49 protein-coding genes (2 of these 49 running past the window's edge) are annotated in these 57671 nt (G+C 71.7%); 25 read left to right on the forward strand and 24 right to left on the reverse strand.

Translation table 11 applies throughout. From position 1 onward, the window contains the following. Positions 1-1900, reverse strand: the 5' portion of a protein-coding gene (locus BLT82_RS12795; RefSeq protein WP_093654266.1) for an alpha/beta fold hydrolase. 935 nt of this gene lie to the left of the window's left edge; 1900 of the gene's 2835 nt are visible here — the first part of the coding sequence; its start codon is at positions 1898-1900; its stop codon lies beyond the left edge, outside the window. Between the two features lie 482 nt (positions 1901-2382). Here BLT82_RS12795 and BLT82_RS12800 point away from each other — a divergent pair, with 482 nt between their 5' ends. Then, positions 2383-3552, forward strand: coding sequence for a S8 family peptidase (locus BLT82_RS12800; RefSeq protein ID WP_093654059.1), 1170 nt, complete (start codon positions 2383-2385; stop codon positions 3550-3552). A gap of 304 nt (positions 3553-3856) precedes the next feature. Then, positions 3857-4810 carry a YihY/virulence factor BrkB family protein gene (locus BLT82_RS12805; protein WP_244291941.1) on the forward strand — a complete coding sequence of 318 codons (954 nt, stop codon included), beginning with the start codon at positions 3857-3859 and terminating at the stop codon, positions 4808-4810. Between the two features lie 173 nt (positions 4811-4983). Here the strand turns inward: BLT82_RS12805 and BLT82_RS12810 are convergent, their stop codons facing one another. The 5 genes from BLT82_RS12810 to iolC are packed head-to-tail and all read right to left on the reverse strand — an operon-like array spanning position 4984 to position 11203. After that, a complete protein-coding gene (locus BLT82_RS12810) occupies positions 4984-6486 on the reverse strand; it encodes a CoA-acylating methylmalonate-semialdehyde dehydrogenase (protein ID WP_093654061.1) in 1503 nt (500 codons plus the stop codon). Between the two features lie 23 nt (positions 6487-6509). Further along, a complete protein-coding gene (gene iolD, locus BLT82_RS12815) occupies positions 6510-8426 on the reverse strand; it encodes a 3D-(3,5/4)-trihydroxycyclohexane-1,2-dione acylhydrolase (decyclizing) (RefSeq protein WP_093654063.1) in 1917 nt (638 codons plus the stop codon). Continuing rightward, the gene (gene iolB / locus BLT82_RS12820; protein WP_093654065.1) at positions 8423-9253 is read right to left on the reverse strand and encodes a 5-deoxy-glucuronate isomerase; all 831 of its coding nucleotides are present in this window, start codon (positions 9251-9253) and stop codon (positions 8423-8425) included. Before iolB ends, iolD begins: the two co-directional genes overlap by 4 nt. A 16-nt stretch (positions 9254-9269) precedes the next feature. Next, complete coding sequence (locus BLT82_RS12825; RefSeq protein WP_093654067.1) at positions 9270-10160, reverse strand: Cgl0159 family (beta/alpha)8-fold protein; 891 nt, start codon at positions 10158-10160, stop codon at positions 9270-9272. After that, entirely contained in the window at positions 10157-11203 is a 1047-nt protein-coding gene (gene iolC / locus BLT82_RS12830) for a 5-dehydro-2-deoxygluconokinase (protein ID WP_093654069.1), read from the reverse strand. Before iolC ends, BLT82_RS12825 begins: the two co-directional genes overlap by 4 nt. 129 nt (positions 11204-11332) lie before the next feature. On the opposite strand from iolC, the gene BLT82_RS12835 reads away from it, so the two are divergent. The 3 genes from BLT82_RS12835 (at position 11333) to BLT82_RS12845 (ending at position 13334) form a co-directional block, all read left to right on the forward strand. After that, a complete protein-coding gene (locus BLT82_RS12835) occupies positions 11333-12244 on the forward strand; it encodes a sugar phosphate isomerase/epimerase family protein (protein ID WP_093654071.1) in 912 nt (303 codons plus the stop codon). Between the two features lie 221 nt (positions 12245-12465). Next, on the forward strand, positions 12466-12663 hold the full coding sequence (locus BLT82_RS12840; RefSeq protein WP_093654073.1) for a helix-turn-helix transcriptional regulator: 198 nt from the start codon (positions 12466-12468) through the stop codon (positions 12661-12663). An 83-nt stretch (positions 12664-12746) separates the two neighbouring features. Beyond that, positions 12747-13334: a GNAT family N-acetyltransferase gene (locus BLT82_RS12845; protein ID WP_244291942.1), complete on the forward strand. Its 588-nt coding sequence runs from the start codon at positions 12747-12749 to the stop codon at positions 13332-13334. Between the two features lie 11 nt (positions 13335-13345). Here BLT82_RS12845 and BLT82_RS12850 read toward each other — a convergent pair whose 3' ends face one another. Together BLT82_RS12850 and BLT82_RS12855 are read right to left on the reverse strand one after the other, a co-directional pair. Beyond that, a complete protein-coding gene (locus tag BLT82_RS12850) occupies positions 13346-14404 on the reverse strand; it encodes a zinc-dependent alcohol dehydrogenase family protein (RefSeq protein WP_093654075.1) in 1059 nt (352 codons plus the stop codon). 41 nt (positions 14405-14445) lie between these two features. Then, complete coding sequence (locus tag BLT82_RS12855; RefSeq protein WP_093654272.1) at positions 14446-16776, reverse strand: MMPL family transporter; 2331 nt, start codon at positions 16774-16776, stop codon at positions 14446-14448. A 165-nt stretch (positions 16777-16941) separates the two neighbouring features. Between BLT82_RS12855 and BLT82_RS12860 the strand changes: the two genes are divergently transcribed. After that, positions 16942-17619: a TetR/AcrR family transcriptional regulator gene (locus BLT82_RS12860; protein WP_093654077.1), complete on the forward strand. Its 678-nt coding sequence runs from the start codon at positions 16942-16944 to the stop codon at positions 17617-17619. Positions 17620-17734: 115 nt separating this feature from the next. Next, on the forward strand, positions 17735-18049 hold the full coding sequence (locus BLT82_RS12865) for a heavy-metal-associated domain-containing protein (RefSeq protein ID WP_093654079.1): 315 nt from the start codon (positions 17735-17737) through the stop codon (positions 18047-18049). Between the two features lie 695 nt (positions 18050-18744). Here the strand turns inward: BLT82_RS12865 and BLT82_RS12870 are convergent. Together BLT82_RS12870 and recD2 are read right to left on the reverse strand one after the other, a co-directional pair. Then, entirely contained in the window at positions 18745-20034 is a 1290-nt protein-coding gene (locus tag BLT82_RS12870) for a citrate synthase (RefSeq protein ID WP_093654081.1), read from the reverse strand. Between the two features lie 168 nt (positions 20035-20202). Then, positions 20203-22431, reverse strand: coding sequence for an SF1B family DNA helicase RecD2 (recD2, locus tag BLT82_RS12875; protein ID WP_093654083.1), 2229 nt, complete (start codon positions 22429-22431; stop codon positions 20203-20205). A 302-nt stretch (positions 22432-22733) separates the two neighbouring features. Here recD2 and BLT82_RS12880 point away from each other — a divergent pair, with 302 nt between their 5' ends. Both BLT82_RS12880 and BLT82_RS37875 read left to right on the forward strand, forming a co-directional pair. Continuing rightward, on the forward strand, positions 22734-23096 hold the full coding sequence (locus BLT82_RS12880; RefSeq protein WP_244291943.1) for a DUF937 domain-containing protein: 363 nt from the start codon (positions 22734-22736) through the stop codon (positions 23094-23096). Next, on the forward strand, positions 23057-23239 hold the full coding sequence (locus BLT82_RS37875; RefSeq protein ID WP_244291944.1) for a hypothetical protein: 183 nt from the start codon (positions 23057-23059) through the stop codon (positions 23237-23239). Before BLT82_RS12880 ends, BLT82_RS37875 begins: the two co-directional genes overlap by 40 nt. Positions 23240-23311: 72 nt before the next feature. Here BLT82_RS37875 and BLT82_RS12885 read toward each other — a convergent pair whose 3' ends face one another. The 3 genes from BLT82_RS12885 to BLT82_RS12895 all read right to left on the reverse strand — a co-directional run bounded on the left by BLT82_RS12885 (position 23312) and on the right by BLT82_RS12895 (position 26504). Next, the gene (locus tag BLT82_RS12885) at positions 23312-24109 is read right to left on the reverse strand and encodes a sugar phosphate isomerase/epimerase family protein (RefSeq protein WP_093654274.1); all 798 of its coding nucleotides are present in this window, start codon (positions 24107-24109) and stop codon (positions 23312-23314) included. 86 nt (positions 24110-24195) lie between these two features. Further along, complete coding sequence (locus BLT82_RS12890; protein WP_093654085.1) at positions 24196-25356, reverse strand: dihydrodipicolinate synthase family protein; 1161 nt, start codon at positions 25354-25356, stop codon at positions 24196-24198. Beyond that, complete coding sequence (locus BLT82_RS12895; RefSeq protein WP_093654087.1) at positions 25353-26504, reverse strand: Gfo/Idh/MocA family protein; 1152 nt, start codon at positions 26502-26504, stop codon at positions 25353-25355. Before BLT82_RS12895 ends, BLT82_RS12890 begins: the two co-directional genes overlap by 4 nt. A gap of 138 nt (positions 26505-26642) precedes the next feature. Between BLT82_RS12895 and BLT82_RS12900 the strand changes: the two genes are divergently transcribed. The 6 genes from BLT82_RS12900 (at position 26643) to BLT82_RS12925 (ending at position 33376) form a co-directional block, all read left to right on the forward strand. Then, complete coding sequence (locus BLT82_RS12900) at positions 26643-27743, forward strand: LacI family DNA-binding transcriptional regulator (RefSeq protein ID WP_093654089.1); 1101 nt, start codon at positions 26643-26645, stop codon at positions 27741-27743. Between the two features lie 95 nt (positions 27744-27838). Next, positions 27839-28783, forward strand: coding sequence for a bifunctional helix-turn-helix transcriptional regulator/GNAT family N-acetyltransferase (locus BLT82_RS12905; RefSeq protein ID WP_093654091.1), 945 nt, complete (start codon positions 27839-27841; stop codon positions 28781-28783). Beyond that, on the forward strand, positions 28780-29562 hold the full coding sequence (locus BLT82_RS12910) for a sugar phosphate isomerase/epimerase family protein (RefSeq protein WP_093654093.1): 783 nt from the start codon (positions 28780-28782) through the stop codon (positions 29560-29562). The genes BLT82_RS12905 and BLT82_RS12910 overlap by 4 nt, the downstream gene beginning before the upstream one ends. Before the next feature lie 204 nt (positions 29563-29766). Continuing rightward, positions 29767-30252 carry a hypothetical protein gene (locus BLT82_RS12915; RefSeq protein WP_093654095.1) on the forward strand — a complete coding sequence of 162 codons (486 nt, stop codon included), beginning with the start codon at positions 29767-29769 and terminating at the stop codon, positions 30250-30252. A 564-nt stretch (positions 30253-30816) separates the two neighbouring features. After that, positions 30817-32646, forward strand: a complete 1830-nt coding sequence (locus tag BLT82_RS12920) for a glycoside hydrolase family 3 protein (RefSeq protein WP_093654097.1) — start codon at positions 30817-30819, stop codon at positions 32644-32646. A 112-nt stretch (positions 32647-32758) separates the two neighbouring features. Beyond that, positions 32759-33376, forward strand: coding sequence for an LppU/SCO3897 family protein (locus BLT82_RS12925; RefSeq protein ID WP_093654099.1), 618 nt, complete (start codon positions 32759-32761; stop codon positions 33374-33376). Between the two features lie 113 nt (positions 33377-33489). On the opposite strand, the gene BLT82_RS12930 is transcribed toward BLT82_RS12925, so the two are convergent. The 4 genes from BLT82_RS12930 to BLT82_RS12945 all read right to left on the reverse strand — a co-directional run bounded on the left by BLT82_RS12930 (position 33490) and on the right by BLT82_RS12945 (position 40502). After that, positions 33490-34944, reverse strand: coding sequence for a S28 family serine protease (locus tag BLT82_RS12930; RefSeq protein WP_093654101.1), 1455 nt, complete (start codon positions 34942-34944; stop codon positions 33490-33492). 100 nt (positions 34945-35044) lie between these two features. After that, entirely contained in the window at positions 35045-35425 is a 381-nt protein-coding gene (locus BLT82_RS12935; RefSeq protein WP_093654103.1) for a hypothetical protein, read from the reverse strand. Positions 35426-35633: 208 nt separating this feature from the next. Continuing rightward, the gene (locus BLT82_RS12940; RefSeq protein WP_167746000.1) at positions 35634-39449 is read right to left on the reverse strand and encodes an ABC transporter ATP-binding protein; all 3816 of its coding nucleotides are present in this window, start codon (positions 39447-39449) and stop codon (positions 35634-35636) included. A gap of 144 nt (positions 39450-39593) precedes the next feature. Beyond that, entirely contained in the window at positions 39594-40502 is a 909-nt protein-coding gene (locus tag BLT82_RS12945; RefSeq protein WP_093654105.1) for a serine hydrolase, read from the reverse strand. A gap of 232 nt (positions 40503-40734) precedes the next feature. Here BLT82_RS12945 and BLT82_RS12950 point away from each other — a divergent pair, with 232 nt between their 5' ends. Continuing rightward, the gene (locus BLT82_RS12950) at positions 40735-41124 is read left to right on the forward strand and encodes a type I-C CRISPR-associated protein Cas8c/Csd1 (RefSeq protein ID WP_167746001.1); all 390 of its coding nucleotides are present in this window, start codon (positions 40735-40737) and stop codon (positions 41122-41124) included. A 67-nt stretch (positions 41125-41191) separates the two neighbouring features. On the opposite strand, the gene BLT82_RS12955 is transcribed toward BLT82_RS12950, so the two are convergent. From BLT82_RS12955 to BLT82_RS12965, 3 genes are all read right to left on the reverse strand, one after another. Next, entirely contained in the window at positions 41192-42874 is a 1683-nt protein-coding gene (locus BLT82_RS12955; protein ID WP_093654108.1) for a thiamine pyrophosphate-binding protein, read from the reverse strand. Further along, positions 42871-43842: an agmatinase gene (speB, locus tag BLT82_RS12960; protein WP_026164802.1), complete on the reverse strand. Its 972-nt coding sequence runs from the start codon at positions 43840-43842 to the stop codon at positions 42871-42873. The genes BLT82_RS12955 and speB overlap by 4 nt, the downstream gene beginning before the upstream one ends. Before the next feature lie 69 nt (positions 43843-43911). After that, entirely contained in the window at positions 43912-45390 is a 1479-nt protein-coding gene (locus tag BLT82_RS12965; protein WP_093654110.1) for a sodium:solute symporter family protein, read from the reverse strand. A 183-nt stretch (positions 45391-45573) separates the two neighbouring features. Between BLT82_RS12965 and BLT82_RS12970 the strand changes: the two genes are divergently transcribed. After that, positions 45574-47133 (forward strand): PucR family transcriptional regulator, encoded by a 1560-nt coding sequence (locus BLT82_RS12970; RefSeq protein WP_167746002.1) that lies wholly within the window; start codon positions 45574-45576, stop codon positions 47131-47133. Between the two features lie 123 nt (positions 47134-47256). Continuing rightward, positions 47257-47739, forward strand: a complete 483-nt coding sequence (locus BLT82_RS12975) for a hypothetical protein (protein WP_093654112.1) — start codon at positions 47257-47259, stop codon at positions 47737-47739. 21 nt (positions 47740-47760) lie between these two features. Here BLT82_RS12975 and BLT82_RS12980 read toward each other — a convergent pair whose 3' ends face one another. Further along, complete coding sequence (locus tag BLT82_RS12980; protein ID WP_093654115.1) at positions 47761-48081, reverse strand: hypothetical protein; 321 nt, start codon at positions 48079-48081, stop codon at positions 47761-47763. Beyond that, positions 48078-48371, reverse strand: a complete 294-nt coding sequence (locus BLT82_RS12985; protein ID WP_093654117.1) for a hypothetical protein — start codon at positions 48369-48371, stop codon at positions 48078-48080. The genes BLT82_RS12980 and BLT82_RS12985 overlap by 4 nt, the downstream gene beginning before the upstream one ends. Positions 48372-48491: 120 nt before the next feature. Between BLT82_RS12985 and BLT82_RS12990 the strand changes: the two genes are divergently transcribed. The 5 genes from BLT82_RS12990 to BLT82_RS13010 all read left to right on the forward strand — a co-directional run bounded on the left by BLT82_RS12990 (position 48492) and on the right by BLT82_RS13010 (position 52918). After that, entirely contained in the window at positions 48492-49286 is a 795-nt protein-coding gene (locus BLT82_RS12990) for a helix-turn-helix domain-containing protein (RefSeq protein ID WP_093654119.1), read from the forward strand. Beyond that, entirely contained in the window at positions 49279-49500 is a 222-nt protein-coding gene (locus BLT82_RS12995) for a DUF397 domain-containing protein (RefSeq protein ID WP_093654121.1), read from the forward strand. The genes BLT82_RS12990 and BLT82_RS12995 overlap by 8 nt, the downstream gene beginning before the upstream one ends. A gap of 193 nt (positions 49501-49693) precedes the next feature. After that, positions 49694-50851, forward strand: a complete 1158-nt coding sequence (locus BLT82_RS13000; protein WP_093654123.1) for an acyl-CoA dehydrogenase family protein — start codon at positions 49694-49696, stop codon at positions 50849-50851. A gap of 4 nt (positions 50852-50855) precedes the next feature. Continuing rightward, positions 50856-51731, forward strand: coding sequence for an acyl-CoA thioesterase II (tesB, locus tag BLT82_RS13005; protein WP_093654125.1), 876 nt, complete (start codon positions 50856-50858; stop codon positions 51729-51731). A gap of 71 nt (positions 51732-51802) precedes the next feature. Then, the gene (locus BLT82_RS13010) at positions 51803-52918 is read left to right on the forward strand and encodes a cation diffusion facilitator family transporter (RefSeq protein ID WP_093654128.1); all 1116 of its coding nucleotides are present in this window, start codon (positions 51803-51805) and stop codon (positions 52916-52918) included. Here BLT82_RS13010 and BLT82_RS13015 read toward each other — a convergent pair. Both BLT82_RS13015 and BLT82_RS13020 read right to left on the reverse strand, forming a co-directional pair. Next, positions 52854-53633, reverse strand: a complete 780-nt coding sequence (locus tag BLT82_RS13015) for a phosphatase (protein ID WP_093654130.1) — start codon at positions 53631-53633, stop codon at positions 52854-52856. The two genes, BLT82_RS13010 and BLT82_RS13015, sit on opposite strands and share 65 nt — an antisense overlap. An 85-nt stretch (positions 53634-53718) precedes the next feature. Next, positions 53719-54309: an SACE_7040 family transcriptional regulator gene (locus tag BLT82_RS13020; protein ID WP_093654132.1), complete on the reverse strand. Its 591-nt coding sequence runs from the start codon at positions 54307-54309 to the stop codon at positions 53719-53721. A 98-nt stretch (positions 54310-54407) separates the two neighbouring features. On the opposite strand from BLT82_RS13020, the gene BLT82_RS13025 reads away from it, so the two are divergent. Both BLT82_RS13025 and BLT82_RS13030 read left to right on the forward strand, forming a co-directional pair. Beyond that, a complete protein-coding gene (locus BLT82_RS13025) occupies positions 54408-56039 on the forward strand; it encodes a carboxyl transferase domain-containing protein (RefSeq protein WP_093654134.1) in 1632 nt (543 codons plus the stop codon). Between the two features lie 29 nt (positions 56040-56068). Continuing rightward, on the forward strand, positions 56069-57671 hold the 5' portion of the coding sequence (locus BLT82_RS13030) for an acetyl-CoA carboxylase biotin carboxylase subunit (protein ID WP_093654136.1). 416 nt of this gene lie beyond the right edge of the window; 1603 of the gene's 2019 nt are visible here — the first part of the coding sequence; the start codon lies at positions 56069-56071; the stop codon falls past the right edge of the window.

Here is a 57671-nt window from a genome sequence, read left to right on the forward strand (position 1 = left end):
CGGGGGCGGGCGCCGCGGTCCTGCGGTGCGCGGTGAGCAGCAGCGCCGCCGCCACGACGGCGCCCGCGGCGGGCAGGCCCCACACCCACCAGGGCATTCCGGCCGCCTGGGTGGTGACGCCGGGTGCGGTGGGCACGGTCACGGGCCCGGCCGGCGTGACGGCGTAGGCGGCCGGGGCGGCGGGGGACGAGTAGGCGAGGTCGGTGGCGGCGAGCACGAGCCGGAGCCGGTGGCCGGCCTCGACCTCGTGGTCCACGGCGGGAAGCGTGAGTTCGACGGTCCGGCCCGCCTTGGCGTCCTCGATCCGCACGGGGGCGACGAGCTGGGAGGGAAGCACCTGCCGGCGGCCGTCCGGGCCGACGTCGTAGACCTTGCCGAAGAGGACCGCTTCCCCGCTGTCCGAGCCGACCTTCACCCGGACGGTGGGCGAACCGGTGATCCGGGTGCGGCGGTCGAGCGGAGCGGAGTCGAAGCGGGCGTGCTGCCCGGGGAAGTCGAGCGAGAGCCCGACGCCGAGCGAGGAGAACCGGGACAGTCCGCCGCCCAGTCCGGGCACGGTGGAGATCCCCGGCGGGTTGGCCCCTGCCGGGTTGCGGAAGGACTGCGTCCCGCCGGTCAGTGCGAACTCGCGGCGGCCCGCTGCCAGGCCGGGGTACGCGTCGGCGGTGGCTCCGCGCAGGGTTGCCTGCCCATCGGTGGAGTCGACTCCTCCGGTCCGGCTGACGCGGAACGCGGGGCCGGTGTCCACGGCCTTGTTCCCGTTCAGGTACCGGTCGAACCAGGCGGAGATCCGTCCCTGGACCCTGCCCGCCTCCAGGTCGCCGCCGTCGTGCCCGCCGGCGATCCAGTCGACGGCGACGGGCGCGCCGTTGCCGGTGATCGCCTCGGCCATGGCGTCGGCGTGGGAGAGCGGGAAGAGCGAGTCGGACTGTCCCTGGACGATGAGCGCGGGGACCTTGATCCGGTCGGCGACGGCGGACGGGCTGCGGGCCTCCAGCAGGGCCCTGGCCTCGGCGTCGGGCCGGCCGCTGGTCGCGACGCGCTCGTACATGGCGCACAGGGCGGGCTCGAAGCGTCCACAGGCGGCCGCGGGCTGCGCCGCGCCGGAAGCACGGCCGCCGGCGCCCAGTTGCGTCGGGGCTCCGCCGCCGGCCTCGGTGCCCGCTTCCGTGCCGGCTCCGTCACCGTCCCGGGCCCTGCCGGTACCCGGGCCGTCCTCGGCGGGAGCGTCCGCCAGCGGTTCGCCGGCGTCGGGGACGAGCCCCGACCCGCCGGCCGAACCGGCCGTGAAGAACATGCCCGCCCAGAGTTTCTTGAACACGCCGTCCGGGAACAGTGCGTCGGCGAGGTTCCAGTACGTGATCTGCGGAGCGATGGCGTCGACCCTGCGGTCGTGGCCCGCCGCGAGCAGGGAGACGGCACCTCCGTAGGACACACCGGTGACTCCCACGCGCGGGTCGCCCTCGGCGTCCAGTTCCACCTCGGGTCGCCCGGCGAGCCAGTCGATCAGCCGTGAGACGTCCTTTACCTCGTGCTCGGGGTCGTTCAGCCCGATGCTGCCGGTGGACCTGCCGAAGCCGCGCGCCGACCAGGTCATGACGGCGTACCCGTCCCTGGCCAGCGCCTCCGCCTGCAGCCGTACGGAGTCCTTGCTGCTGCCGAAGCCGTGGCCGATCAGCACCGCGGGCCGGCGGCCGTCCCCGGCGGTGAAGTACGAGGTGTCGATCCTCGCGCCCGGCATGGTCAGCACCCGGTCCTCGCGGTGCACCGTGGCCTCGTCGTCCGAGGCCGCTGCGGTCCAGGTGCCGGCGCCCGCGAGCACGGCGAAGGCGGCGACGGCCGCGAGCCATCGGCCTCGGCGCCGGGACAGCACGGCTCGTCCGGGGAGTCGGATCCTCATGTCCGAAACCATAAGCGGACGGTTCGCCCGGCTGCCGCTGCCGCCGGTCGGAACTGCATGACCTCCTCGGGTAGTACCGGCTGCCCCGCCGTACACCAACCGCGGTACACGGAGACGGGACGCGAGTGCGCGGACGGGGGTCGAGCCATGCCTCCGGCCCTGCCCGGATCCGTCCTGAGCAGGCCGAATCCACCATCTTCGGAAGATACTTCACGACAGGTCACGTTTGGGCGGTTTCATCCGGACGCCGGGATGGGCCGCAAACGCCTGCGTGCACCACACAGATGTCGCCGATGTCCGCCAAATTGCCCATGCCACCAGGGCTTTTGATCTAACCCATCGGTAACAACCCCTTGTGTGCCGCATCACCTCACGAGACGCTGTGCCGGCATCCGCACCGCCGCGCGGATGCTTGTCGTGTTCCGATCAAAGAGAGAGGTCAGGTGCACGAGATGAGATTCACTGCCCGCCGCTCCATACGCATGGGCGCGCTGCTCCCCGCAGTCGTCGTCGCGGCCGGTCTCCAGTTCGCCGTCACCCCCACAGCGCACAGCGCGCCGCTCGGCGATCTCCGTCTCGCCCCCACTGCAACCGCCGTACACAACAGCTGGATCGTCGTCCTGAAGGACGGCGGCACCCGTGTCTCCGAACTCACCGCCGACGAGGACGTGACCCCCAAGCACGTCTTCCGGTCGGTGCTCAACGGCTTCTCCGCCTCCATGTCCAAGGCGAAGGCCGAACGACTCGCCGCCGACCCGCGCGTGGCGTACGTCGAGCAGAACAGCGTCATCCGCCTCAACGAGACCCAGACGAACGCGACCTGGGGTCTGGACCGAGTGGACCAGCGCGATCTGCCGCTGTCGACGACGTACACGCACGACACGACGGCATCGAACGTGAACGCCTACATCATCGACACCGGCATCCGCACCTCGCACGGCGAATTCGGCGGCCGGGCGAGCGTCGGCACCGACACCGTCGGCGACGGCCAGAACGGCCAGGACTGCCAGGGCCACGGCACGCACGTCGCCGGCACCGTCGGCGGCAAGTCGTACGGGGTCGCCAAGGGCGTGAACCTGATCGCGGTACGCGTCCTGGGCTGTGACGGCTCCGGAACGACCGAGGGTGTCATCGCCGGCGTCGACTGGGTGACGGCGAACGCGGCCAAGCCGGCCGTGGCCAACATGAGCCTCGGCGGCAGCGCCAGCGCCGCCCTGGACAACGCGGTGAAGCGGTCCATCGCCTCGGGTGTCAGCTACTCGATCGCGGCGGGCAACGGCATTCTGATCGGCATCCCCGTGAACGCGTGCAACTACTCGCCGGCCCGCGTCCCCGAGGCGATCACCGTCGGCGCCACGGACAGGACGGACCGGCGGGCCTCGTTCTCCAACTTCGGGTCCTGCCTGGACCTGTTCGCGCCCGGTGTGGACATCACCTCGGCGTGGAAGGACAGCGACAACGCGACGAACACCATCTCCGGCACGTCGATGGCCACTCCGCACACCGCGGGTGTCGCCGCGCTCTACCTGGCGGACCACCCCACGGCGTCACCGGCTCAGGTCCGCGACGCCCTGGTGAACAACGCGACCAGCGGCAAGGTCACGGACCCGCGCACGGGCTCCCCGAACAAGCTGCTGCACTCGCTGTTCTGATCGCGCGGCCCGGCCGGGACGGACGGCCCGGTCGTCCGGTCCGGCGTCCCGGCCGGAGCCGTCCCCGCCGCTTCGGCGGCGGCTCCGGCCGCACCGCTGCCGCGACATGCCCGAGGAGCCCTTCCCCCGACGGGGCAGGCCCGCTCCTCGGGCATCCGCCGTCCGGCGGCCTCCAGATCCGCCCCCGTGGCGCAAGGGACGCCTTGCGCGCGGGGCTCGGGCAGTCGCGCGGTCGGCGTGCCGCTTCCCGTGTCGCCCTCCATCGGTCCGGCAACCGTCCGTTAGGCTCGCGTCGCTCACCAAGGTGCTGATCTTCACGGAGGGCAGGACGACGGGGATCAATCGAGAGCGCCTCGTCAGAACACTGACGTTCTGGCTGCGGCCTGACTTCATGTTGCGGGTCGTCAACCGCTTCCAGAAGATCGTGGGCTTCGACCGCTCGATGGCCCTGGCCTCCAGCGCGTTGACTGCTTTGGTCCCGCTCTCCATCCTCCTCGGCGCCCTCTTCGCGCACTACGACGCGGCAGCGCAGATCATCCGGCGCTACCACCTCACCGGAGCAGGCGCCACGGCGGTCAACTCGCTGTTCTCCACCGCCGACGGGGCCAGTGTCAGCTTCGGGATCTTCGGGGTCGTGTTCCTGACGATCTCGGTGCTCAGTTTCGCGCGGGCGGCACAGCGGCTCTTCGAACAGACCTGGGATCTCAAGCCCCTCAGTGTGCGCAACACCCGCAACGGCTTGTGGTGGATCCTCACCTTCGGCGGCTACGCGGCGGTCACCGCGTTGCTCTCCGCGCTCCTCGGCGGTTACGCGCTGGGGCTGGCCGCCTTGGTGTGCGCGGTACCGGTGAACGCCGCGTTCCTCGTGTGGAGCGGCTGGATCCTGTCGGCGAAGCGGATCAGCCGGTCGGCCCTGCTTCCCTTCGGCGTCGTCGGCGCCGTTCTGACGGCAGCCTATTCGGTCGGCGCGCCCGTCTACCTGCCGCGCCTCTTCAACTCGTCCGCGGCGCGCTACGGGGTCGTGGGCGCGGTCTTCGCGATGATCTCCGCCCTCTTCGCGGCCATGCTCGTCCTGGTCGTGTCGGCGGCACTGGGACGGGAAGTACGGGACGAACTCGGCCGCATCCGCCGGGGCCACCGCCCTTCCGACCGCGAGGTACGCCGGCAGTGGGACAAGGTGGTCGGACAGGCCCGGTCGCGGTGGCGCACGGCGCGGAAACAGATCTCTCACCGTCAGAGCAAGGACTCGAACCCCTGACGGGCGCCACCGGAATCCGCATTCCGGCGTTCTCGGCCGGGTCAGCGGGCCGGGGCCCGCACCGGTGCACCAGGACCGGCGGCCCGCCGCGCAGCATGCGGCCCGTACGGGGTGAGGGTTCCGTACGGGCCGCAGGGTGTTGCCGGGGCGCCCGGGGGCCGGGCGCGGGGGCGTCAGTGGTTGCGCGGGAAGCCGAGGTCGACTCCGCCGTGGGGCTCGGAGGGGTCCGGCCAGCGGGTCGTGACGACCTTGCCGCGGGTGTAGAACTGCACGCCGTCGTTGCCGTAGATGTGCAGGTCGCCGAAGAGCGAGTCCTTCCAGCCGCCGAAGGAGTGGTAGCCCACCGGGACCGGGATCGGCACGTTCACGCCGACCATGCCCGCCTGCACCTCCATCTGGAAACGGCGGGCGGCGCCGCCGTCACGGGTGAAGATCGCCGTGCCGTTGCCGAACGGAGAGGCGTTGATGAGCGCGAGGCCCTCCTCGTAGGTGTCGGCGCGCAGCACGCACAGGACGGGGCCGAAGATCTCGTCCCGGTACGCGTCGGAGTCGGTCGACACCTTGTCGAGGAGTGACAGTCCGATCCAGTGGCCGTCCTCGTAGCCGTCGACGGTGTAGCCCGTGCCGTCGAGGACGACGTCTGCGCCCTGGTCCGCGGCGCCGTGGACGTACGAGGCGACCTTGTCCCGGTGGGCCTTGGTGATGAGCGGGCCCATCTCGGACGTCGGGTCGTCGCCCGGGCCGATCTTGATCTTCTCGGCCCGCTCGCGGATCTTGCCGACGAGCTCGTCTCCGACGGCGCCGACGGCCACGACCGCGGAGATCGCCATGCAGCGCTCGCCCGCGGAGCCGTACGCGGCGGAGACGGCGGCGTCCGCGGCGGCGTCCAGGTCGGCGTCCGGCAGGACGAGCATGTGGTTCTTGGCGCCGCCGAGCGCCTGGACGCGCTTGCCGTTCGCCGAGGCGGTGGTGTGGATGTGGCGGGCGATCGGCGTGGAGCCGACGAAGGAGATCGCCGAGACGTCCGGGTGCTCCAGGAGGCGGTCGACGGCGACCTTGTCACCCTGGAGGACGTTGAAGACGCCGTCCGGCAGACCCGCCTCGGCGAGCAGCTCGGCGAGCTTCAGCGACGGGGACGGGTCCTTCTCGCTCGGCTTGAGGACGAAGGTGTTGCCGCAGGCGATGGCGAGCGGGAACATCCACATCGGCACCATCGCGGGGAAGTTGAACGGCGTGATGCCGGCCACGACCCCCACGGGCTGGCGGATGGCCGCCACGTCCACCCGGTTCGACACCTGGGTCGACAGTTCGCCCTTGAGCTGCGTGGTGATCCCGCAGGCAAGGTCAACGATCTCCAGACCGCGGGCCACCTCGCCGAGCGCGTCCGAGTGGACCTTGCCGTGCTCCGCGGTGATCAGCTCGGCGATCGCGTCGCGGTTGGCGTCCAGCAGCGCGCGGAAGCGGAAGAGGATCGAGGTGCGCTGGGCCAGGGAGGAGGTGCCCCAGGTCTCGAAGGCGGCCTTGGCCGAGGCTACGGCGGTGTCGACCTCCTCGACGGACGCGAGCGCGACCCTCGTGGTCACGGCACCGGTCGCCGGGTCGGTGACCGGTCCCCAGTTGCCGGACGCGCCCTCGACGGTCTTGCCACCGATCCAGTGGTTGACGGTCTTCGTCATGACGGAAAGCTCCTTCAGGTCCCTCAGAGATGGCGGCGCCGGGCTGCGACTTGCCGGTCGTACTCCTCCCGGGCCTTGACCGCCGACGGCCGGGCCGCGGTCTCGGCCACAGGAACATCCCACCACGCCTGTGCCGGGGGCGCGCCCGACACAGTGTCTGCCGTTTCGGTCTCGACGTAGACACATGTGGGCCGGTCCGACGCACGGGCCTCGGCAAGGGCTTCGCGCAGGTCACGCACGGTCTTGGCGCGGATGACCCGCATTCCGAGGGAGGCGGCGTTGGCTGCGAGGTCGACCGGGAGCGGCGTGCCCGTGTAAGCGCCTCCGCCGGAGTCCCCGGGGCTTCCCGGCCCTCCGGCCTGCGGTGCCCCGGGCTCCCGGTGGCGGTAGTCCGTGCCGAACCGCTCCGAGCCGACCGCCTCGGAGAGACCGCCGATCGACGCGTACCCGTGGTTCTGCAGGATGACGACCTTGATCGGGACGTTCTCCTGGACCGCTGTGACGATTTCGGTGGGATTCATCAAATACGTACCGTCACCGACGAGCGCCCAGACCGGCCGCCCGGGCGCGGCCATGGCGACCCCGATCGCCGCGGGGATCTCGTAGCCCATGCACGAGTAGCCGTACTCCACGTGGTACTGGTCACGGGAGCGCGTCCGCCACAGCTTGTGGAGGTCGCCCGGGAGGGAGCCCGCCGCGTTGATCACGATGTCGTCGCCGGTGACCAGGCCGTCCAGCACGCCGAGGACCTGGGTCTGGGTGGGGCGGACGTCGGCGTCGGGCGCCTCGTAGGCGGCGTCGACCCGGTGCTCCCAGTGCTCCTTGTCGCGCGTGTACCGCGTCTCGTAGCCGTCCTCGACACGGTGTCCCTCCAGGGCCTCGGTCAGCGCCTCCAGTCCGGCCCCGGCGTCCGCGACGAGCGGGAGCGCGGCGAGCTTGTGGGCGTCGAAGCCGGTGATGTTGAGGTTGAGGAAGCGCACACCGGGATCGGCGAAGAGGGTCGCCGAGGCGGTGGTGAAATCGGTGTAGCGGGTGCCGACGCCGATGACCAGGTCGGCCGACCGGGCGAGTTCGTCGGCTGTCGCGGTGCCGGTGTGACCGATGCCGCCGACGTCCGCCGGGTGGTCGTGGGGGAGCGAGCCCTTCCCGGCCTGCGTCGAGGCGACGGGGATCCCGGTGGCTTCGGCGAAGGTCCGCAGCGCGCCCTCGGCCCTGCTGTGGTGCACTCCCCCGCCCGCGACGACCAGGGGCCGCCGCGCGGACCGTACGGCGCGGACCGCGGCCGCGAGTTCCTCCGGATCGGGCTGCGGCCGGCGCACCTGCCAGACGCGCTCGGCGAAGAACTCCTCGGGCCAGTCGTACGCCTCCGCCTGCACGTCCTGCGGCAGTGCGAGCGTGACCGCCCCCGTCGCGGCCGGGTCGGTGAGCACCCGCGCCGCGGCGAGGGCGGCCGGGATCAGCGCTTCGGGACGGGTGATCCGGTCGAAGTAGGCCGAGACCGGGCGCAGGCAGTCGTTGACGGAGACGTCGCCCGCGTACGGGACCTCCAACTGCTGGAGGACCGGGTCGGCGGGGCGGGTCGCGAAGGTGTCGCCGGGCAGGAGCAGGACCGGGAGCCGGTTGACTGTGGCGAGGGCCGCTCCGGTGACGAGGTTGGTGGCGCCCGGGCCGATGGAGGTCGTGACGGCGTGCGTGGACAGGCGGTTCGACTGGCGGGCGTGGCCGACGGCCGCGTGCACCATCGCCTGCTCGTTGCGGCCCTGGACGAAGGGCATCTCCTCGGACTCGAGGAGGGCCTGGCCGATTCCGGCGACGTTGCCGTGGCCGAAGATGCCCCACATGGCTCCGACGAGCCGCTGCCTGCGGCCGTCCCGCTCGGTGTACTGGCGGGCCAGGAAGCGCAGCAGCGCCTGGGCGACGGTCAGCCTCTGTCCGCTCATCGGTAGCCCTCCGTGTGGTCGGGGTGGAAGCAGATCCGCCAGGCGCGCTCGGGCCCCGGGCCGGCCATGACGTTGAGGTAGTACATGTCGTGGCCCGGGGCGGCGATGGAAGGACCGTGCCAGCCGTCCGGGACGAGGACGGCGTCACCGCTGCGGACCTCGGCGAGAAGGTCGGTGCCGCCGGGACGGGACGGTGACACGCGCTGGTAGCCGAGGCCGTGCTCGCCCTCGATCTCGAAGTAGTAGATCTCCTCCAGCTCCGTCTCCTCGCCGGGGCGGTTCTCGTCGTGCTTGTGCGGCGGGTACGAGGACCAGTTGCCTCCGGGGGTCAGCACCTCGACGGCGATGAGGCGGTCGCAGGCGAAGGAGCCGGCGGCGGCGAAGTTGTGCACGCGGCGCGTGCAGGTGCCCGAACCGCGGTCCTCGACGGGGACCTCCGGCGCGGGGCCGCGGCGAGCGGGGAGTCGTCGCTCGCACCTCGCTCCTGCCAGGGCGAAGCGGCCTCCCGCGCCGGAGGCGATCAGTACCCGGGCATCGCGCGGGACGTACGCGAAGTCGGTGACTCCGGCGAACACGCTTGCTCTGCCCAGCAGTTCCATGGTCGCGCCATCGGTCTGCACCGTGCACCCGCCGGCGAGCGGCAGCACGATCCACTCGCTGTCGCCGGTGTCCAGCAGATGGGAGGCGCCGGGGGCCAGCTCCAGGATCCGCAGCGCGGAGTACCCCCAGCCGGCCGTCTCGGGTTCGATGTCGAGCGCGTACGGCCCGTCGGCCGCGGTCCCCGCCCGCAGATGGCGCTCGTGTGCGGTGTCGTCCCTGTGGTCCATGAGTCCTCCGTACCCCCTAGAGCAGGCCCACGGCCGTGTCGACCGCCGCCGAGACGTCGCCGTCGACCGGATAGAGCAGTGACCGGCCCACCACCAGACCCTGGACCGTGGGAAGTTGCAGTGCGCCGCGCCACTTCTCGTACGCCGCCGCCTGCCCGGCCGCGGTGTCGCCCACATCGCCTCCGAGCAGCACCGCGGGGAGCGTCGAGGTCTCCATGACGCGCGCCATGTCGTCGGGGTTCTCCGTGACGGGGATCTTGAGCCAGGTGTACGCCGATGTCCCGGCGAGGCCCGAGGCGATCGCCATGGAGCGGGTGACCGCCTCGGCGGACAGGTCGTTGCGCAGTACCCCGTCGACCCGGCGGCAGATGAACGGCTCGACGAAGACCGGCAGCCGGTGGGCGGCCATCTCGTCGATGGCCCGGGCGGTGGAGTGGAGGGTGGCCAGGGAGCCCGGGTCGTCGTAGTCGATACGGAGGAGGAGCTTGCCCGCGTCGAAGCCGAGGCGCGCGAGGTCCTCGGCGCGGTGTCCGGTGAAGCGGTCGTCCAGCTCGAAGGCGGCACCGGCGAGGCCGCCGCGGTTCATCGACCCCATGACGACCTTGTCGTCGAGTGCCCCGAGCAGGAGCAGGTCCTCCAGGATGTCGGCGGTCGCGAGCACTCCGTCCACGCCGGGGCGCCCGAGTGCGGTGCACAGGCGCTCCAGGAGGCCCAGCCGGTTGGCCATCGCGTACCGCTGGTCGCCGACGGCGAGCGCGCCGCGGGCGGGGTGGTCGGCCGCGACGATCATCAGTCGGCCGCTGGGTCCGACGAGCGGCCTGCGCCGCCGGCGGGCCGCCGCCTCGGCCACGGCCTCCGGGTGGCGGGCCCTGATCCTGACGAGGTCGGAGAGGTCGACGCGGGTCACGACGCCCCTCCGGGCGCCGCGGCCGGTCCGGGGTTCCCGTCCGCACCTGACGCGGGGTCGGGGCACGGTTCGGGGCCGGGGGCACGGCCGTCGAGGAGGGCGTCCACCTCTGCGGCGTAGGGCATGGCCGACGAGCAGGCGAGACGGGCGGCGACGATCGCCCCCGCGGCGTTGGCGAACCGCATGACCCGCTCCAACTCCCAGCCGGCCAGCAGCCCGTGGACCATCGCCCCGCCGAACGCGTCACCCGCGCCGAGTCCGTTGACCACCTCGACCTCGACCGGAGGCACTTCCGCGGTCGTGCCGTCCCGGCGCACGGCCAGCACACCCTTGGGCCCCTGCTTGACCACGGCCAGTTCGACGCCGGCGCCGAGCAGCGCACGGGCGGCGGCGTGCGGCTCCCGCTCCCCGGTGGCGATCTCGCACTCCTCGAGATTGCCGACGGCGACGGTGGCCTGGGCGAGCGCCCTCGCGTAGTGCGGCCGGGCCTCGTCGGCCGCGGTTCCGGTGGAGCCCTCCCAGAACATGGGCCGCCAGTCCAGGTCGAAGACGGTCGTCCCGGACTTCGCCCGGTGCCCCAGTGCGGCCAGTGTGGCCTCCCTGCTGGGCTCGGCGCACAGCCCGGTGCCGGTCATCCAGAAGACCCGCGCCGCGCCGATCGCTTCCATGTCGAGCTCTTCGGCGCGCAGTTCGAGGTCAGGGGCCTTGGGCTGCCGGTAGAAGTACAGCGGGAAGTCGTCCGGCGGGAAGATCTCGCAGAACGTCACGGGCGTCGGCAGCCCGGGCACCGCCGTCACCCAGCGGTCGTCGACCCGGAAGTCGCGGAGCGCCTGATGGAGGTAGTCCCCGAAGGCGTCCCGGCCGGTGCGGGTGACGACCGCGGCGCGCCGGCCGAGCCGGGCCGCAGCGACCGCGACGTTGGTGGCGGAGCCCCCGAGGAACTTCCCGAAGGTGTCGACGCGTGCCAGCGGGACCCCCGTCCGAAGGGGATAGAGGTCCACTCCGATCCGGCCCATCGTGATGACGTCGTACGGCTGAGGCATACGTGTCCCTTCGGTTCCGCGCCCGGCTGCCCCCTGGTCTAGCCCGCTCCTCGAGCACTGTCAACATTTTGTCCTTACATTCGGACGAAAGCTTGACACCTTTCTCCGGCGGCCGGAAAGCTGGCCGCCATGACCTCCTCCGCAGCCTCGTACAACCGCATCCGGATCGGGTCGGCCCCGGACTCCTGGGGCGTGTGGTTCCCCGACGATCCCCGGCAAGTCCCGTGGCAGCGCTTCCTCGACGAGGTGGCGCGGGCCGGGTACGAGTGGATCGAACTCGGCCCGTACGGCTACCTCCCCACCGACCCCGCGCGGCTCACCGAGGAGACCTCGGCCCGGGGGCTGAAGGTCTCGGCCGGCACCGTCTTCACCGGACTGCACCACGGCCCGGCCGTCTGGGAGAAGACCTGGGCCCATGTGGCCGAGATCGCCGCCCTCACCCGTGCGATGGGCGCGGACCACCTCGTCGTCATCCCGTCCTTCTGGCGCGACGACAAGACCGGCGTGGTACTGGAGGACCGCACTCTCACGCCGGAGCAGTGGCGCCATCTCACCACCCAGACGGAGCGTCTGGGGCAGGAGGTGGGTGACCGGTTCGGCCTGAGGATCGTGGTGCATCCCCACGCGGACACCCATGTCGACACCGAGGAGAACGTCAGCCGTTTCCTCGACGGGACCGACGCGGACCTGGTCTCGCTCTGTCTGGACACCGGCCACTACGCCTACTGCGGCGGCGACAGCGTCAAGCTCATCGAGACCTACGGAGAGCGGATCGGCTACCTCCACCTCAAGCAGGTGGACCCGGAGATCCTCGCCGAAGTGGTGGCGAACGAAGTGCCGTTCGGTCCCGCGGTGGCGCGTGGCGTGATGTGCGAACCGCCGGCCGGTGTGCCCGCGCTGGAACCGGTACTGGCCGCGGCGCAGCGCCTCGACGCCGAGCTCTTCGCCATCGTCGAGCAGGACATGTACCCCTGTCCTCCGGACAGGCCGTTCCCCATCGCCGAACGCACCCGGCGCTTCCTCCGTTCCTGCGGCGCGTGAACCCTGCGCCCCTTTGCCTCCGTCATGTCACAACAGTCGCCTCCTCGTCACACATGTCTCCGTTACGCGGGTCTTGCGTCACAGGACCTCGACAACCCCTCCCCTGTCGTCACTCTGCGTCGTTCAACGGGCACAGGCTGAGTGATCGCCAGCGCCCGCGCCGCAGCTCCCCCGACGGCTCCCCCGGCCGCCGCTGCGGCGCGTACAGGGAGGTGCCACGGATGACGGACAGAAGACTCTGGTCCTACAAGGACATCGCCGCGCACATCAAGGTGCAGACAGACACGGTGCGTTCGTACCGCAAGCACGGCCTCCTGCCTCCACCGGACCATGTGGAGTCGGGCAAGCCGTACTGGTACGCCGACACCATCCGGGTCTGGGTGGCCAACCGCCCCGGCAACAGGGGGCGCAGGAGCTGAGAGCCCGGGCCCCGCGCCTTTGGGTGCGGGGCCCGGTCGACAAACCGTTTGCCCTCGCACCGGGTGCTTCCGACAATGCCCCGGTGACCGAGCGACAGCCGGCGCACTTCTCCGTCAAGCCGACCCTCACCGGGACGAGGGTGGTCCTGCGCCCCTTCACCGAGGAGGACGCCACCACGATGGCCGCGATCCTGCGCGACCCGGAGGTACTCCTGCTGACCGGTTCCGCCGGTACTCCTCCCTTCCCGGACGAGCGGTTGCGCTCCTGGTACGCCACCCGCAACGAACAGACCGACCGTCTCGACCTCGGTGTGGTCGACCGAGCCTCGGGTGAACTCGTCGGGGAGGCCGTCCTCAACGAGTGGGACGAACGCAACCGCAGTTGCAACTTCCGTACGCTGATCGGCCCCCGCGGCCGGAACCGCGGTCTCGGCACCGAGACCGTCCGGCTCATCACCGCTCACGGCTTCGAGCGGCTCGGGCTGAACCGGATCTCCCTGAGCGTCTACGACTTCAATCCCCGGGCACGCCGTGCCTACGAGAAGGCCGGCTTCGTCGCCGAAGGCACCGAACGCGAGGCCCTGCGCCACGAGGACGGCTGGGTCGACGCCACGACCATGTCGGTCCTCGCCCGCGAGTGGGCCGTCCACCGCGGCCGGCCCGAGGACTGAACCGGCGGGGATCAGGCGGCCCGTCCCGGCTCGATGATCGTCACCCCCGCCCCTGGGCCCGTGCCCATGGCCGACAGAGCGGCGGGTGCCGCGTCGAGCGGGATCACGGAAGTCACCAGCATGTCCGGCCTCAGCGCGCCCGAACGGACCATCTCCAGCATCGGTCCATAGGCATGAGCGGCCATCCCGTGGCTCCCCAGGATCTCCAGCTCCTCCCCGATGACCCGCCCCATCGGAACCACAGGGTCCCCGGCGGCGGAGGGCAGCAGGCCCACCTGAACGTGGCGTCCCCGACGGCGCAGGCTCTGCACCGATGCCACACAGGTGGCCGGCGAGCCGAGAGCGTCCAGCGAGAGGTGGGCGCCGCCGCCCGTCAGCTCACGCACCCTGTCCGCGGTCCCGTCGGCGCCCCCGAGTCCGGTCGCGTCCACACACTCCGCCGCGCCGAACTTCCGTGCCAGGTCGAGGGCCCGGGGTGAGATGTCCACCGCCACGACCCGCGCTCCGCACGCCACCGCGATCATCACCGCGGAGAGCCCGACCCCGCCGCAGCCGTGGACCGCGACCCACTCACCCGCGGTCAGCCGTCCCTGGGCGACCACGGCCCGGAAGGCGGTGGCGAACCGGCAGCCGAGTCCCGCCGCCGTCGCGAACGACAGTTCCTCGGGGACGCTCACGAGGTTGACGTCCGCGTGCTCCAGCGCGACGTACTCGGCGAAGGAGCCCCAGTGGGTGAAGCCGGGCTGTGTCTGACGCTCGCAGACCTGCTGGTGCCCGGCCGCACAGGCAGCGCAGCGACCGCAGGCGCACACGAACGGAACGGTGACCCGGTCACCCGGGCGCCAGTTGGCGACACCCGCCCCGACGGCCTCGACCACTCCGGCCAGCTCGTGCCCGGGAACGTGCGGCAGCGTGATGTCGGGGTCGTGGCCCATCCATCCGTGCCAGTCGCTGCGGCAGAGCCCGGTGGCCCCGACGCGCACGACCACACCGTGCTCCGGCGCAACGGGGTCGGGCACCTCGCGCACCTCGGGCTCCCGACCGTACCGCTCGAACACCACGGCCCTCATCCACCCCGCCTTTCCCCGGCTCCACCTGCTTCAGCCCGAACCTAACCCCCCACGGGGACGGTGTCGCGGTCCCGGTCGCCGTCCCCGTCCACGGCTCTGCCGCCGTCGCCAGAGGTCGGCTCGCCCCGCTCCTCGGCGTCGCCCCTCTGCGCGATGGAGCCCGCCGGGGCGGGCCCGGATATCCCGCCCTCGCTGAGACCGAACCTCGCGTGGATCGCCCGCAACGGAGCCGGGGCCCACCAGGTGGCCTTCCCCGTCAGCTTCATCACCGAGGGAACCAGCAGGCTGCGCACCACCATCGCGTCCACGAGCACGGCGAGGGCGATGCCGAGTCCGAGCATCTTGGTGTTGGTCACCCGCGAGTTGCCGATCGCGACCATCACCACGGCGAGGATCACGGCGGCGGCGGTGATCAGTCCACCGGTGCGGCGCAGTCCGAAGGCCACGGCGTGCTCATGGTCGCCGGTGCGGTCGTACTCCTCCTTGATGCGGGAGAGCAGGAACACGCCGTAGTCCATGGAGAGTCCGAAGGCGACGCAGAACATCAGCACGGGAAGCGTTGTCTCGATCGCGCCCGTGGCGGTGAAGGAGAGCGGTCCGGACAGATGGCCCTCCTGGAACACCCAGACCACGGCGCCGAACATCGCCGTGAGGCTGAGTCCGTTGAGCACGACGGCCTGGAGCGGGATCCGGACGCTTCCGGTGAGCAGGAAGACGAGCAGGAGCGTGACGACGGCGATGACGGCCGCCGCCCACGGCAGCCGCTCGCCGATCGCGTCCTTGGAGTCGACGAGCATCGCCGCCGCGCCGGTAACGGAGGTCTCGAACGGGGCGGGCTCCGCGCGGAGGTCGTGGACGAGCCGCTGGGACTCCTCTCCGACCGCCTCCTCCTCCGGCAGCACCGTGAACACCGCGTGCTCACCGGAGACCAGGGGTCCGTCCACGCGCAGCACGCCGGGAAGGGCCTCGATCCGCTTGCGGTAGTCGGCGTAATCCTCAGGGGCCGCCGCGCCTTCGGCGAAGACGTCCAGGCCACCGCCGGGGCTGCCGGGGAACCCGTCCCGGATGTGCTGCTGCACGACGTGCGACTCCGCGTCGTGCGGCAGCTGGCGGTCGTCGGCCGGCCCGAACCGCACCCCCAGGAAGGGCAGTCCGAGCAGGACCAGCCCGGCGGTGGTGGCCACGGCGAACACGGGTGCCCTGCGCATCACCAGGCGCACCACCCGGGCCCAGCGCACCCCGTCGGCGTCGTCGGACGGGTCTGTCGCGGTGTGCGACGGACCGGCCTCCCTCGCCCGCTGCCGTCGGCCGCGGCGGAACAGCTTCCGCAGGTCGAGTGCGTTCACTCGGTCGCCGAGGAGCATCAGTGCGGCGGGGAGGAGCACGAGTGCGGCAGCGGCGGCCAGCAGCACCACGGCGATTCCCGCGTAGGCGAACGATCGCAGGAAGTACTGCGGGAAGACGAGCATCGCCGCGAGCGACACGGCCACCGTGAGCGCCGAGAAGAGCACCGTGCGGCCGGCGGTGCGGACGGTGGTCGCCATCGCCTCCCGGGGCTGCGCTCCTGCTGCCAGTTCCTCACGGAAGCGGCGCACGATGAACAGGGCGTAGTCGATGGCGAGTCCGAGACCGAGAGCCGTCGTGAGGTTCTGCGCGAAGACCGAGACGTCGGTGAACTCGGTCAGCCCGCGCAGGACCGCGTTCGTCCCCAGAATGGCGACGATGCCGATGCCCAGGGGGAGCAGGGCGGCGACCGCGCTGCCGAAGACCATCACGAGGAGGACCAGCGTCACCGGCAGCGCGATCATCTCCGCGCGCAGGAGGTCCTCCTGGATGATCGTCTCCATGTCGTGCATGACCGCGACGGGTCCGCCGACGGAGACCTCCACCGGTCCGTGCGTGCCCCGGTACTCGGGTGCGACGCGCTCCAGCACTCCGGCGGCCGTCTTCTCGTCGCCTTCGATCCGGGCGGCGATGAGTGCCTCGCGGCCGTCCTCGGCACGCAGGCCGGGCGCCTTGGTCCGCCAGTAGGAGCCGACGCCCGTCACTCCCTCCTCGCCGGCCAGGCGCTCGGTCAGCCGCTCGGCCTCGGCGGCGACGGACGGATCGTCCACACCTTCGGGACCGGCGCCCACGAGGAGGAGCAGATTGGGACGCGCTGCCGGGAACTCGCGGTCGAGTGCCTCGGTGGCGTACGTCGACTGCGCGTCGGGGTCCTCCCACCCCCCGCTGCCCATCCGGTCGGCAACTCCGCTGCCCGCGAAGACGGCGAGAGCGGTGACGACGAGTGCCAGCAGCAGCGACAGACGTGGTCGCGCGGTGACGAAGCGGGTCCAGCCACCCGGACCCGGCTCGTGATTGACGTCGGACATCGGGTGGTGTTCCCCTCCCCCGAGACCGGTGCCGCGCAGCAGGCAGCACGGGTCGGCCATTGCCATAGACTGGCAAACACGAGTCATCGCTCGCGTTTCACAAGAATGCGAGCGAGCACTCGCGTTTGTCAACCGAGTCCGGAGAACTGGGGATTGGCGGTCCACATGCCAGAGGCGCCCGACACCGAGGAGCAGGCCCGGCCCACGCAGCCGCGCCGCCGACAGGCGCGCGGCGAGCGCCGGATCGCCCAGCTCCTGGAGGCCGCCGCCGGAGTGTTCTGCCGCAACGGCTACACCGCAGCGAGCACCAACGCCATCGCGCGCGAGGCGGGCGTCTCACCGGGCACGCTGTACCAGTTCTTCCCGAACAAGGAGGCCATCGCCGTCGAGCTGGGCACCCGGCTGATGCAGCGCTGGCGCGAGACCCACGGAGCCGCCCTCGACACACTCGACCCGAGCCTGCCGCTCGACGAGCTACTGGACTCGGTACTCGACCCGATGATCGAGTTCAACTGCGCGAACCCCGCCTTCACCGTCCTCATGCACGGCTCCGAGATTCCCGGCCGGATCACGCAGGAGCACGACGCCGTGCACTCGGCACTGCTCGAGCGCGTCGAGGAGATTCTGGGCGACTTCCTCCCGAGCGCGGGGCCCGCCCAGCTCAGTCGTGTCGCGAACATGACGTTCTCCGTGGTCAAGGTGGGACTGGAGCTGATCCTCGCCCACGAGGGGGCGGAGCAGGACGCGTACAAGGCCGAGCTCAAGGCGATGGTGCACCGATACCTCCGGCCACTGGTGGACCCGGCCGCGCTGCCGGGAGGCACTCGCACCAATACCCCCTAGGGGTATAGTGTGGAACGAGCGTCAGGAGAGCCCGGCATCACCACGACTCCCCGGCGCACGATGACTCGCCGCACGAAGTGCCGCGGAGCGACACACCCGCAAAGAGGAGAACTCCATGACCGCCGAGACGAACACCGGCACCATCGAGGCCGCCGGCTCCTGCTGCTCGCCCACCGGTTCCTGCCACGGCGGTGGAGTGGCCGATGCCGCGCAGAGCGGCACCACCGCGGTCTACCTGGTGAAGGGCATGACGTGCGGGCACTGCGAGGGAGCAGTGTCCGAGGAGATCTCCGCGATCGACGGCGTCACGTCCATCGAGGCCGTCGCCGCCAGCGGCCGCGTCACCGTGGTCTCGGCCGCACCGCTCGACGAGGCCGCCGTGCGCGCGGCCGTCGACGAGGCCGGCTACGAGCTCGTCGGAAGGGCCTGACCCAGCCGCCCCGGCGGGAGCCCGGCCCGCCGGAAAACCACCGCCCCGCCCGCTCACCGCCCCGGACGCCGTCCGGGGCGGTTTCACCGTTCCTCCGGTCCGCCCGGCCACGCCGGGCCCCTCGCCCTCTCCCGCGGGGAGCCGCGGGATTTCGGCCGCGACCGCGGCCCGTTCCAGAACCCCGGAAGCACCCCGTCGACCCGCCGGCGGCGTCCCCAGGGCCGCCGAATCCCGCGGCCTCGGGAATTGGCGGGACCTACTCATCCGTTTCCGTGGTCAGCGGGAGGATGCATCTGCGATCCTTCACGTGGTACACAGGACCTTCACAAAGAGACCCAGATCACAGATATTCATGGGTAACCATTCGGGCTCTTCGCGAGTCTAAGTGGGCGATGCCAGAGCGTCTTGGGGGACGCTCATGGGATGTCTTGGGGGACGTCCCAGGCAAGCGTTGGCCGGGGCACGTACGACCGGGGAGCTTTGAGCGGCCCTCCCGTAGATACGTACCCCGGCAGACCGCGTCGCGAAGAGCTTCTGCTGGACACCAGCAGACGCCCGGCCGGATCCCGTGGGGGGAATCCGCACCGGGGATATGGGAAGCGCCCCGCTTGCCGACCCGTGGGGGGATCGGCAGCGGGGCGCTTCTCGTCGCACAGGACCCGTCGCGCCGGGCGCGACGGGCTGCGGGCCAGGCCTCAGCGGGCCTCGACGGGGACGAAGTCGCGCAGGACCTCGCCCGTGTAGATCTGGCGCGGGCGACCGATGCGGGAACCCGGCTCCTTGATCATCTCGTGCCACTGGGCGATCCAGCCCGGCAGGCGGCCGAGGGCGAAGAGCACGGTGAACATCTCGGTCGGGAAGCCCATGGCCCGGTAGATCAGGCCGGTGTAGAAGTCCACGTTCGGGTAGAGCTTGCGCTCGACGAAGTAGTCGTCCGAAAGGGCGTGCTCCTCCAGCTTGAGGGCGATGTCCAGCAGCTCGTCGGACTTGCCCAGGGCGGAGAGCACATCGTGCGCGGCGGCCTTGATGATCTTGGCGCGGGGGTCGAAGTTCTTGTAGACCCGGTGGCCGAAGCCCATCAGGCGGACGCCGTCCTCCTTGTTCTTCACCTTGCGGATGAAGGTGTCGACGTCGCCGCCGGTGGCCGCGATGCCCTCGAGCATCTCCAGCACGGACTGGTTGGCGCCACCGTGCAGCGGGCCCCACAGGGCGGAGATGCCGGCCGAGATGGACGCGAACATGTTCGCCTGCGAGGAGCCCACCAGGCGGACGGTGGAGGTCGAGCAGTTCTGCTCGTGGTCCGCGTGCAGGATGAGCAGCTTGTCGAGCGCGGCCACGACGACCGGGTCCAGCTCGTACTCCTGCGCCGGGACCGAGAAGGTCATCCGCAGGAAGTTCTCCACGTAGCCGAGGTCGTTACGCGGGTAGACGAACGGGTGACCGATCGACTTCTTGTACGCGTACGCGGCGATCGTCGGGAGCTTCGCCAGCAGCCGGATGGTGGAGAGGTGGCGCTGCTTCTCGTCGAACGGGTTGTGGCTGTCCTGGTAGAACGTCGACAGCGCGCTGACCACGGACGAGAGCATGGCCATCGGGTGGGCGTCGCGCGGGAAGCCGTCGAAGAATCGCTTGACGTCCTCGTGCAGCAGCGTGTGCTGGGTGATCTCGCCCCGGAACGCCGCGAGCTCGTCGACGGTCGGCAGCTCGCCGTTGATCAGCAGGTAGGCGACCTCCAGGAAGCTGGAGCGCTCGGCCAGCTGCTCGATCGGGTAGCCGCGGTAGCGCAGGATGCCCTGCTCGCCGTCGAGGTAGGTGACCGCGGATTTGTAGGCGGCCGTGTTGCCGTAGCCGCTGTCCAGGGTCACCAGACCGGTCTGCGCCCGGAGCTTCCCGATGTCGAAGCCCTTGTCGCCGACGGTGCTCTCGACCACCGGGTAGGTGTATTCACCGTCCGCGTACCGCAGTACTACAGAGTTGTCGCTCACGTCATCCCTCACCGACGTAGTGCCTCTTCTTCGAGGTGCCCTGACTGTCTCTACCATCCCCCATTTGGCTGAGGAGAGTGCACTCGGGGTCGACCATTCGGCCGGTCAGCGGCACTCAGTGCCGCCCAGCCTGCTCATCCTGCCCCCTTCGCCCCGGTTCCGGAAGTGTTAGGTGATCTTTCCCACGAACTGTCCACCTGTCAGCCTGTGGTCGAGTGCGGTAAAGCGCTTGCCTGCCGAGACGGTGCGCACCGCCTGTCCTATCGCCTTGCGCGAGCCGACGAGCACGACGAGCTTCTTCGCACGGGTGACGGCCGTGTAGAGCAGGTTCCGCTGGAGCATCATCCAGGCCCCGGTGGTGACCGGAATCACCACGGCCGGATACTCGCTCCCCTGGGAACGGTGGATCGTGACGGCGTAGGCGTGGGCGAGCTCGTCCAGCTCGTCGAAGTCGTACGGCACCTCCTCGTCCTCGTCCGTCAGCACCGTCAGACGCTGATCGACCGGGTTGAGTGAGGTCACCACGCCGACCGTGCCGTTGAAGACCCCGTTCTTCCCCCTCTCGTAATTGTTGCGAATCTGAGTGACCTTGTCGCCGACGCGGAAGACCCGGCCGCCGAACCGCTTCTCGGCGACATCGGGGCGGGCGGGAGTGATCGCCTGCTGCAGCAGCCCGTTCAGGGTGCCCGCGCCGGCGGGCCCCCGGTGCATGGGTGCCAGGACCTGCACATCCCGCCGCGGGTCCAGCCCGAAGCGGGCGGGGAGCCGCCGGGCGGCGACGTCGACGGTGAGCCGGCCCGCCTCCTCCGTGTCGTCCTCGACGAAGAGGAAGAAGTCGCTCAGTCCCTGGGTGAGGGGCTGGGCTCCGGAGTTGATCCGGTGGGCGTTGGTGACCACCCCCGACTGCTGCGCCTGGCGGAAGATGCGGGTGAGCCGGACGGACGGGACCGGGCTGCCGTCGGCGAGGAGATCGCTGAGGACCTCGCCCGCGCCGACGCTCGGGAGCTGGTCCACATCGCCGACGAGCAGCAGATGGGCACCCGGCGCCACGGCCTTCACCAGCTTGTTGGCCAGCAGCAGGTCGAGCATCGAGGCCTCGTCGACCACCACGAGGTCGGCGTCGAGCGGTTTGTCCCTGTCGTAGGCCGCGTCACCGCCCGGCTTCAGCTCGAGGAGCCGGTGCACGGTGGACGCCTCGGCACCGGTCAGCTCGGCGAGGCGTTTGGCGGCCCGTCCCGTGGGCGCGGCGAGCACCACCCTGGCCTTCTTCGCGCGGGCGAGCTCGACGATGGAGCGGACCGTGAACGACTTGCCGCAGCCTGGGCCTCCGGTGAGGACCGCCACCTTCCGGGTGAGGGCGAGACGGACGGCCTGCTCCTGCTCGGGCGCCAGTTCCGCGCCCGTACGGTCGGCGAGCCAGGCCAGCGCCTTGTCCCAGGCCACGTCCCGGAAGGCCGGCATGCGGTCCTCCTCGGTACGCAGCAGCCGGCTCAGCTGGGCGGCGAGGGACAGCTCGGCGCGGTGGAAGGGCACCAGATAGACGGCGGTGACCGGGTCCCCGCCGTCCGGCGACGGGACCTGCTCCCGGACGACACCCTCCTCCTCGCCCGCCAGCTCGGCGAGACAGTCGATCACGAGACCCGTGTCGACCTGGAGGAGCTTCACCGAGTCCGCGATGAGCTTCTCCTCCGGGAGGTAGCAGTGTCCCTGGTCCGTGGACTGCGACAGGGCGTACTGCAGGCCTGCCTTGACCCGGTCCGGGCTGTCGTGGGGTATGCCCACCGCCTGGGCGATCCGGTCGGCGGTGAGGAATCCGATGCCCCAGACCTCCGCCGCGAGCCGGTACGGCCGGTTCCTCACGACGGAGATCGACGCGTCCTCGTACTTCTTGTAGATCCGCACGGCGATGGACGTGGAGACGCCCACTCCCTGGAGGAAGACCATGACCTCCTTGATGGCCTTCTGCTCCTCCCAGGCGGCGCCGATCATCTTCGTGCGCTTGGGGCCGAGGCCGGGGACCTCGACGAGCCTGCCAGGCTCCCGCTCGATGACGTCCAGGGTGTCGGCGCCGAAGTGGTCGACGATGCGCTCGGCGATCCGGGGCCCGATGCCCTTGATGAGGCCGGACCCGAGGTACCGCCGGATGCCCTGGACGGTGGCGGGGAGGACGGTGGTGTAGTTCTCGACGGTGAACTGCCGGCCGTACTGCGGGTGGGAGCCCCAGCGGCCCTCCATCCGCAGCGATTCACCCGGCTGCGCACCGAGGAGCGAGCCGACCACCGTGAGGAGATCGGCACTGCCGCGTCCGGTGTCGACACGGGCGACCGTGTACCCGTTCTCCTCGTTGGCGTAGGTGATCCGCTCCAGAACTCCTTCGAGCACTGCCAGATTGGACATGGACCGACGCTACCGCCCGGCTCGGACAGCATGTCCGGCCCGTGGAGAACCCCCGCCCCGGACGGCCTCCCGTCGAGCGGCCTGAGGCAGCCGTCCCGGCACGTTCAGGGGGCCCGGTCGACCGACCGGGCCCCTGATTCCCCCCACCCTCAGAGCTCCCCTGAATCCCCCCCGGAATCCCTCCCCAGGAGCCCTGACGCCCAGTACGACACACGTCACGCCGGAAGGGTTGCACGATTGCGGGCAGTTGTTTATCCGGAATCTCAATATGCCGATATATAGAGAGACTTAGCGATTCCGGCATGAGTGACGATTCATTTCAGCGGGACGTCCTGGACGAACTCGGGGACGACCGGCTCCAGGAGATCGCGGACGCTCTCGGCACCGACACCGCCGCGGCCGCGGCCGTCGTCGGCACGTCGGTGTCCACCCTTTCGGGGGAACTGCAGGACGCCGCCGAGACACCCGGGCAGGCAGGCGAAGTGCGCGACGCCCCCGGTGAACTGACCGAGCCTCCCCTCCAGGGGGCCGTCACGCTGGGCGGTGGGCTCGGCGGCGGGCTCATGGCCGGCGTACTGGCGCGGCTGGCCAGGCCGCGGCCGCTGCGGTGGCCAAGCGGACCGGGATGCCCGCGGCCACGGTCGGCAAGGCGTTCGAGCTGCTGATCCCCGTCGTGCTGACGGTCCTCTCCCGGCGCGCTGCGAACCGCCGGTCGGCGGGAGCCTCGCCCGGCACACCTGGTGCCTCGGGGGCCGGCGTCGGCGACGTGCTCGGCGACCTGCTGGGCGGCGGCCGGAGGAAGCCCTGACGCCTCCCCGACCGGTAAAGAGGCGCCCCGGACGCGGGAACGGCCCCGCCTGAGCGGCAGGGTGCGGTCGCGCTACAGCACATGGCGCACGTACCGCATCGCCGTCTCCGCCAGGACCTCGAGACCGTCCCGCTCCCACAGCCCCTCGTTGAAGAGCTCCACCTCGACGGGACCCGAGTAGCCCGCCCCGTCGACCCGTTCACGCCAGGCGCGCAGATCGATCACCCCGTCGCCCAGTTGTCCCCGACCGTTGAGCACCCCGGCCGGCAGCGGGGTGACCCAGTCGGCCAGCTGGAAGGAGTGGATCCGCCCGCCGGCACCCGCGCGTGCCACGTCCGCGGGCGCCCGGTCGTCCCACCAGACGTGGTAGGTGTCGACGACGACGCCCACCTCGCCGGCCGGGAACCGCTCCGCGATGTCGAGTGCCTGTCCGAGCGTCGAGACGGCACAGCGATCCGCGGCGAACATCGGGTGCAGCGGCTCGATCGCGAGACGTACGCCCCGCTCCCGGGCGTACGGGGCGAGGACCCCGACCCCCTCCGCGATGCGCTCCCGGGCACCGGGCAGGTCCCTGCTGCCGGGCGGCAGTCCGCCCGAGACCAGGACGAGAGTGTCCGTACCCAGCGCCGCCGCCTCGTCCACGGCCGCGCGGTTGTCGTCCAGGGCGCGCCCGCGTGCCGCAGGTTCCGCCGCGGTGAGGAATCCGCCCCGGCACAGTGTGGTGACGGCGAGCCCCGCGTCACGTACGAGCTTGGCCGCCGCATCGACGCCGTACATCTGTACGGGTTCCCGCCACAGTCCGACCCCTGGGACGCCGAGCCGAGCGCACGCCTCGGTGAGCTCCGGCAGCGTGAGCTGTCTGACCGTCATCTGGTTGATGCTGAACCGGGAGAGTCCGCGGCCGGCGGCGGGGGTGGCGGGCGCGCCGTGCGGACCGACCGGGTCGGTCGAGTCGGTCACCGGACGCCTCCGTGCACGGCGAGCAGGGACGCCATCCGGGCCGCGGCCAGATCCGGGTCGGGGAAGAGGCCCAGCCCGTCGGCCAGTTCGTAGGCCCGCGCGAGATGGGGCAGCGACCGCGCGGACTGCAGACCCCCGACCATGGTGAAGTGCGACTGGTGCCCCGACAGCCACGCCAGGAACACGACTCCCGTCTTGTAGAAGCGGGTGGGGGCCCGGAAGAGATGGCGCGACAGTTCGACCGTGGGATCGAGCAGCCGGCGGAACGCCCGCGTGTCCCCGGTGTCCAGGACCCGCACCGCGTGGGCGGCGAGCGGGCCCAGCGGGTCGAAGATCCCGAGAAGCGCGTGGCTGAAGCCCTGGTCGTCGCCCGCGATGAGCTCCGGATAGTGGAAGTCGTCGCCCGTGTAGCAGCGCACGCCCCGCGGGAGGCGCCGGCGCAGATCGACCTCCCGCCGGGCGTCCAGCAGGGAGATCTTGACCCCGCCGACCTTGCCGGGGTGTGCGGTGATCACTTCGAGGAACGTCTCGGTGGCCGCGTCCAGGTCGCGGCTGCCCCAGTAGCCCTCCAGCGCCGGGTCGAACATCGGTCCGAGCCAGTGGAGGACGACCGGTTCGGACGCCTGCCCGAGGAGGTGGCCGTACACGTCGAGGTAGTCCTCGGGGCCGCGGGCGACAGCGGCGAGGGCCCGGGAGGCCATGAGGATCGCCTGGGCCCCGCATTCCTCGACGAGCGCGAGCTGCTCCTCGTAGGCCGCTCGGACGGTGGCCAGGTCCCCGGCCGGCCGGGTGAGCTGGTCGGTGCCCGTGCCGCACGCGATGCGGCCGCCGACCGCCCTCGCCTCGGCGGCCGAGCGCCGGATCAGTTCCGCGGCACCGCCCCAGTCCAGCCCCATGCCCCGCTGCGCGGTGTCCATCGCCTCGGCGACACCGAGTCCGTGCGCCCACAGATGACGGCGGAAGGCGAGCGTGGCGTCCCAGTCCACGGCGGCCGGACCGTCGGGAGTGGTGTCCGCGTACGGATCGGCGACGACGTGCGCGGCCGCGAAGACCGTTCGGGAGACCGGCGGTGCACCGCCCGCGACGCGCGCGGAGCCGTCCCCGCGGGGCTCGTGGCTGCGGAACGTGCCGTCGGCGGCGGGCAGCCGGACCGTCACAGCGTCAGCTCCGGGACGTCGTAACGACGGCCGTCCGCGGAGGACCTGAGCCCCAGCTCCGCGAGCTGCACTCCTCGGGCACCGGCCAGCAGGTCCCAGTGGTAGGGCTCGCCCAGGGCGACGTGCTTGAGGAACAGCTCCCACTGCGCCTTGAACCCGTTGTCGAACTCGGTGTTGTCCGGGACCTCCTGCCACTGGTCGCGGAAGGACTCCGTGACGGGCAGGTCCGGATTCCAGACGGGCTTCGGAGTGGCGCTGCGGTGCTGGACGCGGCAGCGGCGCAGCCCGGCGACCGCTGATCCGTGAGTGCCGTCGACCTGGAACTCGACGAGTTCGTCGCGGTGAACGCGGACCGCCCAGGACGAGTTGACCTGGGCGACGGCGCCGTTCGTCAGTTCGAAGACCGCGTACGCCGCGTCGTCTGCTGTCGCCTCGTACGGCTTGCCCCGCTCGTCCCAGCGCTGCGGGACGTGCGTGACGACGTGCGCCTGGACGCTCGTCACCCGGCCGAAGAGCTCGTGCAGCACGTACTCCCAGTGCGGGAACATGTCGACGACGATGCCGCCGCCGTCCTCGGAGCGGTAGTTCCAGGAGGGGCGCTGGGCTTCCTGCCAGTCGCCCTCGAAGACCCAGTAGCCGAACTCCCCCCGCACGGAGAGGATCTCGCCGAAGAAGCCGCCCTCCACGAGGCGCTTCAGCTTCAGCAGGCCCGGCAGGAAGATCTTGTCCTGGACGACGCCGTGCCGGATTCCGGCGGCCCGGGCGAGACGGGCCAGTTCGAGGGCACCACCGGCATCGGTCGCCGTGGGCTTCTCGGTGTACACGTGCTTGCCGGCCGCGATCGCCTTCTTGATCGCCTCGCCCCGCGCGGAGGTGACCTGCGCGTCGAAATAGACGTCGACCGACCCGTCGGCGAGCACCGCGTCGAGGTCCGTCGACCACTCGGTGAGCCCGTGGCGTCCGGCGATCTCGCGCAGGGCGTGCTCCCGCCGGCCGACGAGGACGGGCTCGGGCCAGAGGACCGCGCCGTCGCCGAGGTCGAGGCCGCCCTGTTCGCGTATCGCGAGGAGCGAGCGCACCAGGTGCTGCCGGTATCCCATCCGTCCCGTGACGCCGTTCATGGCGATGCGCACTGTCCTGCGTGTCACGAAGGTGCCTCCATGTCTCCCCGATTGCTCGAAACGGCGGCGAAACGGTTATAGCAAGCGCTTTCTACAAGCTATGACGCTAGCCTGCGGACAGCAGCCCGGACAAGGACCCGGCCGGATCTCCCTCGGAGGAAAGCGATGACAGTCACGCTGGCTGATGTGGCGGCTCGCGCCCGGGTCTCCCCGGCGACCGTCTCCCGGGTCCTCAACGGCAATTACCCGGTCGCGGCGTCGACCCGGGAACGGGTGCTGCGCGCGGTGGACGACCTCGACTACGTCCTCAACGGGCCGGCCAGCTCGCTCGCCGCGGCCACCTCCGACCTGGTCGGGATCCTCGTCAACGACATCGCCGACCCGTTCTTCGGGATCATGGCCGGCGCCGCCCAGACCGCGATCGGCGAAGGCGCCTCGGGCCGGGCGGGCGGCGAGAAACTGGCCGTGGTGTGCAACACGGGCGGCTCCCCCGAGCGCGAACTCACCTACCTCACGCTGCTGCAGCGGCAGCGTGCGGCCGCCGTCGTCCTCACGGGCGGCGCGCTGGAGGACCCTGACCACATCACCGCCATGACGGCCAAACTCGGCAAACTCGCAGATGCGGGAACCACGATCGTGCTCTGCGGTCGCCCACCCGTGCCCGGGGGCGCCGTCACCGCCACGCTCGCCTTCGACAACCGGGGCGGCGGGCGGCGGCTCGCCGAACACCTGATCAGCCTGGGGCACCGGCGGATCGGGTACGTCGCGGGTCCCGGGGAACGCACCACCACACGGCACCGGCTCGAAGGCCATCGCGCGGCGCTCGAGGCGGCGAGGGCGGCCGACGCCGCGGGCGGAGGCGCGGGGGCGGCGGGATCCGTGCCCGAGGATCAGGAGCGGCTGACGGTCCACGGGCTGTACGACCGGCGCTCGGGCTACGACGCCACGCTCGAACTGCTGCGTCGCGATCCCGACCTGACGGCGATCGTCGCGGCCAACGACACCGTGGCACTGGGTGCCTGCGCGGCGGTGCGCGATCTGGGCCTGCGCATCCCGGAGGACGTCTCGGTGGCCGGATTCGACGACCTGCCGTTCTCTGTGGACGCGGTACCGGCGCTGACGACGGTGCGACTTCCGTTGTACGAGGCGGGGGTGCGCGCGGGCCGCCTCGCGATGGGCAAGGAGGCTCCGCCGCCGGGCGGCATCGCGACGATCGGCGCGGAGCTGATGGCGCGGGCGTCGACGGCGCCGCCGCGCAAGGGCTGAGCCGCGGAGGACGCGGGAGTTTTCCACAGGCCTTGCCGGTCGTCACACACCGAACCTAGCCTTGACTCAGTCAAAGGAAAGTTCGGGGGTCCGTCATGACCGTCCAGGAGATCCGCGCCTTCAACCGCTTCTACACCAATCTCATCGGGGCGCTCGACTACGGCAAGCACCTCTACACGCCGTACACGCTCACAGAGTCACGGGTGCTCTACGAGCTGGCCCACGCGCCGCGGACCGACGCCGCCGACCTCCGGCTGGAGCTGTCCCTGGACGCGGGCTATCTGAGTCGGCTTCTGGGCAAGTTCGAGCGCGACGGACTGGTCGAACGGGGCCCGTCGGAGGAGGACTCCCGCCGGCAGCGCATAACGCTGACCACACGCGGACGCGAGGCGACGGCCCTGCTGGACGAGCGTTCCCGGGAGGCCGTGGGCAGGCTGCTGGCCGGCGTGCCCGCGGAGGAACAGCCGCGACTGACCGAGGCCATGCGCACCGTGCGCGACATACTGGGCGAGCTCCGGCCGGACCGGCGGCGACACGGCGAGGGGCCGGTGCTGCGCGACCCCGTGCCGGGCGAGCTGGGCTGGATCGTCCAGCGGCACGGCGCGCTCTACGCCGCGGAGTACGGCTGGAACGCGGACTTCGAGGGGCTGGTCGCCAGGATCGTCGCGGACTTCGCCCAGGACCACGATCCGCACCTGGAGCGGGTGTGGATAGCCGAGCTGGACGGCCGCCCGGTCGGCTCCGTCATGTGCGTACGGGACGAGACGCCGGCGACCGCCCGGCTCAGGCTGCTGCTGGTGGAGCCCGACGCGCGCGGCCACCGCCTCGGGGAGCGGCTGGTGGGGGCGGTCGTGGATTTCGCCCGCGAAGTGGGGTACCGGGAACTGGTGCTCTGGACCAACGACGTCCTGACCGCCGCCCGAAGGATCTACCAGCGTGCCGGTTTCACGCTCGTCGCGGAGAAGCCGCACCGCTCCTACGGGGCCGACCTGGTCGGCCAGGACTGGCGACTGTCCCTCCAGGAAGGAACGCCCAAGTGAAATTCGCCTTCTCGACCCTCGGCGTCCCCGGAACGCCCGTACCGGAGGTGGCCGCCCTGGCCGCCTCGACCGGCTGGCACGGCGTGGAGCTGCGCACCCACCCCGAGGAGCCGGTCAATCTGACCATGGGAATGCGCGAACGGGCCGCGGTGGTCGACGAGTTCGCCCGAGCAGGCGTGGAGATCGTGACGGTCGCCGGCTACGCGCAGGTGGCGGCGGCCGGCGACGAGACCGTCATAGGCGAGGAGCTGGCGGAACTGGTATGGCTGGCACGCGACTTGGGGGCGTCGTTCGTCCGGGTCTTCCCCGGGGGCGGCGACCAGTCCCGGGAGACGGCGGATGCGACGGCGGCCCGGCGGCTCGCCGCGGCGGCCGAGACCGCCGCCGACCTGGGTGTGCGCATCCTGCTGGAGACCCATGACTCCCATCGCACGGGCACCGCGGTCTCCCGCGTCGTGGGCCAGGTCGGGCACAAGCACGTGGGGGCCATGTGGGACGTGCTGCACCCATGGCTGGAGGAGGAACCCCCCGTCACCACCCACGCGGCGCTGGGACCCTATCTGGGCTGCGTCCAGGTCAAGGACGTCGCCTCGGCAAAGGACCTCACCCCGCTTCCACTGGGCGCCGGGATACTGCCTCTCGGGGAGTGCCTGGCGCTCGCGGGCGACGACGGCTGGGTGTGCTGGGAATACGAGAAGCGCTGGTACCCCGACGCGGCGGAGCTGCCGGGGATACTCGCGGCGGGTCGGGCGCATCTGGAGTCCCTGGTTCGCTCCTGACCGTTCCGGGCCGCCCCTGAGCCCGACCGCTCCCGTACCGGGCCGCCCCCCGTGCCGGAGGGTGGCGCCCGACCGCGCCGGACCGGGCGGGGGCCGGAGGAGGGAGGGGCACCGCAGCCGTCGGGCGCAGGAGAGATCACCGGACGGTCCGTCGCAGTAGGCTGAGGTTCATCGGCAACCGTGTGGAGCTGATGGAGACCGCCCATGAGCCGGCACCCTCAGGACCCGAACGCCCAGCCCCGGAAGTCCCGGAACCCGGACGCCCGGAAGGGGCAGAACCCTGACGCCCATGACCGGACGTGTCAGGACCCTGTCGTCACGGACTGGAGCCACGGCGACCGCGTCGTCCGCTGGACGCACGGCGATCGGACCGTGCGGAAGGACTTCGCAGGACCGACCCAGGCCGCGCTGGCGTGGAACGGCCGGGTGCTCGTGGTAGAGGCGCTGGACGACACCCCGTACACGCCCACGGACAACGCGGTCGTGTACGAGGCGGACGGGACGGAACTGGTCCGGCTGGCGCCTCCGCGGGATCTGGTCGCCGAGCCGTCATGGGTGTTCGGGTTCTTCACGGCGCACCTGGACGCGCAAGGGCGCCCGGTGCTGGTGGTCGCCACGCAGGTCGGCGACTTCTGGGGGCATCCGGATCTGGCGGCGGGCACGGTCGTGGACGTGCAGGAGTGGCGCTGAATCCATGAGCGCCCACCGCCCCGTGGCACGGGGGTCGCGAGACGGCGAACGGGACGGACATGACGGGGCGGCGCCGGAGCGGACGGACACGACGACGGTGCCGGAGGGGGCGCGGTGGCCTCGGAGGAGGACGGGGCGCAACGCGGGAGGGGTGGCGTCGCAGGTCGGAACCACTGTGCCCGTGGTGAAGCCGGGAAATTCCTCACGGTTGGGGAACCCATGACACGGGCCGGGCGTCCAAGTGCCGTGCCGCGGACGAGTCACCGCAGAGCGGCGTCGTCGGCCTCGTTGCTGGCTGCGATCGCTGACTCCCTCCCTGGCCGCTTGCGGCCCGCGGCACGCCGCCACCGGTGCGCCCCCTCCCAGCTCCGGTGGCGGCCCCTCTCCCCCGCGCCTTCCCGGCCACACTTCTCTGCCGTTCTCCCCTCCCCTCGCCCGTACTTCCCCTCCCCCGTACCTCGGTTGCCGCCTCGGACGCGCGTCCGTCCGGCCGAATCCCTTGACTGGCAGTTACTTTCCGGATATCCGTGACCCTTGGAAGTTTCCTTCAGGGAAGGAGCACCAGTGCCCGACCGGACCACCCCGTCCAGACGTTCCGTTCTCGCCGCCACCGCCGTCGGTGCCGCGGCCGTAGCCCTCGCCTCCACCCCCGCACACGCGGGCTCCGCCGACCGCAGGGCCACCCGTGCCCGTCTCCAGCGGCTCATCTCCCGGATGAGTCTGGAGGAGAAGGTGGGACAGCTCTTCGTGATGCGGGTGTACGGGCACTCCGCCACCGCACCGGACCAGGCCGACATCGACGCCAACCTCAAGGAGATCGGCGTCCGTACCGCTGCCGAGCTGATCGAGCGTTACCACGTCGGCGGCATCATCTACTTCGTCTGGGCCCACAACACCCGCGACCCACAGCAGATCGCCGAGCTTTCCAACGGCATCCAGCGGGCCGGACTCGCCCAGTCCACCCCCATCCCGCTGCTGATCTCCACGGACCAGGAGCACGGCATCGTCGCCCGCGTCGGCAAGCCCGCCACCCTCGTGCCGGGCGCGATGGCGCTGGGGGCCCACGGATCCCGTTCCGACGCCCGAGAGGCCGCCCGGATCGCTGGCACCGAACTCGCCGCCATGGGCATCCGGCAGAACTACGCGCCGGTCGCCGACGTCAACGTCAATCCGGCCAACCCGGTCATCGGAGTACGGTCGTTCGGCTCCGACCCGCAGGCCGTGGCCGGGCTGGTCGCCTCCCAGGTGCGGGGCTACCAGGGTGCCGGGATCGCCGCGACGTCCAAGCACTTCCCGGGACACGGGGACACCGTGTCCGACAGCCACTACTCGCTGCCGACGATCCACCACACCCGCGAGGAGTGGGGCGAGCTGGACGCCCCGCCGTTCCGGGCCGCCATCGCCGCGGGCATCCGCTCCATCATGACCGCGCACATCGTCGTCCCGGCGCTCGACCCGAGCGAGGACCCGGCCACGCTCTCCCGCCCCATCCTCACGGGGATACTGCGCGAGGAGCTCGGCTACGACGGAGTCGTCGTCACCGACGCGCTCGACATGGCGGGCGTTCGGCAGAAGTACGGCGACGACCGGGTTCCGGTGCTCGCACTGAAGGCCGGCTGCGACCAGTTGCTGAACCCGCCGAACCTGAGCGTCGCCTGGAACGCCGTCCTGCAGGCCGTGCGCAGCGGTGAGCTGACCGAGCAGCGTATCGAGGAATCGATCCTGCGCATCCTGCTGCTGAAGACCGAACTGGGGCTGTTCCGGAATCCGTTCGTCACCCGCGAGGGCGTGGACCGCACCGTGGGCAAGCGGTCCCATCTGGCAGCCGCCGACCGGATCGCCCAGGAGACCACCACCCTGCTCGCCGATCCGGCGGGTCTGCTGCCGCTCGCCCGCCGCAGTCACCGCAACGTGCTGGTGGTCGGTGCGGATCCGGCATCCCCGTCCGGGACCACCGGACCCCCGACCACCACGCTCGCGAAGGCCTTCACCGAACTGGGCTTCACCGCCACGGCGCTGTCCACCGGCATCACCCCCACGGCCGCCAAGATCGAGGAAGCGGTGGCCGCGACGGCCGGGAAGGACGTCGTGGTCGTCGGCACGTACAACGTCTCGGCGAGCAGTCCGCAGCGGACCCTCGTCTCCCGGCTGGCGGCCACCGGCGTCCCGGTGGTCACGGTCGCCATCCGCAATCCGTACGACATCGCACAGCTGACGGACTCCGGTTTCGCGGCCTCGCTCGCGACGTACAGCTGGACGGACGTCGAACTGCGGGCGGCGGCACGGGTGATCGCGGGCCGGGCCGAACCGGGGGGCCGGCTTCCCGTACCGGTGCAGCGCGCCGACGACCCGACGCAGGTGCTGTACCCGGTCGGACACGGCCTGGGGTATTAGCGCGGCACTCCGCGCCACCGGCGCACCACCCTCATGCGACCGAAAGCCCCCCGCTCCCCTGGCGTGCGCCCGTCCCCGCGGGCCACGCTGGAGCGAGCGAGCAGGGGGATCCATGCGTGTACGGCGTCTCTGGGTGGGTGTGGCCTGCGCGGTGCTCGTCTCCTGCCGGCCCGCCTCGGGCGACGCCGGGAGCGAGGTCTCCCGGGGGCCCCGGGAGACCTCGGCGACGATGCGGTCCGCGCACGGGCCGCTGTTCCTCGGTCCGGGAGACTGCAGCGGCCGGGGCCGGGCCGATGTGCGCGAGGTGCCCTGCGCCAGTGAGAAGGCGGTGGCGCGCGTGATCGCCCGCCACGACGGACGGCAGGCGGACGGGCCGGCCTGCCCCTCCGTGACGGACTTCGTGCTGCACATCTCGGAGCACCGGCCGGCGTTCGACGAGGACGGCGACGGTTCGGTGCCGCGGGGCTACGCCTGCATGCGCAATCTGGAGCCGCCGCACCCCGGCGACCCCGGCGGCGGGGGCGGTCCGCACACGGTCGTCGGCGACTGCCTCCGCGGCTCCCGCGCGGGGCAGGTGAAGGAGACCGCCTGCGACGGGTCCGGCGGGCGTCGGCCCGAGTTCAGGGTGGCGTCCGCCGTGGACGAGCGTGCCCAGTGCCCGCCGTCGACGGACCTGTTCGTGGAACTGCCCGCGGGGAAAAAGCCGGTGGGCTGCGCCCGTCGCCTCTGACTCGGCGAATCCCGAGTCGTCGGCGACGGCCACAGCCCACCGGTCGCGGTGAACGGCTCACGGCCCACCGGTCACGGTTCGCTGGTCCCCGGTCGCGGTGAACTGCCCGCCGGTCACGGACGCAGCGCCGGCTCCCGCTCGATGTCCTGCTGGTCGAGCTTCGTGTCGGGCTTCGTCAGACGCTTCGCCTTGGCCGGGTCCTCCTGGACGGCGGCCGGGGCGACGCCCGCCCACTCCAGGATCCTGGCGGTGGCCTTCGCCCGCTGGTCCGCCTTCAGACCGGCGACGTTGGCACCGTGGTTGGCACCGGGAGCGGTGAAGACATAGCTGTCACGGGCGCCCTTGCCGAGCCGGAACGGTTCGGCACCCCACGGGTCGTTCTCGCCGTACACGAACAGCATCTGCCGCGCGTGGTGGCGGACCCAGCTGTCCACGTCGTCCATCACCCACGGCTTGAAGCGCATGGGGATGTCGCGCGGCACGAAGTTGCGCGGCGCCTGGTACCCGTAGCGGCTCAGGCCCTTGAGGTGGGGCAGCTCGATGGCCGGAGCGCCCAGCTCGGTGCCCGCCTGGTAGTAGTACGGCGTGTACGGCTCCAGGCCCTGGTCGGTGTAGAAGGAGAAGCCGGAGATCGCGTCGACGCTGTCCCAGATCTCCTGGTCCGAGGCGGTGGCGGCGGCCGGGATCGACTCGCAGTCGGCGGCCAGGCTGTACTGCCAGAACGCCCAGGTGTAGTCGAGGACCACGGCCTCGAAGGCCTTGTCGAGCGAGCCGATCGTCTTGAAGGTGTAGCCGTTGTCGGCCGCGTACTTGGTGTACAGCGCCTCCAGCGCATCACGGCGCACGAGCGCCTCGCGCTGCACCGCGTTCAGCCTGTCGCGGCACTCGGCGGTGCCGACCTTCTCGAAGAACCGGTCGTAGGCGGAGTCCTCGTTGTTGTTCACGTCGTTCGGGGCGACGTAGGCGACGACACCGTCCATGTCCCGCGGGTAGAAGCGCTCGTAGTACGTGGCGGTCATGCCGCCCTTCGAGCCGCCCGTGGCGATCCACTTCTTGCCGTAGATCTTCTTCAGCGCGGTGAAGACGCGGTGCTGGTCGCTGGCGGCCTGCCAGATGTCGAGCTTGGACCAGTCGGCCGGGTCGGGCCGCGACGGGCTGAAGTACCGGTACTCCAGGTCCACCTGGTTGCCGTCGACGATCTGGGTGGGCTCACGCCGGCGCGGGGTCGTACCGACGTTGTAGCCGCTGGTGTAGAAGACGGTCGGCCGGCTGGTGTCCTTGTGCAGCACGGTGATGCGCTGCTTGAACGTGCCCTTGGACGGGCGCCGGTGATCGACCGGCTGGGTGTAGTTGAGGACGAAGTACCGGTAGCCGGTGTACGGCTTCTCCTCGATGAGGCTCATCCCCGGGATCGCGAGGATCCGGTCCTTGATGTCCTGGGACGTGACGCCCTTGGACGCCGCGGGTGAGCCGATGGCGGGTTCGGCGGCGGTGGCCGCGCTCGCCGTCGTCCCGGCGCCGCCTATGAGCACCACGAGCGACAGCAGCCATCTCAGTGTTTTCCGCATGCACACACTCCCCTTGGTTCACAGCGGTCGCGGTGAACCTAGCGGGGGCAATGCTCATATGGCCAGGGTGAGTTGAACGGGAGTACGGAAACCGGCACTCTCAGCAGAGGATCCAGCCGGTCGAGGCCCGCTTTCCGGCGACGGCACCCGACACCCGGACGCAGCGGTTGAGGGCGTGCACGGTGACGGGCCCCGCCTGCCGGGTGAACCGCCCCTTGTCGACGGCCGCGCGCCCGCCGCGCGGCTGGAGGGACACCGACATCGACCGTACGGCGCCGGGCCGTTTGGCCACGGTGAGGGCGCAGACGTACTGCCGCTTCTTGTAGATGCGCAGTTCTCCCGTCGAGAACCCGACCGCCTTCGCCGGACGACCGGAGCAGACGGATGCGGCCTCCGCCCGCTGGACCGCCGGTCCCGTCACGGACACGGCACCGACGACCGTGAGCACAGTGAGTACGCGCCTCAGCAGCTTCCCGAACACGCTTGCTCCCCTCCCGCACCAAGCCGTACTGACGTACGACGCAGCCGGGGCCCGGACGGTTGCCGTCCGGGCCCCGGCGAGCGGGATCGGCCACGGGAGCCGGCGAGATCCGGGCCGCCCGGAGCGACTCACCCACGGCCGGGGGGCGGCTCCGCTCACGACCGGCCGCTCAGGACCCGGCCGGGCCGTACCGCTCACGACCGGCCGCTCAGGACCGGGCGGGGGCGGGCGCCTCCTCGCCGATGAAGGTCCGCCACAGTGCCGCGTACTGCCCGTCCCGCGCGAGCAGTTGGTCGTGCGTGCCGTCCTCGACCACCCTGCCGTGGGCCATGACGACCACCCGGTCCGCGCGGGCGGCGGTGGTAAGGCGGTGCGCGACGACCAGGGTGGTGCGGCGGCCGGTGAGCCGGTCGGTGGCGTGGTTCACCTGCGCCTCGGTGGCCAGGTCGAGCGCGGCGGTCGCCTCGTCGAGCAGCAGTACGTCCGGGTCGACCAGTTCGGCCCGGGCCAGGGCGATGAGCTGGCGCTGGCCGGCGGAGAGATTGCGGCCGCGTTCGGCGACCTCGTGGAGGTAGCCGCCCTCCAGGGTGGCGATCATGTCGTGGGCGCCGACCGCACGGGCGGCGGCCTCCACCTCCGCGTCGCTCGCTCCCGGACGCCCGTAGGCGATGGCGTCACGGACCGTGCCGGAGAAGAGGTACGCCTCCTGCGGCACGACCCCGAGCCGGTGCCGGTAGGCGGTGAGGTCCAGGTCGCGCAGGTCGGTGCCGTCGACGGTGACGCGTCCGCTCGTCGGGTCGTAGAACCGCGCCACCAGCTTGACCAGTGTGGACTTGCCCGCGCCCGTCTCGCCGACGAACGCGACCGTCTGTCCCGCGGGGATCCGCAGGTCGACGCCGGCGAGCGCCGTCTCCCCACCGCCCGCGCCGCCCCCGGCGCCTTCGCCCGCGTCGCCCCCGTACGCGAAGGAGACGTTCTCGAAGGCGATGTCACCGCGCAGCGAGAGCACGTCCAGGGGCTCGCGTGACTGCTTCGTGGATGTCGGCTCCCGCAGCAGTTCCTGGATCCGGCCGAGCGACACGGTGGCCTGCTGGTAGCCGTCGAAGACCTGGGACAGCTGCTGCACCGGGGCGAAGAACAGGTCGATGTAGAGCAGATAGGCGACGAGCGCGCCCGTGGTGAGCGTGCCCGCCTCGATCCGGCCCGCACCCACGATCAGCACGGCCGCCACGGCGACGGAGGACAGCAGTTGCACGAAGGGGAAGTACACGGAGATCAGCCACTGGCCGCGCACCCGCGCCTCGCGGTAGCTCTCGCTGCGCTCGGCGAACCGCCGGTTCCCGGACCCCTCGCGGCGGAACGCCTGCAGGATGCGCAGTCCGCTCACCGATTCCTGGAGGTCGGCGTTGACGACGCTGATCCGCTCGCGTGCGAGCTCGTACGCCTTCACCGACCGGCGGCGGAAGAAGTACGTGCCGACGATCAGGACGGGCAGTGTCGCGAAGACCACCAGGGCCAGCTCGAGGTCGAGCGCGACGAGGGCGACCATGATTCCGAAGAAGGTGACGACGGAGACGAACGCGGTGACCAGACCGGTCTGCAGGAAGGTCGAGAGCGCGTCGACGTCCGTGGTCATCCGGGTCATGATCCGGCCGGTCAGCTCGCGCTCGTAGTAGTCGAGGCCGAGCCGCTGGAGCTGGGCGAAGATCTTGAGCCGCAGGGCGTAGAGGATCCGTTCGCCCGTACGTCCCGTCATCCGCATGGCGCCGATCTGGCCGGCCCACTGGACGAGCACGGTCAGCAGCGCCAGGGCGGAGGCGACCCAGACCGCGGTCATCACGGCCTGCTCGACACCCTCGTCGATGCCGTGCCTGATCAGCACCGGCAGCAGCAGACCCATACCCGCGTCGACGGCGACGAGCAGCAGGCTGAAGAGCAGCGGCAGCCCGAAGCCGCGCAGCAGCCTGCGCAGGTCGTAGGTGTCCTCCGGGGTCACCGCGCGGACCTCGTCGACCTGCGGGGTGTCGTCGGCCGGAGGCAGCGCCGCGACCTGGGCGAGGAGTTCAGGGGTGGCGCCCGCCGCCTCGTCCTCTTCCTCCTCTTCCTTGCGGACCCACAGCGGGGGCGTGATGCCCCGCTCGGCGTCGAACTCGGCGTCCATCTCGGCGCGGAGGGTGCGGTCCTCCGGGATCTCGACGGGGAGGCTGTGGCCCGGGGAGACCCCGCCCATCTCGTCGGGGTCGGTGAGCAGGCGCCGGTACAGCGCGGACCGTTCCTGCAGTTCCTCGTGGGTGCCGATGTCGGCGAGCCGGCCGCCGTCGAGGACGGCGATGCGGTCGGCGAGACCCAGGGTGGACCGGCGGTGGGCGATCAGCAGGGTGGTGCGCCCGGCCATCACCCCGCGCAGGGCCTCGTGGATCTCGTGCTCGACCCGGGCGTCGACGGCGGAGGTGGCGTCGTCGAGGAGCAGCAGCCGGGGGTCGGCGAGGATCGCGCGGGCGAGGGCGATCCGCTGGCGCTGGCCGCCGGACAGGGTGAGCCCCTGCTCGCCGACCTTGGTGTCGTAACCGTTCGGCAGCTCACTGATGAAACGGTCCGCCTGTGCCGTTCGCGCGGCCTCGGCGATCTCCTCGTCCGTCGCGTCGGGCTTTCCGAAGGCGATGTTGGAGCGGACGGTGTCGGAGAACAGGAAACTGTCCTCCGGTACGAGCCCGACGGCGGCCCGCAGCGACTCCAGGGTGAGCTCGCGGACATCGTGGCCGCCGACGAGGACCGCGCCGTGCGTGACGTCGTAGAAGCGCGGCAGCAGCAGCGAGACGGTGGACTTGCCGCTGCCCGAGGAACCGACGACGGCGACGGTCTCACCGGGCCGGATCTCCAGGGAGAAGCCGTCGAGGACGCGCCGGGCACCCTCCCCGTCGCCGTAGGAGAAGCCGACGTCGTCGAACTCGACGGTCGCCGGCGCGTCGGCCGGGAGCTCCTTGGTGCCGTCCCCGATCGCCGGCTCGGTGTCGATCAGCTCCAGGACCCGCTCGACGCCGGCCCTCGCCTGCTGGCCCACGGTCAGCACCATGGCCAGCATCCGCACGGGTCCGACGAGCTGCGCGAGGTAGGTCGAGAAGGCGACGAAGGTACCGAGGGTGATCTGTCCGCGCGTGGCGAGCCATCCGCCGACCGCCAGCATCGCCACCTGCCCCAGCGCGGGCACGGCCTGGAGGGCCGGGGTGTAGATCGCGTTCAGCCTGACCGTGCGCAGCCGCCCGGCGAAGAGCGTGCGGCTGACGTCCCTGAGCTTGCCGGTCTCCTGGTCCTCCTGGCCGAAGCCCTTGACGACCCGCACTCCGGAGACGGCACCGTCGACGACCCCGGCGACGGCTGCCGCCTGCTGCTGCGCGTACCAGGTGGCGGGGTGGAGCCTGACCCGGCTGCGTCTGGCGATGAACCAGAGGGCGGGGGCGACGGCCAGTGCCACCAGGGTGAGCGGCGGCGACAGCCAGGCCATGACGCCGAGGGACACGAAGAAGAGCACGAAGTTCCCGATGGTCATCGGGAGCATGAAGAGCAGGCCCTGGATCAGCTGGAGGTCGCTGGTGGCGCGGCCGACGACCTGGCCCGTGGACAGCTCGTCCTGGCGGCGCCCGTCGAGCCGGCTGATCGTCCGGAACATGTCGGTGCGCAGGTCGTGCTGGACGTCGAGGGCCAGCCGCCCGCCGTAGTAGCGGCGTACGTAGGTGAGCACGTAGACGATGACCGCCGCGCCGATCAGCAGTCCCGTCCAGACGGCCAGTGACCGTGAGTGATCGCCGATGACGTCGTCGATCACGACTTTGGTGATCAGCGGGACGATGGCCATGACCGCCATGCCGGCCAGTGACGAGCCCAGTGCGAGCACGACGTTCCGCCGGTACCGCCAGGCGTAACCGGTCAGTCTCCGTGCCCACGATCGCTCTGCCGCCGCCACCAGCTGCCTCCCCGTCGTCCTGTTCTGCCGGAAGGCACCAACGCGGGCCGGGCGCGATTTCATCCCGCCGCGACACGGCCGGACGAAAGAACGGTCCCTGGTCCTAGGACCGGGGACCGTTCTCGCGGACTCGCGGACTCGCGGGCCGATGCGGGCGCGGCCGTCGGGCTCACGCGCCGTGCGGGCCGCCGCCCGTGGCCCGGGCCGCTAGCGGAGCGCCGGGTTCGCGGACACCGCGTCCCGGGCCGCACGTCCCGGAACGGCGGGGATGGACTCCTGCGGGTTGTCCGTCGGGACATAGCCGAGGCGCGGCGGAGCCGTCGGGTTGAGGTCCTTGTGGACGGCGCGGGCGACCGCCTGGATGGTGGCGATGCCGTCGTTCATGGTCTTGTTGTCGTGGGTGAGCACGGTGATCTGGTAGTTGTGCGCCGTACCGGTGAAGGCACCGATCGAGTGGACGCGCCAGCCGTGCGTGGCCCGCGGGAGCCAGCCGTTCTTGACGTGGATCTTCGCGGTGGAGGGGGCGCCGGCAGGGGTGCCCCAGCGCTGGTCCGCCACGACGGCGTTCATCAGCTGCAGCACGTAGCCGCGCGAGGCGTCGGTGAGGACGGTGTTCTTGGCCGTCAGGATCGCGAGCAGCTTCTGCTGGTCACGGGCGGTGATCTGGGTGAGCCCCCAGTACCCGTTCGCGCCGGGAACGGTCTTGGTCATGCCGGCGGCGGCGAGGAAGCCCTTGATCTTGGTCAGGCCGAGCTGACGCCAGAGTGCGCTGGTGGCGTCGTTGTCCGACTTGGTGATCATGGCCGTGGCGCGTGACTTCTCCGTGGCGGTCAGCTGGCGGCCGGTCTTCTGCGCGTCCCAGAGCAGGGTCGCGAGGACGGTCGTCTTGACGACGCTGGCGGAGTCGAACTTCTGGTCGGGGCGGAGGATGCAGCTGGTCTTGGTCACCCGGTCGTTGACGAGCACCGCGGTCGTCGACGCACGGCCCTTGAGGGCGGCGGTGATGTCCTTGACGAGCGTGGCCGCCAGTCCGGCCTTCTGGGAGGTGCAGGCCACGGCGGGGGTGGCCGCGCCCGCCGTGCTCTGGGTGGCGCTGACGGTCACCGGCACGAGCACACCGAGAGCGGCAGCCGCGCAGAGAGCCCCACGTCTGCGGCGGCGGGGTATGGAGTGTCTCTTCACGACTCACATGACTCAGCAGGCTGCGAAAGGTTGTACGGAGGGCGGTGGCCGGGGCCGGGAACACGGACCGATGCCGTCGGTCGGCGCGCGCGGGCGTTCGCCGGATCCGGGCCCTGGGTAGCCATGAGCGGTGTCCGCCGGCCGGACCGGCGGGAAAGGGGAGACGGTGTCCGACGAGAACGACAAGGAGAACGAGAGCCCGGCCTACCGGAGCGGGCGGCTGTGGGGGGCGCTGCACACCTTGCGGGTCCTCGGGGGCGTCCCCATGAAAGGGAAGCTCGCCCATGACTCCCGGCTCCGTATGGCGGAGCGGCAGCCCGGCCTCCACATACCGAGGCAGCTGAACAAGGCGACGAAGCACCTGGTCGCGGCCCGGCGGCGGGGCGCCCGGCACGGGAAGGCGGCGGACGAGGTGCTGAAGGCGGTCCTGGAGTCCATACCGGGCGACGGCGGGTTCCCCCAGACCTACGACGCGGCCCAGCGGAAGGAGTTCCGCGACGGCTTCAGGGCGCAGAAGGGCACGTACGCGGCGGCGTACCGGGCGCTCCTGCGGTGACCGGTGCGCCGCCGCGCCGTTCTGCGGCCGCGGCCTGGAGCGCGCCGCGCCTCCTACAGGTGCGTCGCTACAGGTGCGTCGGCGCGAACATCCTGAGCACCGCGGGCAGCACGACGACCGAGGGGCCGGGCTGTGCGAGGGCCTTGGCGAGGTCCTCGCGGAGCGACTCCGTGGTGGTGCGCACGGCCGGGACGCCGAAGGACTCGGCGAGCGCGACGAAGTCCGGGCGGGACAGTTCGGTCGCGGTCGCCTCGCCGAAGGCGTCCGTCATGTACTCGCGCAGGATGCCGTAGCCGCCGTCGTCGACGATCAGCCAGGTCACGGGCAGCTCGTACTGCTTCGCGGAAGCCAGCTCCGCGATCGAGTACATCGCGCCGCCGTCGCCGGAGACCGCGAGCACCGGCCGGGTGCGGTCGGCGGCGGCCGCGCCGAGCGCGGCGGGGAAGCCGTAGCCGAGTCCGCCCGCGCCCTGCGCCGAGTGCATGGTGTTCGGCCGGCGGGCGTCGAAGGCCGACCAGGCCCAGTAGGCCAGGATCGTCATGTCCCAGAAGCTCGGGGAGTCGTCCGGCAGGGCGTCGCGGACCGCGGCGAGCACCTCCTGCTCCAGCGTGAGCTCCTGGCCGGCGATCCGCTCCCGGACCTTCGCCAGCAGTGCGGAGACCCGCTCGGCGGCCGACGGGTCGCGGCGGTCCTCCACCGTCTCCAGCAGCGCGGTGAGCGCGATACGGGCGTCGGCGTGGATGCCGAGTCCGGCGTGGTTGGACTCCAGCTTGCCGAGGTCGGCCTCGATCTGGATCACCCGGCCGCGGGGCGCGAACGTGTGGTAGTTCGAGGACAGTTCGCCCAGGCCGGAGCCGACGACGAGCAGGACGTCGGCGTCCTCCAGGAAGTCGGTGGTGTGCCGGTCCTCCAGCCAGGACTGCATCGACAGCGGGTGCTCCCACGGGAAGGCCCCCTTGCCGCCGAAGGTGGTCACGACGGGGGCGTCCAGCTTCTCGGCGAGGGCGAGCAGCTTGCCGGAGGCGTCGGAGCGCACCACACCGCCGCCCGCGATGATCGCGGGGCGCTCGGCGTTCTGGAGCAGGTGCGCGGCGACGGCGGTGAGTTCCGGGCGGGGCACGAGGTCGTGCGGGGTGGCGTCCAGGGCCGTCACGACCGGCAGGGCCGTCCCGGCGAGCAGCACGTCCTGGGGGATCTCCACCCAGACCGGCCCGTGCGGGGCGGTCAGCGCGGACTCCCAGGCGGCGGCGATCGCGGAGGGGATCTGGGAGGCGGTGCGGACGGTGTGCACGGACTTCACGACGTCCCGGAACGAGGCCTTCTGGTCGCGCAGCTCGTGCAGATAGCCGTGGCGGCCGCCGCCGATGCCCGGGCTCGGCACCTGGCTGGAGATCGCCAGGACCGGGGCGCTGGCCGCGGCGGCCTCCTGGAGCGCGGCGAGCGAGGTGAGCGCGCCGGGGCCGGTGGAGAGCAGCAGCGGGGTGGCCTGTCCGGTGATCCGGCCGTGGGCGTCGGCGGCGAAGCCCGCGTTGTTCTCCACGCGCAGCCCGACGTACTCCAGGTCGGAGCGGCGCAGCGCGTCGAACATGCCGAGGGCGTGCTGGCCCGGCAGACCGAACACCGTGGTGGCGCCCAGCCCGGCCAGGGCCTCGACGACGAGGTCCCCGCCGTTGCGGCCGGCCGGCGGGTTGAGCGCGGCGGCCACCTGCCGCGCCGTGGGGCGCAGCACGAGGTCGTGGTCGTGGGTCACTTGTCGTTCCTCGACGCGGCGATCTGGCGGGCCATGATCGTGGTGAGCTCGTACGCGGTGTGGGAGGCCGCGACGGAGGTGATCTCGGCGTGGTCGTAGGCGGGGGCGACCTCGACGACGTCGGCGGAGACCAGGTTGCAGGAGGCGAGCCCGCGCAGGATCTCCAGCAGTTCGCGCGAGGTCATGCCGCCCGCCTCGGGGGTGCCGGTGCCGGGGGCGTGGGCGGGGTCGAGGCAGTCGATGTCGATGGAGATGTAGAGGGGGCGGTCGCCGATGCGCTGGCGCAGCTGGTCGGCGACCTCGTCGGCGCCGCGGCGGTAGACGTCGGAGGAGGTGACGATGCCGAAGCCCATCTTCTCGTCGTCGGTCAGGTCCTGCTTGCCGTAGAGCGGGCCGCGGATGCCGACGTGGGAGAGGGCCTCGGTGTCGAGGATGCCCTCCTCGACGGCGCGGCGGAACGGGGTGCCGTGGGTGTACTCGGCACCGAAGTAGGTGTCCCAGGTGTCCAGGTGGGCGTCGAAGTGCAGCAGCGCCACGGGGCCGTGCTTCCTGGCCACCGAGCGCAGCAGCGGCAGCGCGATGGTGTGGTCACCGCCGAGGGTCATCATGCGGGCGCCGGTGCCGAGGATGTCGTCGGCGGCGGCCTCGATGGTCTCGACGGCCTCGTTGATGTTGAACGGGTTGGCGGCGATGTCGCCCGCGTCCGCCACCTGGGCGAGCGCGAAGGGCGAGGCGTCCTGGGCCGGGTTGTACGGCCGCAGGAGCCTCGACGCCTCGCGGATCGCGTTGCCGCCGAAGCGGGCGCCGGGACGGTACGACACCCCGGCGTCGAAGGGCACGCCGACGACGGCGACATCGGTGCTGCCGACCTCGTCGAGCCGGGGCAGCCGGGCGAACGTCGCGGGTCCGGCGTACCGCGGGATGCGGGACGAGTCGATGGGGCCGCGCGGCGTCTCGTTGCTGCTCATGACCATGCCTCTTCTTCCTGCGCTTTTCTGCTTATCCGTCGGTTTGCAGTCGTTTGACTGTAACGGGGTTCACGGGGTGGCCGGGACCGACTCCTGCGCGGTCCGCTGCTCGGCCTCGGGGTCGCGGCCCGCGAGGCGCTCGCGCCAGTTGGCCAGGATCGCCTCGTCGGTGGGCCTGGTGGCCAGCGAGACGACGACGTAGGTGACGAGGGAGGCGAGCAGGCCGTAGTAGATGGGCTCGTTGGCGAGGATGCCGAACTTCCACATCAGGGTGATGACGGCCACGCCGCCGACGACGACGGAGGAGAGGGCGCCGTACACCGTGCCGCGCCTCCACAGCAGCCCGCCGAGGATCGGCACCAGCAGACCGCCGACGAGCAGGTTGTAGGCGACCGTCAGGGCCTCGACCACGTTGTTGAGGGCGATGGCGATGCCGATCACGGCTATGCCCATGACCAGGATGAACATCCGGTTGCCCTTGACCTCGTCGTGCGCCTCGCCGTCCGCCCGCCGTGTCACGGCGCCGCGCAGCCGCTGCCAGATGTCGTTGTTGGCGACGGTCGCACAGGCGATCAGGGCGCCGGAGGAGGTGGACATCACGGCGGCGAGGGCGGCGGCCAGGACCAGGCCGCGCACACCCAGCGGGAGTTCGTCCTTGACGATGGTGGCGAAGGCGTCGTCGGCGTTGGCGAGGTTCGGGTAGAGCACCTTGGCCGCGGTGCCGATGACGGCGCCGGCGAGGGCGTAGGCGAGACAGTACGTACCGGCCACCGTGCCGCCCCAGCGGGCGACCTTGTCGTCGCGGGCGGTGAAGACGCGCTGCCAGATGTCCTGGCCGATGAGCATGCCGAACGTGTAGATGAGCACGTAGGTGAAGATCGTCTCGCCGCCGATGCCGAACGGCGCGAAGTACTCGGTGGGCAGCTGGGCCTTCATCTCGGCGAAGCCGCCGGCCTTGACGACGGCGATGGGCAGCAACAGGAGCAGCACGCCGATCGTCTTGACGACGAACTGCACCATGTCGGTGAGGGTGATCGACCACATGCCGCCGAGCGTGGAGTATGCGACGACGATCGAGCCGCCGAGGATGATCGCGACGGTCCGGTTCATGTCGAAGAGGACGTCGAAGATCGTGGCGTAGGCGATGGTCGAGGTGACCGCGAGCATCAGCGTGTAGGCCCACATCACCACACCGGTGATGAGTCCGGCCCGGCCGCCGTAGCGCAGGTCGAGCATCTCGGAGACGGTGTAGACCTTCAGCCGGGCGATGCGGGCGGAGAAGAAGATCGACAGGGCCAGGAGCCCGAGCCCGATGGTGAAGACCATCCAGGCCCCGGAGAGGCCGTACTTGTAGCCGAGGCCCACACCGCCGATGGTGGAGGCGCCGCCGAGCACGATCGCGGCCATGGTGCCGGAGTACATCGAGGGGCCGAGCCTGCGCCCTGCCACCAGGAACTCGCTCTTGGACTTGGCGCGGCGCATGCCCCACCAGCCCATGGCCAGCATGCCGGCCAGATAGACGACGATCACTGCGTAGTCGACGGCCATGGGGCCCTCCTTCGCTTTCACCTCGGTGGCGTGTCGTGCAGAAGTTCAAGGGGGACGCAGCGGCTCCTGCGCGGGGACATCCGCCCGCGGCCGCTGGACGACTCGACGATAGGTGGCTGAAAAGCGACGATGAAGTGTACGTTTCCTCCATTCCCGAAGACGATCAAGGATGGAACGTCCACCATGCCGGACTCCACCGCTCCCCAGGGCGCCCCTTCGGCCCCGCCCACCCCGCCCGTCCCGCTGACCGCACTGCTGGCCCGGGAGGATCTCGGGCTGCGGCTGGTCGCGGGCGTCCCCGAGTCCGGGGGCGCCGAGGGCGTCCGGATCCAGTGGGTGCACACCTCGGAGATGGCCGACCCGTACCCCTACCTCCTGGGCGGCGAGCTGCTGCTGACCGCGGGCGTCCTGCTGAAGGACCCGGAGATGTACGCCGCGCGGGTCGTCGAGGCCGGCGGCGCGGCGATCGGCTTCGGGGTGGCGCCGGTGTACGACACCGTCCCGGACGCGCTCGTCGCGGCGTGCGAGCGCCGTGGGCTGCCGCTGCTCGAGGTGCCGCCGCAGACCCCGTTCACCGCGATCGCCCGCGCCGTCTGGGGGCTGATGGCCCAGGCCCGGCTCCGGGAGGTGCGCCGGGTCAGCGAGGCCCAGCAGGGCCTGGCGAACGCGGCGGCCCGCCCCGACCCGGTGCCGGCGGTACTGCAGCAGCTCGCCTCCCGCCTCGGCGGCTGGGCGGTGCTGCTGGCTCCGGACGGCTCGGCCCTGCACGTGGCCGGCCGGGCGCCGTCCCGCGAGGCGCGCGAGGCACTGGGGCGGCTGGCGCGCGTGGTGAGCCCGGAGCCCGATGACGACGAGCCCGCCGACGACACGGCCGCTCCCCCTTCACGGGCCGCCGGCGCCCAGGCGGAGCCGGGCGCCCCGGCGGGAACCACACGCCGGCCGCCATCGTCGGCGACCGACACCGTCGGGGAGGCGCACCTCGCGGCCTACGCCCTCGGCGGCGGCCAGGGTCTGGTCCTCGGAGTCGCCGCCGAGGGGCGCGAACCGGGAGGGCACACGATCGCCGGGGTCGCCGTCGTCCTGCTGTCCCTGCTCACCGCGCCGCACCAGGGAGCCGACGCGAGCGGGCGGACCGCCGCGCTGGTACGGCTGCTGCTGGGCGGTACGCCCGCGGAGGTGGTCCGCGACCTGGGCCCCGGTCCCTGGACGGTGGTGCACGGGACGCGACCGGGGCAGCCGGACCGGATCGCGGCCTCCGCCCTCGGCGCGGCCCTGGGCAGCACGCTGGTGGACACGGACGGGGAGACGGTACGGATCCTGCTCTCCGGCGACCGGCGCATCGAGCCCCAGCCGGGCTGGACCCTGGGCGTGAGCGCCCCGGCCACGGCGGCGGAGCTGGGCACCGCCGACGCCGCCGCCGCCCGCGCCCTGCGCCGTGCGGAGGCGACCCGGGTCCCGCTCGCCCGCCAGCGAGACGCGGGCCTCGGCGAACTGGTCGCGCCCGACGAGGCCGCCGTCCACGCCCGCACCCTGCTCGCGCCGGTCGCGGACTCCCCCGCGCTCGCCGAGACCCTGCGGGTCTGGCTCTCGCTCCACGGCAGCTGGGACCGCACGGCGGTGGCCCTGGGCGTCCACCGCAACACGGTCCGCCAGCGCATCGCGCGATGCGCTGCGCTGCTGGGCGTCGACCTGGACGACGCGGACGTACGGATGGAGCTGTGGTTCGCGCTGCGGTACGTGTGAGGACCGGGCGGGTCGCGCTGCGGAACGTGCCCCGCGGTTCCGTGGGGAACCCACGATTCTGCCGCCCCAAGGCTGTCGCTCCGCCCCAAGTCCCCTACCGCTCAGCTGTGTTGGAATTCCGGCATGGCCTCTTCCGCCGACGGAACCATCACCCCGGCCCCGGACGGGACCGGCAGCCGGCTGCGCGCCGAGATCGAGGGGCTGCGGGAGGAGGCGACGCGCCAGAGGAATCTGGCCCACCGCAGGGCCGAGTTCTGGGCCAGGGCCGATATCGCACTCGGCTTCCCCGCCGCGCTGCTCGCCGGCGTCGCCGGAGCGACGGGGCTGGCCACCGCGGACGCCCGCATCCCCGCGGCGCTGCTGGCCCTCGCCTCCGCGGGATTCGCCGCGGGCGCGGGATTCCTGCGGAGCGCCACCCGCTGCCGGGCCAACAAACGCGCCCGGCACGCGTGGGCGACCGTGGAGGGCCGGGCCGCGGTGAAGCTGGCGCAGTCGCACACGACCCCCGCGGACCTGGCCGAACTGCTGGAGCACCGCCTCGCCGCCCTGTCGGCGTACGACGGCGAGGACCCCCAGCCGGGGCAGACGCCGGTCACGGCGGGCTGAGCGCCCACCGGCCGGCGCCGGTCAGCCCTCGCCCGCCGGACGGGCTCCCGCGCCGGGAAGGCGCGCGCCACGGCTCCTGGCGATCCGGTGCACGTCCCGCAGCGCCTCGATCATGCGGGCGACGACGAAGCGGAGCTGGGCGTCGGTGACCCGGCGGTCGGCGAGCAGGTCGCGGGCATGGTCCAGCAGATCCGCGGCCATTCCGAGCTGCACGGCCTCGATGTCGTCCGCGAGCCGGGACACATGGCCGGCGCCGTCCCCGATGACGTAGCACGGCTTGCCACCCGCCCCGGTCCACGGCAGCAACCGGACGACGTCCTCCCCCCGACCCTCGCCCGTCACGCCGGCACTCCCGCGCGCCCCGGGGCGGGCAGCAGGTCGACGCCGTGGACGGCGAGCCGCAGTTCCGGCCACCGTGTCTGCCGCCGCTCGTGCGCCAGGAGATACGGCCGGACGAGAGCGGTGTCCTCGCCGCGCAGCACGGCGGTGTGCGGGCGCACCGGAGGCGCCGGGCGAGGAGCGGAGACGGCGGTCCCCGCGGGGAAGGGCGGCGGCGACGCGGTCTCCGCGTCGGGGCGCACGAGCCGCAGCAGCGACTCCAGCAGGCGGGCGAGCAGGTCGCGCACGTCCATCAACTCCGGTGGTTCGACGAGGTGTCGCTGTGTAGCGATCCGATCACACAGTGGGACCCGCGCGGCTAGGCTGACCAGGGGGTTCGACGTGACGGATCGGCAGTCACACGGGAGTTGACGATGGGCAGCATGTACGGGGAATGGCTGCGGGCCCAGCGCGAGGCCGCCGGGCTCACCCAGCAGGAGCTGGCCGACGCGGCGATCATGACCCGTTCGCACATCGCCCACATCGAGGCGGGCCGCCGCGTCCCGTCGAAGGAGGACGCGCGACGACTGGACGGGGCGCTGAACACGGGGAACGTGCTGAGCAGTTTCCTGCCGAAGGACGACGGCCTGGTCGCCGACCGATTCGCGGCCGCCCGCGCGCTCGAACAGCAGGCCACCCTGATCCGCGAGTTCGCGCTGTCGTTCATCCCCGGGATTCTTCAGACGGAGGCGTACGCACGCGCGGTGATGGGCGCCGCGTTCCCACCCTGGAGTGAAGCCGAGTGTGACAAGGCAGTCGTCACCAGGCTCGAACGGGCACGAGTCCTGCAGGACCCAACGACGCCCGTGGTCTGGGCCGTTCTGGACGAGGCAGTGCTGCGCCGCCCGATCGGAGGCCCTGGCGTGATGGCGCATCAGATCGCGCACATCGTCGGACTGGCCGAGTCGGGCCGGGTACGCGTCCATGTGGTCCCGTTCTCCACGGGAGCCCACCCTCTGCTCCAGGGCATGCTCTCCCTGATGTCATTCGAGGACCAGCCTCCGGCGGCCTACGTGGAGGGACTGAGCACTGCCACGCTGCACGACGCGCCCGCCGTGGTCGAACGACTCCAGAACGCCTACGCTCTCGCGTTGGGCGACGCGCTCTCACGCAAGGAGTCGATCGCCCTGTTGAGGGCGGCAGCGAAGGACTACGGAAACCATGACTGAGCACAGCATTCCGGTCGCCTCCGCGCTGACCGGCTGGCGGAAGTCGACGTTCAGCGGACCGGAGGCCGACAGCTGCGTCGAGGTCCTCGACGCCCACCCCGCCGGCGTCCCCGTCCGCGACTCCAAGCAGCCGCACGGCCCCGCGCTCGTCTTCCCGCGCGGGAGCTGGGCCGCGTTCACCGCCGCCGTGAAGGACGGAACCCTGCCCTCCTGACCCGTGCGCCCACCCGCACCCACCACGGCCCCGTCATGTGACGGGGCCGTTGTCACATCCGGATGCCGCCCCCGCACGTGCGCCTCATCACTCTGGACAGTTTCAACAACCGCCGGGTAACTTATTCTGAGCAAGCGCTTAGACAGCGCTCTGTGCCCAGCCAGTCACCCGACATCGTGCCCAGGAGGCGTCCGTGCGCCGGACCGTATTCAATGAGGACCACGAAGCGTTCCGGGAGACCGTCCGTGCCTTCATCGAGGCCGAGGTCGTCCCCGTCTACGACGAGTGGTTCGCCGCCGGCCAGGCGCCGCGCGACTTCTACTACAAGCTCGGCGAGCTGGGCATCTTCGGCATCAACGTGCCCGAGGAGTTCGGCGGCGCGGGTCTGGACACCCACAAGTTCGAGGCCGTCCTCTACGAGGAGACCGCGCGCGCGGGCGTCAACTTCGGCGGCTCCGGCGTGCACGTGCTGCTCGCCCTGCCGTACATCAAGATGCTCGCCACCGACGAGCAGAAGAAGCGCTACCTCACGAAGTTCGTCACCGGCGAGGAGATGTGGGCGCTGGCGATGACCGAGCCGGGCACCGGCTCCGACGTCGCGGGCATGAAGACCACGGCCAAGCTGTCGGAGGACGGCACGCACTACGTCCTCAACGGCGCCAAGACGTTCATCACCGGCGGTGTCCACGCCGACCGCGTGATCGTGTGCGCCCGGACCTCCGCCCCGCGCGAGGACGACCGCCGCTTCGGCATCTCCCTCTTCGCCGTGGACACCAAGTCCGAGGGCTACTCCATCGGCCGGAAGCTGGACAAGCTGGGCCTGCGTACCTCCGACACGGCCGAGCTGGCGTTCGTCGACGTCAAGGTCCCGGTCGAGGACCTGCTGGGCGAGGAGAACAAGGGCTTCTACTACCTCGGCCAGAACCTGCCGTCCGAGCGCTGGGGCATCGCCTTCGGTGCGTACGCGCAGGCCAAGGCCGCGATCCGGTTCGCGCAGGAGTACGTGCAGGACCGCACGGTCTTCGGCAAGACGGTCGCGTCCTTCCAGAACACGAAGTTCGAGCTGGCCGCCTGCCAGGCCGAGGTGGACGCCGCCGAGGCCGTCGCCGACCGCGCCCTGGAGGCGCTGGACGCGGGCGAGCTGACCGCTGCCGAGGCCGCCTCCGCCAAGCTGTTCTGCACCGAGGTCGCCCACCGCGTCATCGACCGGTGCCTCCAGCTGCACGGCGGCTACGGCTACATGAACGAGTACCCGATCGCCCGCCTCTACGCGGACAACCGCGTCAACCGCATCTACGGCGGCACCAGCGAGGTCATGAAGTCGATCATCGCCAAGTCGATGGGCCTCTGACCCTGTGAGCGAAGCTCTCGACGACCTGCTCGATCTGCTCGACCTGGAGCGGATCGAGCAGGACATCTTCCGGGGCCGGTCGCGTTCGGCGATCGTGCCCCGCGTCTTCGGCGGTCAGGTCGCGGCCCAGGCGCTCGTCGCCGCGGGCCGCACCGTCCCCGACGACCGCACGGCGCACTCCCTGCACGCGTACTTCCTGCGTATGGGCGACCCGGGTGCCCCGATCGTCTACACGGTCGACCGCATCCGCGACGGCCGGTCCTTCACGACCCGGCGCGTCGTGGCGGTCCAGCACGGCCAGCCGATCTTCCATCTCTCGGCGTCCTTCCAGACGTACGAGGAGGGGCTCGACCACCAGGCGCCGATGCCGGACGCCCCGGCCCCGGACAGCCTGCCCTCGGCCGAGGAGACCCTGCCGCAGCACGCCGGGCGGTTCATCGCCCCGGAGATCGCGGAGCGGATGCTCGAAGCACGGGCCGCCGTCGATCTGCGCTATGTGGACGCTCCTCCGTACGCGAGCGTGGGCGAGCCCCGGGAGGCCCGCTCGCAGGTGTGGTTCCGCACGAACGGCAAGCTCGCGGACGACCCGCTGCTGCACGTCTGCCTCGCCACCTACGTCTCCGACATGACGCTGCTCGACTCCGTGCTGCTGGCCCACGGGCGCGGCGGCTGGACCGTCGGCGACGTCGTCGGCGCCTCGCTGGACCACGCGATGTGGTTCCACCGCCCGTTCCGCGCCGACGAGTGGCTGCTGTACGACCAGGAGTCGCCGAGCGCGCACGGCGGCCGCGGCCTCGGCCAGGCACGCATCTACACCCAGGACGGGCAGCTGGCGATCTCGGTGATCCAGGAGGGCGTGGTCCGCGTCCCGCACGGCTGAGAGCGCCCCTCCCTCGCACGACCGCGCGGTCCACCCGAGCGAGGGGGACACAACGGACATACGCTCCCCTCATGGCGAGCGACGAGATCACCGGCGGTCCGCCCGGGGCACCGCGCGTGCCCGGCGCACCGGCCGACGCCCCCGCTCCCCCGCCGGAGCGGATCGAGCCCGTCAAGGCGCCGGAGAGCACCTTCACCGTGATCGTCGCGGCGCTCGCCAACCTCGGCATCGCCGTGGCCAAGGCCGTCGCCGGCGTCGTCAGCGGATCGAGCGCGATGCTCTCCGAGGCCGCCCATTCGGTCGCCGACACCGTGACCGAGGTGCTGCTGCTGACCGCCCTGCGGCGGAGCGCCAAGCCGGCCGACGAGGAGCATCCGCTGGGCTACGGCCCCGAGCGCTACATCTGGGCGATGCTCGCGTCCGTCGCCACCTTCGTCGGCGGCGCGGTCTTCTCCGTCTACGACGGCGTCCACACCCTGGTCCAGGGCGAGAAGCTCGGGAATCCGCTGCCCTCGTACGTCGTCCTGGCCGTCGCCGCCGTGCTGGAGGGCTACTCGCTGCGGACGGGGGTCCGGCAGATCCGCGGCGAGGCGTCCCGCTTCGGCACGCCCGCGCGTCGCTATCTGCGCTACACGCCCGACACGGCGGTCAAGGCCGTGGTCATGGAGGACTCCGCCGCCCTCAGCGGGCTGCTGCTCGCGGCGGGCGGCCTGGCCGGCGCCCAGCTCACCGGCTCCTCCGTCTGGGACGGGATCGCCTCGATCCTCATCGGCATGCTGCTGGTGTACGTGGCGTGGGTGCTCGGCCGCAGCAACGCCCAGCTGCTGATCGGCCGGCCGCTGCCGCCGCGGATGCGGAAGGCCGTGCACGAGGAACTGCTCACGGTCCCCCACATCGTGGAGGTACTGGAGCTGACCACCCTCGTTCAGGGACCGGCCGAGATCCTGATCGCGGCGAAGGTGAACTTCCGGGACGTCGCCTCGGCGGAGCAGGTGGAATGGGCGTGCGAGGACGCCGAGGAGCAGCTGCGCCAGCGCTTCCCGGCGATCCGCCGGGTGTACCTCGACCCCACGCCGGCGGTGCGCCAGGTGCGGCCGGCCTCGGCCGGGGAGCCGCCGGGGCTCAGAGGAGACCGGCCGCGTCCAGGAGGTACGCCGTCATCGGGTCGTAGAAGCGCGGGTCCGTGACATGGTCGTCCAGCGGGACCGTCACCTGGACCGTGCCCTCCGCCTCGCCGATGAACAGGGCCGGGTCGTTGCAGTCGGCGAAGCCGACCGCGTCGACGCCCCGCTGTCCCGCGCAGCCCGCCCAGCCGTGGTCGGCGACGACCAGGTCCGGTCGCGCCCGGCCGTCCCGCTCCAGCCCGTCCAGGATCGCGGCCATCGGCTCGGGGGAATGCGTGTGCCACAACGTCGCGCCGCGCTCCAGCATGGCCACGTCGGCGAACTGGTAGACCATGCCCTCGTCCGCGGTGAGCCCGGAGGGGATCCGGACGATCTCGCAGCCCGCGGATCTGAGCGCGTCCGCGATCTGCCGGTGGACGTCGAGCAGCCCGCCCGGGTGGCCGGTGGCGAAGAGCACCGACTCTCTTCCGGCGGCGGCCTGCTTCAGCCGGGCCGCCATCCGGTCCAGGGCGTCGACGGTCAGCTCCGGGTCGATGGTGTCCTGGCCGTACCGGTACTGCGGATCGTCGTTGACGCCGCAGCGCTCGGCCATGACGGCCAGGACGTCCTGCTCGTCGCTCCAGCGGTCGCCGAGCTCCAGGCCCAGCCAGTAGTGGCGGTCCCCGTTGGCGAGCTTGCGGTAGTGGGAGAGGTTGTTGTCCCGCGGGGTGGCGACGTCTCCGGCGATACGAGTGCGGACGAGGTGGTCGACAAGGGCGGCGCGGTTCGGTATCGGCATGCGCCCATTGTGCCGTCAGGTGTGCGGAGCGTGCCCGGTGTCCCGCGGGCCGGACACCCGCGCCGCCGCCCGGCTGGCGCGGGCGCTACGACAGCGAAGCGAACGCCCCGTTGGCGAGCTTGCGCAGCAGGTCCTCCATCGCCGCGCGGCCCGGCAGCCCGTTGCCGTACGAGCCCAGGTGCGGGGTGGAGTTGAGCAGGCCGAAGACGGCGTGGACGGCCGCCCGGACCTGGCCCTCGCCGGTCTCCGGGTGCAGCTTGCGCACGACGTCCACCCACAGCTCGACGTACTGGCGCTGGAGCTGGCGCACCAGCTTGCGGTCGCTGTCCCGCAGCCGGTCCAGCTCGCGGTCGTGGAGGGTGATCAGCGGGCGGTCGTCGAGGGCGAAGTCGATGTGCCCGTCGATGAGCGAGGAGAGCACCTGCTCGGGGACGCCGTCCGCCTCGGCGACCCGGCGCCTGCCGCCGTCCAGGAGCCGGCCGGAGATGCCGACGAGCAGCTCGGCGAGCATCGCGTCCTTGCCGGGGAAGTGGCGGTACAGCCCGGGGCCGCTGATACCGACGGCGGCGCCTATCTCGTCGACGCCGACGCCGTGGAAGCCGCGCTCGGCGAAGAGGCGCGCGGCCTCCTTGAGGATCTGCTCGCGACGGGTCGGAGCGTCGGTCCTGGTGCTCATGCCACTGATTCTAGACAAGGCAGTTAGCGCTCGTTAACCTGAATGCGTGGGTTAACGCTCATTAACACGAACGATGCTCTGACAGGGGGCTCGACACGATGCGGCAAGCACCTGTGCTGACGAGTGCGGCAGATCCCGCCTCCGACGCCTGGCAGGCCAACGAGGCGGCACACCACGCCCTGGCCGACACCCTGCGCGCGAAGCTGGCGGCGGCCCGGCTCGGCGGCGGGGAGAAGGCCCGGGCGCGCCACACCGCGCGCGGGAAGCTGCTGCCGCGCGACCGGGTGGACACGCTCCTGGACCCGGGCTCGCCCTTCCTGGAGCTGGCCCCCCTCGCGGCGGACGGCATGTACGACGGGCAGGCCCCGGCGGCCGGTGTGATCGCCGGCATCGGCCGGGTCGGCGGGCGCGAGGTCGTGGTCGTCGCCAACGACGCCACGGTCAAGGGCGGCACGTACTACCCGATGACGGTGAAGAAGCACCTGCGCGCCCAGGAGGTGGCCCTGGAGAACCGGCTGCCGTGCGTCTACCTCGTCGACTCGGGCGGCGCCTTCCTGCCGATGCAGGACGAGGTCTTCCCCGACCGCGAGCACTTCGGCCGGATCTTCTACAACCAGGCCAGGCTCTCCGCGGCGCGCATCCCGCAGATCGCCGCGGTGCTCGGCTCCTGCACGGCCGGGGGCGCCTACGTCCCCGCGATGAGCGACGAGGCCGTGATCGTGCGGAACCAGGGCACGATCTTCCTCGGCGGCCCGCCGCTGGTGAAGGCCGCGACCGGTGAGGTCGTCACGGCCGAGGAGCTGGGCGGCGGCGAGGTCCACTCCCGGATCTCCGGCGTCACGGACCACCTCGCGGAGAACGACGCCCACGCGCTGAGGATCGTGCGGAACATCGTGTCCACCCTCCCCGAGCGCGGTCCGCTCCCCTGGTCGGTGGAGCCGGCCGAGGAGCCCAAGGCGGACCCCTTCGGGCTGTACGGGGCGGTGCCGGTGGACTCCCGCACTCCCTACGACGTCCGGGAGATCATCGCCCGCATCACGGACGGCTCCCGCTTCGCGGAGTTCAAGGCGGAGTTCGGCACGACGCTGGTCACCGGCTTCGCCCGGATCCACGGCCACCCCGTCGGCATCGTGGCCAACAACGGCATCCTGTTCGCCGAGTCGGCCCAGAAGGGCGCCCACTTCATCGAGCTGTGCGACCAGCGCGGCATCCCGCTGCTGTTCCTCCAGAACATCTCGGGCTTCATGGTCGGCAAGGACTACGAGGCGGGCGGCATCGCCAAGCACGGCGCCAAGATGGTCACGGCCGTGGCCTGCACCCGGGTGCCGAAGCTGACGGTCGTCGTCGGCGGCTCGTACGGCGCGGGCAACTACTCCATGTGCGGCCGCGCCTATTCGCCCCGCTTCCTGTGGATGTGGCCCAACGCCAAGATCTCGGTGATGGGCGGCGAGCAGGCCGCGTCCGTACTGGCCACCGTGAAGCGGGACCAGCTGGAGGCGCGCGGCGAGGAGTGGCCCGCCGAGGCGGAGGAGGCGTTCAAGGACCCCATCCGCGCCCAGTACGAGCAGCAGGGCAACGCGTACTACGCCACGGCCCGGCTGTGGGACGACGGGGTGATCGACCCGCTGGAGACCCGGCAGGTGCTCGGACTCGCCCTGACCGCCTGTGCCAACGCCCCGCTGCCCGAGAGGGACGCCTCGGCGCCCGGCTTCGGCGTATTCCGGATGTGAGGACCACTGTGACGTTCGAAGGACAGCGGATGTTCGACACCGTGCTGGTTGCCAACCGAGGCGAGATCGCGGTCCGCGTCATCCGCACGCTGCGGGCCCTCGGGGTCCGCTCGGTCGCCGTGTTCAGCGACGCCGACGCCGACGCCCGGCACGTCCGGGAGGCGGACACCGCCGTCCGGCTCGGCCCGGCGCCCGCCGCCGAGAGCTATCTCTCCGTGGAGCGGCTGCTGGAGGCGGCCCGCCGGTCCGGCGCCCAGGCGGTCCACCCGGGCTACGGCTTCCTCGCGGAGAACGCGGGGTTCGCGCGCGCCTGCGAGGAGGCGGGCCTGGTCTTCATCGGGCCGTCCGCCGAGGCGATCTCGCTGATGGGCGACAAGATCCGCGCCAAGGAGACCGTGCGGGCGGCCGGTGTCCCGGTGGTGCCGGGCTCCTCCGGCTCGGGCCTGACGGACGGCCAACTGGCCGAGGCCGCCCGGGAGATCGGCATGCCGGTGCTGCTGAAGCCCTCGGCGGGCGGCGGCGGCAAGGGCATGCGGCTGACCCGGGTGGAGTCGGCCCTGCTGGAGGAGATCGCCGCCGCCCGGCGGGAGGCGCGCGCGTCGTTCGGCGACGACACCCTGCTGGTGGAGCGCTGGATCGACCGCCCCCGGCACATCGAGATCCAGGTCCTCGCGGACGGCCACGGCAACGTGGTGCACCTCGGCGAGCGCGAGTGCTCCCTGCAGCGCCGACACCAGAAGATCATCGAGGAGGCTCCCTCCGTCCTGCTGGACGAGAGCGTCCGGGCGGCGATGGGCGAGGCGGCGGTCCAGGCGGCCCGCTCCTGCGGGTACCGCGGCGCGGGCACCGTCGAGTTCATCGTCCCCGGCGGCGACCCGTCCTCGTACTACTTCATGGAGATGAACACCCGCCTCCAGGTCGAGCACCCGGTGACCGAGCTCGTCACCGGACTGGACCTGGTGGAGTGGCAGCTGCGGGTGGCCGCGGGCGAGGAACTGCCCTTCGGCCAGAAGGACATCGCGCTCACGGGCCACGCGGTCGAGGCCCGCATCTGCGCGGAGGACCCCTCCCGCGGCTTCCTGCCGTCGGGCGGCACGGTCCTCTCCCTGAGCGAGCCCCGGGGCGACGGGGTGCGCACCGACTCGGGCCTCAGCGAGGGCACGGAGGTCTCCAGCCTCTACGACCCGATGCTGTCGAAGGTCATCGCGTACGGCCCCGACCGCCCGACCGCCCTGCGCAAGCTGCGCGCCGCCCTGGCGGACAACATCACCCTGGGTGTGCCGACCAACGCGGGCTTCTTGCGCCGGCTGCTCGCCCACCCCGATGTGGTCGCGGGCGACCTGGACACGGGACTCGTCGAGCGGGAGGCGGACTCCCTCGTCGACGGCACGGTCCCGGCGGAGGTGTACGCCGCCGCGGGCCTGCTGCGGGAGACGCCCGCGCCGGTGGACGCGTCCGGCTGGACGGACCCGTTCTCCGTACCCGGCGGCTGGCGCCTGGGCGGTGAACCCGCGTGGACCGTGCACCACTTCCGGGTACCGGGCCACGACCCGGTGGAGGTCCGGCTGCGCGGCTCGGAGGCCGTGCTGGACGGGGTGTCCGTGAGGCCCGTCCGGCGTGCGAAGGACACCG

It is taken from the genome of Streptomyces wuyuanensis, from assembly GCF_900103455.1.
Classification (GTDB): Bacteria; Actinomycetota; Actinomycetes; order Streptomycetales; family Streptomycetaceae; genus Streptomyces; species Streptomyces wuyuanensis.

Bases quoted from the DNA above. Each gene is read 5' to 3' on its own strand.
- BLT82_RS12860 (WP_093654077.1), top strand. From the start codon at position 16,942: ATGCCAGAGGCGCCCGACACCGAGGAGCAGGCCCGGCCCACGCAGCCG.
- BLT82_RS12915 (WP_093654095.1), top strand. From the start codon at position 29,767: ATGAGCCGGCACCCTCAGGACCCGAACGCCCAGCCCCGGAAGTCCCGG.
- BLT82_RS12835 (WP_093654071.1), top strand. From the start codon at position 11,333: ATGACCTCCTCCGCAGCCTCGTACAACCGCATCCGGATCGGGTCGGCC.
- BLT82_RS12840 (WP_093654073.1), top strand. From the start codon at position 12,466: ATGACGGACAGAAGACTCTGGTCCTACAAGGACATCGCCGCGCACATC.
- BLT82_RS12975 (WP_093654112.1), top strand. From the start codon at position 47,257: ATGGCCTCTTCCGCCGACGGAACCATCACCCCGGCCCCGGACGGGACC.
- BLT82_RS13015 (WP_093654130.1), bottom strand. From the start codon at position 53,633: ATGCCGATACCGAACCGCGCCGCCCTTGTCGACCACCTCGTCCGCACT.
- speB (WP_026164802.1), bottom strand. From the start codon at position 43,842: ATGAGCAGCAACGAGACGCCGCGCGGCCCCATCGACTCGTCCCGCATC.
- BLT82_RS12940 (WP_167746000.1), bottom strand. From the start codon at position 39,449: ATGAAATCGCGCCCGGCCCGCGTTGGTGCCTTCCGGCAGAACAGGACG.
- iolB (WP_093654065.1), bottom strand. From the start codon at position 9,253: ATGGACCACAGGGACGACACCGCACACGAGCGCCATCTGCGGGCGGGG.
- BLT82_RS12925 (WP_093654099.1), top strand. From the start codon at position 32,759: ATGCGTGTACGGCGTCTCTGGGTGGGTGTGGCCTGCGCGGTGCTCGTC.
- BLT82_RS12850 (WP_093654075.1), bottom strand. From the start codon at position 14,404: ATGAGGGCCGTGGTGTTCGAGCGGTACGGTCGGGAGCCCGAGGTGCGC.
- BLT82_RS13025 (WP_093654134.1), top strand. From the start codon at position 54,408: ATGCGGCAAGCACCTGTGCTGACGAGTGCGGCAGATCCCGCCTCCGAC.
- BLT82_RS12965 (WP_093654110.1), bottom strand. From the start codon at position 45,390: ATGGCCGTCGACTACGCAGTGATCGTCGTCTATCTGGCCGGCATGCTG.
- BLT82_RS12880 (WP_244291943.1), top strand. From the start codon at position 22,734: ATGAGTGACGATTCATTTCAGCGGGACGTCCTGGACGAACTCGGGGAC.
- BLT82_RS12810 (WP_093654061.1), bottom strand. From the start codon at position 6,486: ATGACGAAGACCGTCAACCACTGGATCGGTGGCAAGACCGTCGAGGGC.
- BLT82_RS12855 (WP_093654272.1), bottom strand. From the start codon at position 16,776: ATGTCCGACGTCAATCACGAGCCGGGTCCGGGTGGCTGGACCCGCTTC.
- BLT82_RS13010 (WP_093654128.1), top strand. From the start codon at position 51,803: ATGGCGAGCGACGAGATCACCGGCGGTCCGCCCGGGGCACCGCGCGTG.
- BLT82_RS12970 (WP_167746002.1), top strand. From the start codon at position 45,574: ATGCCGGACTCCACCGCTCCCCAGGGCGCCCCTTCGGCCCCGCCCACC.
- BLT82_RS12930 (WP_093654101.1), bottom strand. From the start codon at position 34,944: ATGCGGAAAACACTGAGATGGCTGCTGTCGCTCGTGGTGCTCATAGGC.
- BLT82_RS12985 (WP_093654117.1), bottom strand. From the start codon at position 48,371: ATGGACGTGCGCGACCTGCTCGCCCGCCTGCTGGAGTCGCTGCTGCGG.
- iolC (WP_093654069.1), bottom strand. From the start codon at position 11,203: ATGCCTCAGCCGTACGACGTCATCACGATGGGCCGGATCGGAGTGGAC.
- BLT82_RS12900 (WP_093654089.1), top strand. From the start codon at position 26,643: ATGACAGTCACGCTGGCTGATGTGGCGGCTCGCGCCCGGGTCTCCCCG.
- BLT82_RS12995 (WP_093654121.1), top strand. From the start codon at position 49,279: ATGACTGAGCACAGCATTCCGGTCGCCTCCGCGCTGACCGGCTGGCGG.
- BLT82_RS13020 (WP_093654132.1), bottom strand. From the start codon at position 54,309: ATGAGCACCAGGACCGACGCTCCGACCCGTCGCGAGCAGATCCTCAAG.
- iolD (WP_093654063.1), bottom strand. From the start codon at position 8,426: ATGAGCGGACAGAGGCTGACCGTCGCCCAGGCGCTGCTGCGCTTCCTG.
- BLT82_RS12885 (WP_093654274.1), bottom strand. From the start codon at position 24,109: ATGACGGTCAGACAGCTCACGCTGCCGGAGCTCACCGAGGCGTGCGCT.
- recD2 (WP_093654083.1), bottom strand. From the start codon at position 22,431: ATGTCCAATCTGGCAGTGCTCGAAGGAGTTCTGGAGCGGATCACCTAC.
- BLT82_RS12800 (WP_093654059.1), top strand. From the start codon at position 2,383: ATGGGCGCGCTGCTCCCCGCAGTCGTCGTCGCGGCCGGTCTCCAGTTC.
- BLT82_RS12905 (WP_093654091.1), top strand. From the start codon at position 27,839: ATGACCGTCCAGGAGATCCGCGCCTTCAACCGCTTCTACACCAATCTC.
- BLT82_RS12990 (WP_093654119.1), top strand. From the start codon at position 48,492: ATGGGCAGCATGTACGGGGAATGGCTGCGGGCCCAGCGCGAGGCCGCC.
- BLT82_RS12865 (WP_093654079.1), top strand. From the start codon at position 17,735: ATGACCGCCGAGACGAACACCGGCACCATCGAGGCCGCCGGCTCCTGC.
- BLT82_RS37875 (WP_244291944.1), top strand. From the start codon at position 23,057: ATGCCCGCGGCCACGGTCGGCAAGGCGTTCGAGCTGCTGATCCCCGTC.